Origin of the sequence: Streptomyces sp. A0958, assembly GCF_004795035.1 — a bacterium.
GTDB lineage: Bacteria > Actinomycetota > Actinomycetes > Streptomycetales > Streptomycetaceae > Streptomyces.
On record NZ_SSBK01000019.1, the window covers coordinates 56210 to 111969 of the forward strand.

Annotated in this window: 52 protein-coding genes (2 of these 52 running past the window's edge); 32 read left to right on the forward strand and 20 right to left on the reverse strand. The window is 72.9% G+C overall.

Translation table 11 applies throughout. From position 1 onward, the window contains the following. The 10 genes from E6P78_RS19635 to E6P78_RS19680 all read left to right on the forward strand — a co-directional run. Nucleotides 1-317: the end of an SDR family oxidoreductase gene (locus E6P78_RS19635; protein WP_136204921.1), read on the forward strand. The gene continues 445 nt to the left of window position 1, outside the view; only the last 317 of its 762 coding nucleotides appear in the window; its start codon lies off the left edge, out of view; its stop codon occupies nucleotides 315-317. A 299-nt stretch (nucleotides 318-616) separates the two neighbouring features. Further along, entirely contained in the window at nucleotides 617-2275 is a 1659-nt protein-coding gene (locus E6P78_RS19640; protein ID WP_136204922.1) for an AMP-binding protein, read from the forward strand. A gap of 46 nt (nucleotides 2276-2321) precedes the next feature. Next, the gene (locus E6P78_RS19645) at nucleotides 2322-3488 is read left to right on the forward strand and encodes an acyl-CoA dehydrogenase family protein (RefSeq protein ID WP_136204923.1); all 1167 of its coding nucleotides are present in this window, start codon (nucleotides 2322-2324) and stop codon (nucleotides 3486-3488) included. After that, nucleotides 3485-4453, forward strand: a complete 969-nt coding sequence (locus E6P78_RS19650; RefSeq protein WP_136204924.1) for a MaoC family dehydratase N-terminal domain-containing protein — start codon at nucleotides 3485-3487, stop codon at nucleotides 4451-4453. The genes E6P78_RS19645 and E6P78_RS19650 overlap by 4 nt, the downstream gene beginning before the upstream one ends. Beyond that, on the forward strand, nucleotides 4453-5571 hold the full coding sequence (locus E6P78_RS19655) for an acyl-CoA dehydrogenase (RefSeq protein WP_136204925.1): 1119 nt from the start codon (nucleotides 4453-4455) through the stop codon (nucleotides 5569-5571). The genes E6P78_RS19650 and E6P78_RS19655 overlap by 1 nt, the downstream gene beginning before the upstream one ends. After that, entirely contained in the window at nucleotides 5568-6017 is a 450-nt protein-coding gene (locus E6P78_RS19660; RefSeq protein WP_136204926.1) for a MaoC family dehydratase, read from the forward strand. Before E6P78_RS19655 ends, E6P78_RS19660 begins: the two co-directional genes overlap by 4 nt. Next, nucleotides 6014-7195, forward strand: coding sequence for a lipid-transfer protein (locus E6P78_RS19665; protein WP_136204927.1), 1182 nt, complete (start codon nucleotides 6014-6016; stop codon nucleotides 7193-7195). Before E6P78_RS19660 ends, E6P78_RS19665 begins: the two co-directional genes overlap by 4 nt. Continuing rightward, nucleotides 7192-8046, forward strand: coding sequence for a MaoC/PaaZ C-terminal domain-containing protein (locus E6P78_RS19670; protein WP_136204928.1), 855 nt, complete (start codon nucleotides 7192-7194; stop codon nucleotides 8044-8046). The genes E6P78_RS19665 and E6P78_RS19670 overlap by 4 nt, the downstream gene beginning before the upstream one ends. Beyond that, nucleotides 8039-8854 carry a 2-keto-4-pentenoate hydratase gene (locus E6P78_RS19675; RefSeq protein WP_136204929.1) on the forward strand — a complete coding sequence of 272 codons (816 nt, stop codon included), beginning with the start codon at nucleotides 8039-8041 and terminating at the stop codon, nucleotides 8852-8854. The genes E6P78_RS19670 and E6P78_RS19675 overlap by 8 nt, the downstream gene beginning before the upstream one ends. Nucleotides 8855-8953: 99 nt before the next feature. After that, nucleotides 8954-9895: a 3-oxoacyl-ACP reductase gene (locus E6P78_RS19680; RefSeq protein ID WP_136204930.1), complete on the forward strand. Its 942-nt coding sequence runs from the start codon at nucleotides 8954-8956 to the stop codon at nucleotides 9893-9895. A gap of 58 nt (nucleotides 9896-9953) precedes the next feature. Here E6P78_RS19680 and E6P78_RS19685 read toward each other — a convergent pair whose 3' ends face one another. Then, on the reverse strand, nucleotides 9954-10565 hold the full coding sequence (locus tag E6P78_RS19685) for a TetR family transcriptional regulator (protein WP_206307849.1): 612 nt from the start codon (nucleotides 10563-10565) through the stop codon (nucleotides 9954-9956). A gap of 179 nt (nucleotides 10566-10744) precedes the next feature. Here E6P78_RS19685 and E6P78_RS19690 point away from each other — a divergent pair, with 179 nt between their 5' ends. The 4 genes from E6P78_RS19690 to hsaA all read left to right on the forward strand — a co-directional run bounded on the left by E6P78_RS19690 (nucleotide 10745) and on the right by hsaA (nucleotide 16106). Continuing rightward, nucleotides 10745-12304, forward strand: coding sequence for an FAD-dependent oxidoreductase (locus E6P78_RS19690; RefSeq protein WP_136204931.1), 1560 nt, complete (start codon nucleotides 10745-10747; stop codon nucleotides 12302-12304). A gap of 111 nt (nucleotides 12305-12415) precedes the next feature. Beyond that, entirely contained in the window at nucleotides 12416-13210 is a 795-nt protein-coding gene (locus tag E6P78_RS19695; RefSeq protein WP_136204932.1) for an SDR family NAD(P)-dependent oxidoreductase, read from the forward strand. A 73-nt stretch (nucleotides 13211-13283) separates the two neighbouring features. After that, nucleotides 13284-14900, forward strand: a complete 1617-nt coding sequence (locus tag E6P78_RS19700) for a FadD3 family acyl-CoA ligase (protein ID WP_136204933.1) — start codon at nucleotides 13284-13286, stop codon at nucleotides 14898-14900. Nucleotides 14901-14939: 39 nt separating this feature from the next. Continuing rightward, complete coding sequence (gene hsaA, locus E6P78_RS19705; protein WP_136204934.1) at nucleotides 14940-16106, forward strand: 3-hydroxy-9,10-secoandrosta-1,3,5(10)-triene-9,17-dione monooxygenase oxygenase subunit; 1167 nt, start codon at nucleotides 14940-14942, stop codon at nucleotides 16104-16106. A 65-nt stretch (nucleotides 16107-16171) separates the two neighbouring features. On the opposite strand, the gene E6P78_RS19710 is transcribed toward hsaA, so the two are convergent. From E6P78_RS19710 to E6P78_RS19730, 5 genes are read right to left on the reverse strand one after another with little or no spacing between them, the layout of a single operon-like run. Continuing rightward, on the reverse strand, nucleotides 16172-16951 hold the full coding sequence (locus tag E6P78_RS19710; RefSeq protein WP_136204935.1) for an SDR family oxidoreductase: 780 nt from the start codon (nucleotides 16949-16951) through the stop codon (nucleotides 16172-16174). A 38-nt stretch (nucleotides 16952-16989) separates the two neighbouring features. Beyond that, complete coding sequence (locus tag E6P78_RS19715; protein WP_136204936.1) at nucleotides 16990-18063, reverse strand: acyl-CoA dehydrogenase family protein; 1074 nt, start codon at nucleotides 18061-18063, stop codon at nucleotides 16990-16992. Between the two features lie 26 nt (nucleotides 18064-18089). Further along, entirely contained in the window at nucleotides 18090-19076 is a 987-nt protein-coding gene (locus E6P78_RS19720) for an acyl-CoA dehydrogenase family protein (RefSeq protein ID WP_136204937.1), read from the reverse strand. Continuing rightward, entirely contained in the window at nucleotides 19076-20251 is a 1176-nt protein-coding gene (locus E6P78_RS19725; protein WP_136204938.1) for an acyl-CoA dehydrogenase family protein, read from the reverse strand. Before E6P78_RS19725 ends, E6P78_RS19720 begins: the two co-directional genes overlap by 1 nt. Next, nucleotides 20251-21099 (reverse strand): enoyl-CoA hydratase, encoded by an 849-nt coding sequence (locus E6P78_RS19730; RefSeq protein WP_136204939.1) that lies wholly within the window; start codon nucleotides 21097-21099, stop codon nucleotides 20251-20253. Before E6P78_RS19730 ends, E6P78_RS19725 begins: the two co-directional genes overlap by 1 nt. A gap of 48 nt (nucleotides 21100-21147) precedes the next feature. Between E6P78_RS19730 and E6P78_RS19735 the strand changes: the two genes are divergently transcribed. From E6P78_RS19735 to E6P78_RS19750, 4 genes are read left to right on the forward strand one after another with little or no spacing between them, the layout of a single operon-like run. Then, nucleotides 21148-22314 (forward strand): acyl-CoA dehydrogenase family protein, encoded by a 1167-nt coding sequence (locus tag E6P78_RS19735; protein ID WP_136204940.1) that lies wholly within the window; start codon nucleotides 21148-21150, stop codon nucleotides 22312-22314. After that, nucleotides 22311-23096 (forward strand): SDR family oxidoreductase, encoded by a 786-nt coding sequence (locus E6P78_RS19740; protein WP_136204941.1) that lies wholly within the window; start codon nucleotides 22311-22313, stop codon nucleotides 23094-23096. Before E6P78_RS19735 ends, E6P78_RS19740 begins: the two co-directional genes overlap by 4 nt. Nucleotides 23097-23101: 5 nt before the next feature. Beyond that, nucleotides 23102-23695 carry a TetR/AcrR family transcriptional regulator gene (locus tag E6P78_RS19745; protein ID WP_136204983.1) on the forward strand — a complete coding sequence of 198 codons (594 nt, stop codon included), beginning with the start codon at nucleotides 23102-23104 and terminating at the stop codon, nucleotides 23693-23695. A 34-nt stretch (nucleotides 23696-23729) separates the two neighbouring features. Further along, nucleotides 23730-24887, forward strand: coding sequence for an acetyl-CoA C-acetyltransferase (locus E6P78_RS19750; protein WP_136204942.1), 1158 nt, complete (start codon nucleotides 23730-23732; stop codon nucleotides 24885-24887). Nucleotides 24888-24948: 61 nt separating this feature from the next. Here the strand turns inward: E6P78_RS19750 and E6P78_RS19755 are convergent, their stop codons facing one another. From E6P78_RS19755 to E6P78_RS19770, 4 genes are read right to left on the reverse strand one after another with little or no spacing between them, the layout of a single operon-like run. Continuing rightward, nucleotides 24949-25998 (reverse strand): nitronate monooxygenase, encoded by a 1050-nt coding sequence (locus E6P78_RS19755; protein ID WP_136204984.1) that lies wholly within the window; start codon nucleotides 25996-25998, stop codon nucleotides 24949-24951. Between the two features lie 14 nt (nucleotides 25999-26012). Next, nucleotides 26013-26786, reverse strand: a complete 774-nt coding sequence (locus E6P78_RS19760) for a CoA-transferase (protein WP_136204943.1) — start codon at nucleotides 26784-26786, stop codon at nucleotides 26013-26015. After that, complete coding sequence (locus tag E6P78_RS19765) at nucleotides 26783-27634, reverse strand: CoA-transferase (RefSeq protein ID WP_136204985.1); 852 nt, start codon at nucleotides 27632-27634, stop codon at nucleotides 26783-26785. Before E6P78_RS19765 ends, E6P78_RS19760 begins: the two co-directional genes overlap by 4 nt. Nucleotides 27635-27648: 14 nt before the next feature. After that, the gene (locus E6P78_RS19770; RefSeq protein ID WP_136204944.1) at nucleotides 27649-28404 is read right to left on the reverse strand and encodes an enoyl-CoA hydratase family protein; all 756 of its coding nucleotides are present in this window, start codon (nucleotides 28402-28404) and stop codon (nucleotides 27649-27651) included. 159 nt (nucleotides 28405-28563) lie between these two features. Between E6P78_RS19770 and E6P78_RS19775 the strand changes: the two genes are divergently transcribed. Continuing rightward, nucleotides 28564-29484: an SDR family oxidoreductase gene (locus E6P78_RS19775; protein ID WP_136204945.1), complete on the forward strand. Its 921-nt coding sequence runs from the start codon at nucleotides 28564-28566 to the stop codon at nucleotides 29482-29484. Between the two features lie 70 nt (nucleotides 29485-29554). Here E6P78_RS19775 and E6P78_RS19780 read toward each other — a convergent pair whose 3' ends face one another. Both E6P78_RS19780 and E6P78_RS19785 read right to left on the reverse strand, forming a co-directional pair. After that, the gene (locus E6P78_RS19780; RefSeq protein ID WP_136204946.1) at nucleotides 29555-30052 is read right to left on the reverse strand and encodes a nuclear transport factor 2 family protein; all 498 of its coding nucleotides are present in this window, start codon (nucleotides 30050-30052) and stop codon (nucleotides 29555-29557) included. Next, nucleotides 30049-30924, reverse strand: a complete 876-nt coding sequence (locus E6P78_RS19785) for an LLM class F420-dependent oxidoreductase (RefSeq protein ID WP_136204947.1) — start codon at nucleotides 30922-30924, stop codon at nucleotides 30049-30051. Before E6P78_RS19785 ends, E6P78_RS19780 begins: the two co-directional genes overlap by 4 nt. Nucleotides 30925-31118: 194 nt before the next feature. On the opposite strand from E6P78_RS19785, the gene E6P78_RS19790 reads away from it, so the two are divergent. Beyond that, nucleotides 31119-31895: an SDR family oxidoreductase gene (locus E6P78_RS19790; protein WP_136204948.1), complete on the forward strand. Its 777-nt coding sequence runs from the start codon at nucleotides 31119-31121 to the stop codon at nucleotides 31893-31895. 200 nt (nucleotides 31896-32095) lie between these two features. Here E6P78_RS19790 and E6P78_RS19800 read toward each other — a convergent pair whose 3' ends face one another. After that, nucleotides 32096-33739: a class I adenylate-forming enzyme family protein gene (locus E6P78_RS19800; RefSeq protein ID WP_136204949.1), complete on the reverse strand. Its 1644-nt coding sequence runs from the start codon at nucleotides 33737-33739 to the stop codon at nucleotides 32096-32098. Nucleotides 33740-34099: 360 nt separating this feature from the next. Here E6P78_RS19800 and E6P78_RS19805 point away from each other — a divergent pair, with 360 nt between their 5' ends. From E6P78_RS19805 to E6P78_RS19835, 7 genes are read left to right on the forward strand one after another with little or no spacing between them, the layout of a single operon-like run. Beyond that, complete coding sequence (locus E6P78_RS19805) at nucleotides 34100-35713, forward strand: ABC transporter substrate-binding protein (RefSeq protein WP_168712653.1); 1614 nt, start codon at nucleotides 34100-34102, stop codon at nucleotides 35711-35713. Between the two features lie 43 nt (nucleotides 35714-35756). Next, entirely contained in the window at nucleotides 35757-36725 is a 969-nt protein-coding gene (locus E6P78_RS19810; RefSeq protein WP_136204951.1) for an ABC transporter permease, read from the forward strand. Continuing rightward, on the forward strand, nucleotides 36718-37752 hold the full coding sequence (locus E6P78_RS19815) for an ABC transporter permease (RefSeq protein WP_136204952.1): 1035 nt from the start codon (nucleotides 36718-36720) through the stop codon (nucleotides 37750-37752). The genes E6P78_RS19810 and E6P78_RS19815 overlap by 8 nt, the downstream gene beginning before the upstream one ends. Beyond that, the gene (locus tag E6P78_RS19820) at nucleotides 37749-38792 is read left to right on the forward strand and encodes an ABC transporter ATP-binding protein (RefSeq protein ID WP_136204953.1); all 1044 of its coding nucleotides are present in this window, start codon (nucleotides 37749-37751) and stop codon (nucleotides 38790-38792) included. The genes E6P78_RS19815 and E6P78_RS19820 overlap by 4 nt, the downstream gene beginning before the upstream one ends. Then, nucleotides 38789-39793, forward strand: a complete 1005-nt coding sequence (locus E6P78_RS19825; protein ID WP_136204954.1) for an ABC transporter ATP-binding protein — start codon at nucleotides 38789-38791, stop codon at nucleotides 39791-39793. Before E6P78_RS19820 ends, E6P78_RS19825 begins: the two co-directional genes overlap by 4 nt. Next, nucleotides 39790-41016, forward strand: coding sequence for an NADH:flavin oxidoreductase (locus E6P78_RS19830; protein WP_136204955.1), 1227 nt, complete (start codon nucleotides 39790-39792; stop codon nucleotides 41014-41016). Before E6P78_RS19825 ends, E6P78_RS19830 begins: the two co-directional genes overlap by 4 nt. Then, nucleotides 41013-42407: an amidase gene (locus E6P78_RS19835; protein ID WP_136204956.1), complete on the forward strand. Its 1395-nt coding sequence runs from the start codon at nucleotides 41013-41015 to the stop codon at nucleotides 42405-42407. The genes E6P78_RS19830 and E6P78_RS19835 overlap by 4 nt, the downstream gene beginning before the upstream one ends. A gap of 59 nt (nucleotides 42408-42466) precedes the next feature. On the opposite strand, the gene E6P78_RS19840 is transcribed toward E6P78_RS19835, so the two are convergent. Then, complete coding sequence (locus E6P78_RS19840) at nucleotides 42467-43453, reverse strand: alpha/beta hydrolase (RefSeq protein WP_136204957.1); 987 nt, start codon at nucleotides 43451-43453, stop codon at nucleotides 42467-42469. 264 nt (nucleotides 43454-43717) lie between these two features. On the opposite strand from E6P78_RS19840, the gene E6P78_RS19845 reads away from it, so the two are divergent. After that, on the forward strand, nucleotides 43718-44518 hold the full coding sequence (locus E6P78_RS19845; RefSeq protein ID WP_136204958.1) for an SAM-dependent methyltransferase: 801 nt from the start codon (nucleotides 43718-43720) through the stop codon (nucleotides 44516-44518). 59 nt (nucleotides 44519-44577) lie between these two features. Here the strand turns inward: E6P78_RS19845 and E6P78_RS32830 are convergent, their stop codons facing one another. From E6P78_RS32830 to E6P78_RS19870, 6 genes are all read right to left on the reverse strand, one after another. Continuing rightward, a complete protein-coding gene (locus tag E6P78_RS32830; RefSeq protein WP_168712654.1) occupies nucleotides 44578-44727 on the reverse strand; it encodes a hypothetical protein in 150 nt (49 codons plus the stop codon). A gap of 28 nt (nucleotides 44728-44755) precedes the next feature. Next, nucleotides 44756-46936 (reverse strand): RICIN domain-containing protein, encoded by a 2181-nt coding sequence (locus E6P78_RS19850; protein ID WP_136204959.1) that lies wholly within the window; start codon nucleotides 46934-46936, stop codon nucleotides 44756-44758. Nucleotides 46937-47102: 166 nt separating this feature from the next. Further along, nucleotides 47103-48908: a beta-galactosidase gene (locus E6P78_RS19855; protein WP_206307855.1), complete on the reverse strand. Its 1806-nt coding sequence runs from the start codon at nucleotides 48906-48908 to the stop codon at nucleotides 47103-47105. 53 nt (nucleotides 48909-48961) lie between these two features. Next, entirely contained in the window at nucleotides 48962-49909 is a 948-nt protein-coding gene (locus E6P78_RS19860; protein WP_136204960.1) for a carbohydrate ABC transporter permease, read from the reverse strand. Next, nucleotides 49906-50724: a sugar ABC transporter permease gene (locus E6P78_RS19865; RefSeq protein ID WP_136204987.1), complete on the reverse strand. Its 819-nt coding sequence runs from the start codon at nucleotides 50722-50724 to the stop codon at nucleotides 49906-49908. Before E6P78_RS19865 ends, E6P78_RS19860 begins: the two co-directional genes overlap by 4 nt. Nucleotides 50725-50978: 254 nt before the next feature. Then, nucleotides 50979-52280, reverse strand: coding sequence for an extracellular solute-binding protein (locus tag E6P78_RS19870; RefSeq protein ID WP_240799279.1), 1302 nt, complete (start codon nucleotides 52278-52280; stop codon nucleotides 50979-50981). A 233-nt stretch (nucleotides 52281-52513) separates the two neighbouring features. On the opposite strand from E6P78_RS19870, the gene E6P78_RS19875 reads away from it, so the two are divergent. The 4 genes from E6P78_RS19875 to E6P78_RS19890 all read left to right on the forward strand — a co-directional run. Then, entirely contained in the window at nucleotides 52514-53560 is a 1047-nt protein-coding gene (locus tag E6P78_RS19875) for a LacI family DNA-binding transcriptional regulator (protein WP_168712655.1), read from the forward strand. Between the two features lie 522 nt (nucleotides 53561-54082). After that, nucleotides 54083-54463 (forward strand): hypothetical protein, encoded by a 381-nt coding sequence (locus E6P78_RS33490; RefSeq protein WP_346765586.1) that lies wholly within the window; start codon nucleotides 54083-54085, stop codon nucleotides 54461-54463. 60 nt (nucleotides 54464-54523) lie between these two features. Further along, on the forward strand, nucleotides 54524-55459 hold the full coding sequence (locus E6P78_RS19885; protein ID WP_136204962.1) for a 1-phosphofructokinase family hexose kinase: 936 nt from the start codon (nucleotides 54524-54526) through the stop codon (nucleotides 55457-55459). Next, nucleotides 55440-55760: the 5' portion of a class II fructose-bisphosphate aldolase gene (locus tag E6P78_RS19890; RefSeq protein WP_136204963.1), read on the forward strand. It continues 540 nt past the right edge of the window; only the first 321 of its 861 coding nucleotides appear in the window; its start codon is at nucleotides 55440-55442; its stop codon lies beyond the right edge, outside the window. Before E6P78_RS19885 ends, E6P78_RS19890 begins: the two co-directional genes overlap by 20 nt.

Below are 55760 nucleotides of genomic sequence, written 5' to 3' on the forward strand. Positions count from 1 at the left end.
ACCTGAGCACGTACGGGGCGTACGCGGCCGCCAAGTCCGCGCTCCGCTCCCTGACCCGGGCCGCCGCCAACGAGTGGGGCCGCGACGGAATCCGGGTCAACGCCATCGCCCCGCACGCCACCTCACCCGCCTACGCGGGCTGGCAGGAGGCCCATCCCGAGGAGGCCGCCGAGTTCTGCGCGTCCATCCCGCTGGGATACGTGGGCGACTGCGAGCAGGACATCGGCCGGGCCGTGGCGATGCTGTGCGGCCCGGGCGCCCGCTATCTGACGGGCGCCACGATCCCGCTCGACGGCGGCCAGGCCAACTTCGGCTGACCCGGGGCCCGGACCGTCTCCCGGTCAGCGGGACCGCCCCCGCGAGGCCGCCCCGGCCGCGGCTAGCGTCGCCACCGGCGCGGCGCGGACCGGGGTCCGGCCGACGGGCGGGCAGACCGCCGCCCGGAGGCGCCGGACCGGCCAGCGGACCCCCGCCGCACGCCCGGCCCGCGCCTCCGGGACCACCCGGCCCGCGCCCCGCGCCCCTTCCGGCGCCACCACCGCACGACACCCCGCGCGCCCCGCGCCCCGTCCGCGTACCAACGGCAGACCCGTCCACCGGGTGAGAGGGACCGACATTGCCACACGAGACGATCGCCGACCTGCTGCTCGCCCGGGCCGGGGACGACCACCCGGGCCTGCTGACCCGTGAGCGGTCCTGGACCTGGGACGAGGTGGTCCAGGAGAGCGCGGCCCGGGCCGCCCTGGCCCGGGAACTGCGCACCGACGGGCCCTTCCACATCGGCGTACTCCTGGACAACGTGCCCGAGTACGTCTTCTGGCTGGGCGCCGCCGCGCTGGCCGGCGCGGCCGTCGTCGGAATCAACCCGACCCGGCGCGGCGCCGAACTGGAGCGGGAGGTACGGCACACCGACTGCGCGATGATCGTCACCGACCGGGCGGGCCTCGCCCTGCTGGACGGGCTCGACGTCGGCGTGGACCGCGACCGGTACCTCGTGGTCGACGCTCCGGAGTACCGGGAGCGCCCCGCCCCGCCCGTCCACCGGCCCGTGACCGCCGCACCCGGTGCCACCGCCACCACGCCGATGCTGCTGCTGCTCACCTCGGGCACCACCGGCACCTCCAAGGCGGCGATCTGCTCGCAGGGCAGGCTCGCCGCGCTGGGCGCCGCCAACAGTGCCAAGTACGACATCACCCGTGCGGACACCTGCTACTGCCCGATGCCGCTGTTCCACGGCAACGCGCTGATGGCGCTGTGGGCCCCCGCCCTCAGCGCCGGCGCCACCATCGCCCTCACGCCGAAGTTCTCCGCCTCCGGATTCCTCCCCGACGTCCGCCACTTCGGGGCCACCTTCTTCACGTACGTCGGCAAGGCCATCGGCTACATCCTGGCCCGCCCCGAGACCGCCGAGGACGCCGACAACCGACTCACCCACGCGTTCGGCACCGAGGCGTCCCCCGAGGACGCGACCCGCTTCCTGGACCGCTTCGGCTGCCGCCTGGTCGAGGGCTACGGCTCCAGCGAGGGCGCCGGCATGCTCAAGCGGGTCCCCGAAGCGCCCACGGGCGCGCTCGGCATGCCCGCCCGGCCCGGCGTCCGCATCGTCCACCCCGCCACCCGGGAGACCTGCCCGCCCGCCGTGCTCGACTCCTACGGCCGGGTGCGCAACCCGGAGGAGGCCATCGGCGAGATCGTGGACACCGAGGGCGCCGCCCGCTTCGAGGGCTACTACAACAACGAGGCGGCCAACGCCGAACGCGTCCGGCACGGCTGGTACTGGACCGGCGACCTCGGTTACGTGGACGAGGCCGGCTACTTCTACTTCGCCGGCCGCTCCGGCGACTGGATACGCGTCGACGGCGAGAACACCTCCGCCCTGCTCACCGAACGCGTCCTGCGCAGGCACCGGGACGTGGTGGCCGCCGGAGTCTTCGGCGTGCCCGACCCGCGCTCCGGCGACCAGGTCATGGCCGCCCTCGAACTCCCCGGCCACACCCGCTTCGAGGACCTGGACCTGCCCGGCTTCCTGTCCGGCCAGGAGGACCTGGGCAGCAAGGGCGTACCCCGGTTCGTCCGCGTCTCGCACGCCCTGCCCACCACCGGCTCCAACAAGCTCCGCAAGAAGGAGATGCAACTGGAGGGCTGGCGCACCGACGACCCGGTGTACCGCTGGGCGGGCCGCGGCCGGCCCGCGTACGAGCTGATGACCGACGACGACAAGGCCGCGCTGCGCGGCGAGTTCCTGGCCAACGGGCGCGGGCGCTTCCTGCCCTGACCCGCCCGAACCCCTGCCGCCCGGCGACAACCGAGGAGAACCACACATGCAACTGCGCGAGAGCGCCGCGCACCAGGAGCTGCGGCGGGAACTGCGGGCGTACTTCGCGGGACTGATGCCCGAGGAGGAGCGCCGCCGCGTCGGTGAGGAGGGCGTGGGCGGCGACCGCTTCCGCGAGGTCGTCAAACGGCTCGGCTCCGACGGCTGGCTGGGGCTCGGCTGGCCCACCGAGTACGGCGGCCAGGGCCGGTCCGCCGAGGACCAGTACGTCTTCTTCGACGAGGTCCAACGAGCCGGTCTCCCCTTCCCGTTCGTGACCGTCAACACCGTCGGCCCGACCCTGATGGCGCACGGCTCCGAGGAGCACCGCAAGCGGTTCCTGCCCGGCATCCTCTCCGGCGACATCGTCTTCGCGATCGGCTACACGGAACCCGGGGCCGGCACCGACCTCGCCTCGCTGACCACGCGTGCGGTCCGGGACGGCGACGCGTACGTGGTCGACGGCAGCAAGATCTTCACCAGCGGCGCCAACACCGCCGACTACGTGTGGCTCGCCGCCCGCACCGACCCGGACGCGCCCAAGCACAAGGGCATCTCCATCCTGATCGTGCCGACCTCGGACGACGGCTTCTCCTGGAGCCCGATCCGTACCGTCGGCGGGATGACCGTCACCGCGACGTACTACAGCGGCGTACGCGTCCCCGCCGGTGACGTGGTCGGTGAGGTGGACGGCGGCTGGCGGCTGATCACCGCCCAGCTCAACCACGAACGCATCGGCCTCGCCGCCCTCGGCGGCCGCATGATCCAGCTGTGGGAACGGGTCCTCGATCTGGCCCGGGAGAACGGTACGGCCGACATCCCCTGGGTGCGGGCGGAGTTCGCCCGCACGTACGCCCGGCTGGAGGCGATGCGGCTGCTGAACTGGAAGATGACCGCCGCCGTCGCCGACCACACCCTGACCGGCGCCGACGCGGGCGCCGCCAAGGTCTACGGCACCGAGACCCACATCGACGTCCAGCGCGGCCTGACCCAGATCCTCGGCGCGGCCGGCCGCATCCGGCCCGAATCACCGGGCGCGGCCCTCGCCGGCCAGGTCGAACAGCTCTCCCGCCAGGGCATCGTGAACACCTTCGGCGGCGGCGTCAACGAGGTGCTGCGCGACATGGTCGCCACCCAGGGGCTCGGGCTGCCGCGCGCGGGGCGTGGCGCATGAGCGGCGACGGGCGGCGAGCGGATTACGAGGAACGGCTCCAGGCCTTCACCGGGCGCCAACTGCGCCCCCGCACCCCGGGCCAGGACCCCGTCAACCAGCCGATGATCCGCCACTGGGCGGAGGCGATGGGCGACACCAACCCGGTGTACACGGACGCCGGCGCGGCCCGCGCCACCGGCCGTCGGGGGGTGGTGGCACCCGCCTCGATGGTCCAGGCGTGGACGATGCGCGGATACGCGGCCACCGCGAGCCCACCGGGCGGCGAAGACGGCTTCGGGGCGCTGGTGGCCCTGCTGGACGAGGGCGGCTACACCTCCGTGGTGGCCACCGACTCCGAGTTCACCTTCCTGCGGGAGCTGGTGCCGGGGGACCACATCGCCGTCAGCGAGAGCGTCGAGTCCATCTCGGCGGAGAAGCGGACCGGGCTGGGGCCCGGACGCTTCGTCACCACCGTGAAGACCTACACCGACGGCGACGGCGAGACCGTCGCCACCCAGCGCTGGCGCACCCTGAGGTTTTGCCCGCCGAAGGCGGAGGAGGCCCCCGCACCCCCGCCCGCCCTGCGCCCGCGGCCCGCCGTCAACCGGGACAACGCCTTCTTCTTCGAGGGCGCCGAGCACCACCGGCTGCTCATCCAGCGCTGCGCCGACTGCTCCCTGCCGCGCCACCCGCCGGGCCCCTGCTGCCCCGCGTGCGGGTCGCCGGAGTGGGACACCGTCGAGGCGGGCGGCCGGGGCGAGGTGTACAGCTTCGTCGTCAACCACCACCCGAAGCACCCGGCGTTCGACACCCCGTACCTCGTCGCCGTCGTCGCACTCGCCGAGGGCACCCGGCTCATCACCAACCTGACCGGTGTCGCCCCCGAGGACGTCACCATCGGCATGCCCGTCGTCCTCGACTGGCTCGACGCCGACCCCGATCTGACCCTGCCGGTGTTCCGGCCCGCCCCGACGGAGGCGCCCTGATGGATTTCTCCCTGGGAGAAGAGTTCGAAGCGGTGCGTGACCTGGCCCGGGAGATCCTCACCGACCACGCCACGCCCGAGCGGCTGCGCGAGGTCGAGTGCTCCCCGGCCCGCGTGGACGAGCGGCTGTGGGCGGACCTCGCCTCGGCCGGACTGCTCGCCGCCGTGCTTCCCGAGCGCGACGGCGGCGCCGGGCTCGGCATGGCCGGCCTCTGCGTCCTGCTCCGGGAACAGGGCCGGCGGGTGGCCCCGGTCCCGCTGTGGCCCGCGCTGACGGGCGCGCTCACCGTCGCCGCCCACGGCACGGCCGAGCAGCGGTCGGCCCTGCTGCCGGGCCTGGCGGACGGCAGCGCGCGGCTCACCGTGGCTCTGGAGGAGTTCGGCCCGTCCGGTCCGCTCGCGCCCCGCACCGCCGCGGCCGAGGACGGGACCGGCTGGCGGCTCACCGGCGTCAAGGCCGTGGTGCCCGCACCCGCCGGCGCGGCCCACGTCCTGGTCACCGCGACGGCGGGCGCCGGCCCCGGCGTCTTCCTGGTCGCCGCCGACGCCCCCGGGGTGAGCTGGGAGTACGCCGAGACCACCAGCCACGACATGAGCGCCCACCTCACCCTCGACGGCGCCCCCGCCGAGGCCGTCGGCACACCGGGCGACGAGGTCTGCGGCCGGCTCGTCCGGCACGCCTGGCTCGCCCTGGCCGCCGTCCAGGCCGGGGTCGCGGACGGGGCACTCGGCCACGCGGCCGGCCACCTGCGCGAGCGCGAGCAGTTCGGCCGCCCGCTCGCCACCTTCCAGGCCGTGCAGCACCAGCTCGCCGACTGCTACATCGACATCGAGGCCATGCGGGTCACGCTGTGGCACGCCGTGGACGCGCTGGCCGAGCCGTTCGACGCCCTCGCGGCGGACCGGGCCGCGCTCGTCGCCAAGTGGTGGGCCGCCGAAGGGGGACTGAACACCGTCCACCGGGTGCAGCACGTGCACGGCGGCATCGGCGTCGACTCCGACTACCCGGTGCACCGCCACTTCCTGTGGGGCAAGCAGATCTCCACCACCCTGGGCGGGGCGGGCGCCGGCCTTGACCACCTGGGTGCCCTGCTGACCGGCGGGGTGGTGACCGCATGACCCCGCAGCCGGACACCGCGCTCCCGCCCACCCGTACGTACGACGAGGTGGCCGTCGGGGAGGTGCTTCCCGAGCTGGCCGTCCCCGTCACGCGCACCCTGATCGTCGCCACCGCGCTCGCGAGCCGCGACTTCCAGGACGTGCACCACGACCCGGCGCTCGCCCGGGAACGCGGCTCGAAGGACATCTTCATGAACATCCTGACCAGCAACGGACTGGTCGACCGGTACGTCACCGGCTGGGCCGGCCCCGCCGCCGTCGTCAAGGCCATCCGCATCCGGCTCGGCGCCCCCAACCACCCCGGCGACACGATGGTGCTCACCGGCACCGTCACCGGGAAGTCCGACACCGACCGCCACGTCGAGATCGCCGTCCGGGGCACCAACAGCCTGGGCGCCCACGTCACCGGCAGTGTGTCGGTACAACTGCCGGGGGAGGGCCGATGAGCAGGACTCCCCTGTCGGGGACCGCCGCCGTGGCCGGGATCGGCGCCACCGAGTTCTCCAAGAACTCCGGCCGCAGCGAACTCCGGCTCGCCTGCGAGGCGGTGCTCGCCGCCCTGGACGACGCGGGGCTGACCCCCGCCGACGTCGACGGGCTCGTCACCTTCACCGCCGAGACCAACTCCGAGATCCACGTGGCGCGGAACACCGGGATGGGCGAGCTGACGTTCTTCTCCCGCATCGGCTACGGCGGCGGCGCCGCCTGCGCGACCGTGCAGCAGGCGGCCATGGCGGTCGCCACCGGGGCCGCCGAAGTGGTCGTCTGCTACCGGGCGTTCAACGAACGTTCCGGCGAGCGCTACGGGCTCGGGCAGGCCGACCGGCCCATGGACACCACGGCGGACCGGGCCGCCTACGCCTGGATGACACCGTTCGGGCTGAGCACCCCGGCCCAGTGGGTGGCCATGTTCGCCCGCCGCTACCTCCACGAGTACGGGGCCACCACCGACGACTTCGGCCGGGTTGCCGTGGTCGACCGCAAGCACGCCGCGAACAACCCGGCCGCCTGGTTCCACGGACGCCCCATCACCCTCCAGGACCACCGCGACTCCCGCTGGATCGCCGAACCGCTGCGGCTGCTGGACTGCTGCCAGGAGACCGACGGCGGCCAGGCCCTCGTGATCGTCTCCGCCGAACGCGCCCGTGACCTGCCCCGCCCCCCGGCCGTCATCCGCTCGGCCGCCCAGGGACTCGGCGCCGACCAGCACATGATGACCAGCTACTACCGCCCCACCATCACCGGCATCCCCGAAATGGGCCTGGTGGGCCGCCAGTTGTACGGGCAGAGCGGTCTCGGCCCCGGCGACATCGACGCGGCCGTGCTCTACGACCACTTCACCCCGCTGGTCCTTCCCCAGCTGGAGGAACTGGGCTTCTGCCAGCGCGGCGAGGCCAAGGACTTCATCGCGGACGGCCACCTCGAACTCGGCGGCTCCCTGCCCTTCAACACCCACGGCGGGCAGCTCGGCGAGGCGTACCTGCACGGCATGAACGGCATCGCGGAGGGCGTCCGGCTGATCCGGGGCACCTCGGTCAACCAGCCCGACCGGGCCGACCACGTCATGGTCACCGCAGGCACCGGAGTCCCCACCAGCGGGCTGATCCTGGGGGCCGACCGATGACCGCCTCACCGTGGCAGGGCCGCGCGCTCGGCACCCGTACCGTCTCCTGGACCGCGCGGGACGCGATCCTGTACGCACTCGCCGTCGGGGCCCCCGCCGACCGCCTCGACCTCGTGTACGAGGAACGCCTGCGGGTGCTGCCCACCTTCGCCCTGACCCTGGCCCAGTGGGCGCCCGACGCACTCGGCGCTCTCGGTGCCTTCGACACCACCACCGCCGTGCACGGCAGCCAACGCCTCGTCGTCCACCGGCCGTTGGAGCCGGACGGGGAGCTGACCGCCACCGCCCGGGTCTCCCGGGTGTGGGACAAGGGCTCGGCCGCCGTCTTCGACGTGGAGGTGGACTGCGCGCACTTCACGGCCACCTGGTCACTCTTCGCCCCCGGCGCCGGAGGCTTCGGCGGCGCACGCGGCCCGGCGGCGCCGCGCCGCCCCGACCATGTCGCCGAGCACACCGCGACCGCCGCCACCCACTCCCGGCAGGCGGCGCTCTACCGGCTCCTAGGCGACCGGCACGCCATGCACATCGACCCGCGGGCGGCGAAGGCCGCCGGAGTGCCCCGGCCCTTCCTGCACGGGCTGTGCACCCTCGCCGCGAGCCTGCTGCCCCTGGCCGGCCGGCTCGGCGCGCACCCCGCCGACCTGGTGGAGCTGGACGCCCGGTTCGCCGCCCCCGTCTTCCCCGGCGACCGGCTCGACGTGCGGGGCTGGGACGCCACCGAGGGCGACCAAACCCCCGGGGGCGCGGCGGTGCTCTTCGAGGCGTCCACCGGCGACCGCAGGGTCCTGACCGGCGGGCGGGCCCGCTTCGCCCCCGCCGCAACCGCTCTTGAGGAGACCCCCGATGCTTGAGACCGCACAGCGCGCCGAGGCCGCCGACCGGCTGTGGACCGCCCAGCGCGAGCGGACCCCCGTCGAGCCGCTGACCGCCGCCTACCCGGACATCGACGCGGCCGACGCCTACGAGATCCAGCTCATCAACATCCGCAGACAACTCGCTCAGGGGCGTACCGTCCACGGACACAAGGTCGGCCTGTCCTCGAAGGTCATGCAGCGGATGATGGGCGTGGACGAACCCGACTACGGCCACCTGCTCTCCGACATGGTGCTCGGCGAGGACACCCCCGTCGACACCGGCCGCTACTGCTTCCCCCGGATCGAGGTCGAGATCGGGTACGTGCTCGGCCGGAGCCTGCCCGGCGAGAGCTGCACCACCGCCGACGTCCTGGCCGCAACCGAGTACATCGTCCCCGCCATCGAACTCATCGACAGCCGCATCAGGGACTGGCGGATCGCGCTGGCCGACACCATCGCCGACAACGCCTCCTCCGCCGGGGTGCTCCTCGGCGCCGCCCGCGTCCGCCCGGCCGACCTGAATCCCGCAGACATCGCCGCCGTGCTGTACCGGGACGGCGAGGAGATCACCCGGGGCAACACCAGTGCCGTGCTAGGGGACCCCACCGAGGCCGTCGCCTGGCTGGCCCGCAAGGTGGCCTCCTTCGGCGTGACGCTGGAAGCCGGACACGTCGTCCTGCCCGGCTCGTGCACCGCGGCGGTCGACGTGCGCCCGGGCGACGCGTTCCGCGCCGACTTCGAAGGACTCGGCTCCGTGTGCGTCGCCTTCGCCCGCTCAACGGGACAGGACGGCACCGGAAACTGAAATCAATACTAGTTTCGTCGTCGAAGGCGCACCCCGACCGCAACCCCGGGGCCGCGCCGCCCCATCCACCGGCTCGACGGAACACCGGAAAGAGGCAGCATGAGCGCGACGAACACCCCCTCGGCGAACACCCTGGAGGGGCGTACCGCCGTCGTCACCGGCGCCGGAGCGGGGCTCGGCCGCGCCGAGGCACTGGCCCTGGCGGCGCTCGGGGCCAATGTGGTGGTCAACGACGTCGGCCCGTCGGCCGAGGACGTGGTCACCGAGATCAAGGAGCTGGGCAGCGGCGCGGTCGCCGTGACGGGGGACGTGGGGGACTGGTCGATGGGCGACCGCCTGGTGCAGGCCGCCGTGGAGACCTTCGGCGGCCTGGACATCGTCGTCAACAACGCGGGCGTGCTGCGCGACAAGATGCTGTTCAACCTCACCGAGTCCGACTGGGACGACGTGATCCGCATCCACCTCAAGGGGCACGCCGGTCTCTCCCGCGCCGCCGCCGTGCACTGGCGCGCCGCGAGCAAGGCGTCCGGCACCCCGGTCTACGGCCGGGTCGTCAACACCTCGTCCGAGGCCTTCCTGTTCGGCGCCCCCGGCCAGCCCAACTACTCCGCCGCCAAGGCCGGCATCACCGCGCTGACCCTGGCCACCGCGCAGGGCCTGGCCCGCTACGGGGTGCGCGCCAACGCCATCTGCCCCCGGGCCCGCACCGCCATGACCGCCGACGCCTTCGGCGAGGGCGCCACCACGCCCGGCGGCCTGGACATCATGGCCCCCGAGCGCGTCGCCACCCTCGTCGCACACCTGGCGTCACCGGCCGCCGACGGGATCAACGGGCAGGTCTTCGTCGTCTACGGCGACATGGTCGCCCTGCTCGCCCCGCCCACCGTGGAGAAGAAGTTCACCGCCGCCGACGGTACCTTCACCCCGGCGGAGCTCGACGGCCTGCTGACGCCCTACTTCGAGGGCCGCGACCCGTACCGGACCTACGCCGCCTACAGCGTCGCCGGACTCGACACGACGGGCACGCAGCAGCCCCGCTGAACCGGCGCACCCACGTAACCGACGCACCGACCCGGCCGGCGCACCCGCGCGGGCCGGGTCAGTCCGCGTCCGGGGCCGGTGCGAGCAGCAGACGGCACGCCATCCGCAGATCGGCGTCGGCCTCCTGAGGGGTGAGCCGTTCGTTGAGCCGGGACTGCAGGACCCCGTACCAGAGCAGGACCAGCAGCCGCAGCCGGGCGATGTGGTGTTCCGTGGGCTGCTCGACCTCCCAGGCCCGCAGCAGCAGGTCGAGGAAGCCCGAGTCGATCCGGGCCAGGTCCGGCACGGTCGAGGCGCGGGCGGCGTTCGACGACTGGATCATCGCGGTGGCGAGCGTCGGCCTGCGCAGCAGGTTGCGGGTCGCGCTGCCCAGCGTCTCGAAGACGGCGTCCTCGGGCGAGGCGCCCGCCGGGCGCTCGGGCACCCGCGCCGCGAACCCCTCGATCTGGTCGGCCATCAGCGCGGTGAACAGGTGGGTCTTCGACGGGAAGTACCGGTACAGGGTGGCGATGGCCACCCCCGCGCCCTTCGCCACCTCGTGCATCTGCACCCGTTCGAGGCCGGTCGCGGCGGCGAGGTCCGCCGCCGCCTTCAGGATGCTCTGACGGCGTGCGCGCTGGCGGGGCGAACTGGGCTCGGCCCCCGCCCTGGCCTCGGCGATTCTGGGCACGCTCCCCTCCTCCCGGCGTTCGGTTCATGTCAACGGCCTCCGACAATACGCGTCCCCGCCGCCCGCGTCAGGTGCGCCCGCCCGCCGTACCGGTCAGCGGGACCGGCCCCGCCGCAACCGCCCCGGAAAGGGTCTGCTGAGGCCCGCACGACCACCGAGCGGCAGAAGGGGCACACCTCATGCGGGACGGCCAGGACTGGGACGCCACCCACGACGTGATCGTCGTCGGGTCCGGCGCGGGAGCGATGACGGGGGCCCTGACGGCCGCCGGGGACGGCCTCGACACCGTCGTACTGGAGCGCACCGCGCTGCTCGGCGGCACGTCCGCCTACTCGGGGGCGGCCTGCTGGCTGCCCGGCACCCAGGTACAGGAACGCGCAGGCCTCGGTGACTCGGCGGAAGACGCCCGCGACTACCTGCGGGCCCTGCTCGGTGACCTTGAGGCGGTACGCAGGGACGCCTTCCTGAGCCACGCACCCCGCCTGGTCGCCCAGCTGGAGGAGGACCCGGCCCTCGCGTTCCGCTGGCAGGCCTTCCCGGACTACGTCGCCGCCCCCGGCCGCATGGACGCCGGCCGCTCCTTCGTCCCGCTCGACCTGGACCCTGCCGAGCTGGGCGACCTCGCCCGCCTGGTACGCCCGGCAGTCGACCGGGACCGGGCCGGTCAGGGACACCCCGACGCCCCGCTGAGCCAGGGCCGCGCCCTGATCGGCCGCCTCCTGCTGGCCCTCAGCCGCACCGGCAACGCCGAGATCCGCACCGGCCACCACGTCACCGGGCTGACCACCGAGGACGGCCGGATCACCGGTGTCGAGGCCCGCACCCCGCACGGCACCGTCCGGATGCGGGCCAGGCGCGGGGTCCTGCTGGCCGCCGGCGGCTTCGAGGGCGAGGACACCCTGCGCACGGAGCACGGGGTGCCCGGCCGCGCCTCGTGGAGCATGGCGCCCCGGGGGACCAACACCGGGGAGCTGCTGCGCGCCGCCGTCGAGGCGGGCGCCGCCACCGCGCTCCTGGACGAGGCCTGGTGGTGTCCGGGGACCGAGCTGCCCGACGGCTCGGCCGCCTTCACCCTGGGCCTGCGCGGTGGCCTGATGGTGGACGGGTCGGGGCGGCGGTTCGCCAACGAGTCCCTGCCGTACGACCGCATGGGCCGGGCCATCGCCGCCGCCCAGGGAGCGGACGCGTCCATCCACCTGATCTTCGACTCCCGGGAGGGCGGCGCCCTGCCCGCCATCGCCGTCCCGCCCACCGCACCGGCGGAGCACCTGGCGGCCGGCACCTGGGTGCGGGCGGGGTCGCTGCCCGAGGTCGCCGGGCTCATCGGGGTGCCGGCCGCCGCCCTCGCGGAGACCGTCGGCCGCTTCAACGGGTTCGCCGCCTCCGGCACCGACGAGGACCACCACCGCGGCGAGGACCCGTACGACCTGTTCTTCGCGAACCGGGCCGACGCACCCGGGCCCAACCCCTGCCTGGTCCCGCTCGACCGCCCGCCGTACTACGCGGCGCGGCTGGTCCTCGCCGACCTCGGCACCAAGGGCGGTCTGCGCACGGACGCGGACGCGTGCGTCCTGGACGCGGCGGGCCGCCCGTTGCCCGGCCTGTACGCCGCCGGGAACACCAGCGCCTCGTTCACCGGCCGCGTCTACCCGGGCCCCGGCGTCCCCATCGGCACCGCCATGGTCTTCGCATCCCTCGCCGTCCGGCACATGGCCGGCCGGCCCGCCGAAACCCCCTGACCCGAGGGCCGCGCCCCGGACATCCCGGCCAGTGGGATGCCCGGGGCGCCGCCCCGCGGACCCGCTCTACGGTCGCGGCACCGGGCCCGGCCGGCAGGAGAGAGGTACTCGATGATCGACAAGAGCCTTTACGGACCGTGGGCGGTCGTCGCCGGAGGGTCCGAGGGCGTGGGCGCCTCCTTCGCCCACCAGCTCGCGGACGCCGGGATCAACCTGATCCTGATCGCCCGCAAGCCCGGCCCCCTGGAGGAGACCGCCGCCCGGGTCCGCGCCCGGGGCGTCGAGGTCCGCACCCTCGCCCTCGACCTGCTCGACCCCGGGGCTGCGGACAAGGTCCGGGCGGCCACGGACGGGCTGGAGGTCGGCCTGCTGGTCTTCAACGCCGGGGCCAACAGCTACGGCCACGAGTTCGTCACCGGCGACCTGGACCGGGTGCAGGGCGTCCTGGACCTCAACATCACCGCGCAGCTCGCCCTGACCCACCACTTCGGCGCCCTGATGAAGGAACGGGGCCGGGGCGGCATCCTGCTCGTCGGCTCGCTCTCCGGCTACCTCGGCCAGGCGCAGATCAGCGTCTACTCGGCGGCCAAGGCCTTCGGCCGGGTCTTCGCGGAGGGCCTGTGGCTGGAGCTTCGGCCGTACGGCGTGCACGTCCTGGAGCTGGTGCTCGGCGTGACCCGCACCCCCGCCATGGAGCGCGCCGGGCTGCGCATGGACCTGCCGGGCCTACGGGTCGCCGAGCCGGACGACGTCGCCCGGGAGGGGCTGGAACACCTCGCCGACGGCCCCGTCCTGGTCGCGGGCGGCAACGCCCCGGCGGCCGAGAAGCGCAGCGGATTCCCGCGCGCCGAGCTGGTGCTCGGGGCCCACGAGGCGTCCCGGCGGCTCCTGCCGCCGTCCTCCTGACACCGACACCGACGCCCTGCCCTGCCCGCCGCACCCCCGTCCACGGCGCGAACCGCCCCCTCCCGGAGAGCAGATGAGCGAGACCGAGCACCCCCTCACGATTCCCGGCGCCCTCGCCCTCGCCGCCGGCCGCCACCCCGGCCGGGACGCGGTCGTGGACGGCGACACCCGGCTCACCTGGGCACAGCTGCGCGACCGGGTGCACGCGGCCGTGAAGTCGCTGATCGCCCTCGGTGTCCGGCCCGGCGACCGGATCGCCGTCTGGGCACCCAACAGCCACCACTGGGTGGTCGCCGCGCTCGCCGCCACCTCGGCCGGGGCGGTGCTGGTCCCCGTCAACACCCGCTACCGGGGCGACGAGGCGCGCTGGCTCCTGGAACGCGGCGGGGTGCGGCTGCTGTTCGTCGAGAACGGCTTCCTGGGCAAGGACTACCTCGCCATGCTCGGGGCGGGCCCGGAAGCCGGCCGGGAGGACCGTCCGGTGCCCCGACTGCCCGCCCTGGAAAGGGCCGTGGTCTTCGACGCATCGGACGAGGACGGCGACGTACCGAGGCGTCCCGGCACCCTGCCGTGGGACAGCTTCCTGCGCGAGGGCGCGCGGCTGTCCGACGCCGAGGTCACCGCCCGGGCCGCCGCCGTACACCCCGACGACCCGTCCGACCTGCTCTTCACCTCGGGCACGACCGGCCGCCCCAAGGGCGCCCTGACCACGCACCGGCAGAACCTCGCCACGTACCGGGCCTGGAGCAGCCGCACCGGGGTCACCGGTGACGACCGCTGTCTGGTCGTCAACCCGCTGTTCCACTGCTTCGGCTACAAAGCCGGTGTGCTCGCCTGCCTCGTACGCGGCGCCACCATGGTCCTCCAGCCGGTGTTCGACGTGGAGCGGGTCCTGCGCGCCGTCGAGGCCGAGCGGATCACCGTGCTCCCGGGCCCGCCCACCATCTACACCGAACTGCTCGACGCGCCCGCCCGGCACCGGTTCGACCTGTCGTCGCTGCGGCTCGCGGTGACCGGTGCCGCCGTCGTGCCGGTCACCCTCGTCCGGCGGATGCGCGCCGAACTCTTCCCCGACGTACTCACCGCCTACGGGCTGACCGAGAGCTGCGGCACGGTCACCGTCTGCTCGGCCGACGACGACGCCGAGACCGTCGCGCTCACCGCGGGCCGCCCCATCGACGGCACCGAGGTGCAGATCCGCGACGGCGACGGCCTCCCACTGCCCGCCGGCCGGGACGGCCGCATCCTGGTGCGCGGCTTCCACGTCATGCTCGGCTACCTGGACGACCCGGCGGCGACCGCGGCGGCCGTCGACGCCGGCGGATGGCTCGACACCGGCGACATCGGCCACCTCGACGCACGCGGCAACCTGGCGATCACCGGACGCTCCAAGGACCTCTTCGTCGTCGGCGGCTTCAACGTCTATCCGGCGGAGGTCGAGCAGGTGCTCGCCGGGCACGACGCCGTCGCCGAGGCCGCAGTGGTCGGGGTGCCCGACGCCCGCCTCGGCGAGGTCGGCCGCGCGTTCGTGACGGTCCGGCCCGGCGCCGGGGCCGCCCCGGACGACCTGATCGCCCACTGCCGCGAGCGGATCGCCAACTTCAAGGTCCCGCGCGAGGTCGTGGTCCTCGGGAGCCTGCCGCGCAACGCCACGGGCAAGGTGGACAAGGCCGCCTTGCGCACGATCTGACCGCACCCCTCACGGTGCGAGGAGCGAGGGAGAGCGACGATGGGCAACGAGGTTCTGGAGTCGGTACGCGCCCTGCTGCCGGCCATCGAGAAGCGGGCCGTCACCACGGACGAGGAACGGCGGATACCGGATGCCACGATCCGCGAGCTGACCGGGGCCGGCGTGTTCCGGATGCTCCAGCCGGCCCGCTACGGCGGCCTGGAGGGCGACCCGGCCGACTTCTACCAGGTGGTGCGGGCGATCTCCGCCGTCTGCTGCTCCACCGGCTGGGTGGCCTCCGTCCTCGGGGTGCACCCCTGGCAGCTGGGCCTGTTCCCCAAGCAGGCGCAGGAGGACGTGTGGGGGGAGGACCGGGACACCCGGGTCTCCTCCTCGTACGCACCGGTGGGCCGGCTCACCCCCGTCGACGGCGGCTACGAACTGGCCGGGCGGTGGAGCTTCTCCTCCGGCTGCGAGCACGCCTCCTGGGCGCTGCTCGGCGCCCTCGTCGTCGGGGCGCAGGGCCGCCCCGTGGACTTCCTCACCGTCCTGGTGCCCCGCCGCGACTACCGGATCGAGGACATGTGGGACGTGGTCGGGCTGCGGGGCACCGCCAGCAACGACATCATCGTCGAGTCGGCGTTCGTACCGGCCCACCGGGTGCTGCGCAACTACGAGCAGGCCCGGCTGAAGGTGCCGGGGCAGCAGGTCAACCCCGGCCCGCTGTACCGGCTGCCGTTCGGCGCGATCTTCACCAGCGCCATCACCGCACCGGTGATCGGCGCGGTGTCCGGCGGCTACGCCTCGTACGTGCAGCGGATGAAGGAGCGGGTACGGCTCAGCCTGGGCGGCGGCAGGTTCACCGAGGACCCCTTCGCCCAGGTCGCCATCGCCCGCGCGGCCTCCGACATCGACGCGACCGTGCTCCAGATGGACCGCAACCTGCGCGAACTGTCCGAACTCGCCGCGGCGGGCCGGGAGATACCCATGGAGCTGCGCCTGCGCACCCGCCGCGACCAGGTCCGGGGCACCGAGCGTGCCGTCGCCGCGATCGACCTGCTCTTCAAGACCGCCGGCGGCAACGCGCTGCGGCGCGGCAACACCGTCGAACGCGCCTGGCGCGACGCCCACGCGGGCAGCGTCCATGTCGCCAACGACGTGGAACGCGCGCTGGCCATGTACGGCCGGGGCGCCTTCGGCCTGACCGTCGAGGACAACCTCGTCTGACCCCGGTCGCACAACACAGCGGTCCCGGACCCCCGCGAGGGTCCGGGACCGCTGTGCGTACGGGGTCAGCGGGCCGTTCGCGCGGCGAGGTAGCGCGCCGGGAACTCGCCGCCGCCGTGCACCGCCAGGTCCGCGCCGCTGATGTATCCGGAGAGCCCGCTCGCGAGGAACAGGCAGGCGCGCGCCACGTCCTGGGGGACCGCCATCCGTTCCATCGGGATGACCGCCGCCACCGCGGCCCCGCCGTCCGCGCCGTAGACCGAGGCGGCGCTCTCGGTGCGGATCAGGCCCGTGGTGATGTGGTTGACGCGGACCGCGGGCGACCACTCCAGGGCGAGCGCCTTGGTGAGGGCCAGCAGCCCGGCCTTGGCGGCGGTGTACGCGGCGGTGCCGGGCTGCGGGTCATGGGCGGAGACGCTGCCGATGTTGATGACCGTGCCCCCACCCTCCTGGGCCCGCATGACGCGGTGGGCCGGCTGCGCCACGTAGAAGGGGGCGAGGAGGTTGAGCGCGACGATCTTCTCCACGAAACGCGGCGAGACGGTGGCCGCGTCAGCGTCGGGGGAGCCGCCCGCGTTGTTGACGAGGACGTCGAGCCGGCCGAACCGCTCCACCGCGGCGTCCACCAGCGCGGACGCCGCCTCCGGGTCGCGCACGTCGGCCGGTACGAAGACCGCCTCGCGGCCCCCGGCCGACGGGAGGGCCCTCGGGGCGCTCCGGCCGCAGACCACCACGTCGGCCCCGGCGGTCAGGAACGCCTCGGCGACGGCGGCGCCGATGCCCTTGGTGCCGCCGGTGACCAGCACCACGTGCCCGGTGAAGTCCAGGGGGTTGCCCATGTCCATGGTGTCGCGCTCTCCTGTCTCGGTCTGCGGAGATCCGTTCATCGGGCGGCCAGGCCGAGCCCGGCGGCGAGCCGTTCCCGGTGGTGCGCGGGCGCCCCGAACAGCTCGCCCGCCCCGTGCGCCCGCTTGAAGTAGCGGTGCGCGTCGTGCTCCCAGGTGATGCCGATCCCGCCGTGCAGCTGGATCATCTCGCCGGCCACCGCCGAGAACGCCTCGGAGCAGACGGACTGGGCGACGGCGGCCGCCCGGGGCAGCGCGCCCGGGTCCTCGTCGGCGGCGAACGCGGCACCAAGCGCCGCCGAACGCGCCGACTCCACCAGCACGTAGGCGTCCGCCAGCCGGTGCTTGACCGCCTGGAACGAACCGATGGGCCGGCCGAACTGCACCCGGTCCCCGGCGTATCCCACGGTGAGCTCCAGGCAGCGTTCGGCCGCCCCCACCTGCTCCGCCGCGAGGGCCGCACAGGCCAGGTCCCGTACGTGCTCCAGGTGGTGCCCGCCGTCGTCGTCCCGGCCCAGGAGGCGCCCCTCGGCCCCGTCGAACACCCAGCGCGCCAGGGCCCGGGTGGCGTCCATGGTCACGAGGGGTTCCCGGCGGACCCCGGAGGCGCCCGGGGCCACCTCGAAGAGCGAAACCCCGGCGTCGGTACGGGCGGCGACGACCAGCACGTCGATGTCCGGCCAGTCGAGGACGTACTCCTTCACCCCGGTCACCAGCCAGCCGCCACCGGGGCGCGCCACGGCACGGGCGCGTAGCGCCGCCCCGTCCCACGACCCCTGCTCCGCCCAGGCCAGGGCGCCCACCGACGTGCCCCCGGCGAGCCCCGGCAGCAGCCGGCCGCACGCCTCCTCGTCGCCGGAGGCAAGCAGGGCCCCCACCGTGAGCACGGCGGAGCCCAGACAGGGCAGCGGGCTCAGGACCCGGCCCAGCTCCTCCATCAGCACGTGGACGTCCCGCGCCCCGCCGCCGGCCCCGCCGTACGCCTCGGGCACGGCGAGCCCGGCGACGCCGATCTGCTCGCTCAACGGCGCCCATGCCGGCGCCCCTTGATGTCGCGTCAGTAGCGACCGTACGGCCGACCTCAGCTCTTCCTGCTCCTGCGTCAGCCTCATCGGACTGCTCTCCCCTCGGTGTGCGGTCAGGCGGCCAGTACGCGGGCCCGGCAGGCGGCCGGGGTACCCCAGGCGTCGCGCAGCGGCCGGGCCTTGCGTATCCACAGGGACAGGTCGAGCTCATCCGTGTAGCCCACCGCTCCGTGCAGTTGGAGGGCGGTGCGCGCGGCCCCGTACGCGGCCTCGCCCGCGGTGACCTTGGCGGCGGCGATCTCCCGGCCCGCCCCCTCGCCGCCGGCGGCCAGGGCGAGCGCGGCGCCGTGCACCAGCGGCTCGGCGAACTCCAGGGCCAGCAAGGTGTCCGCCAGGCGGTGCTTGACGCTCTGGAAGGACCCGATCGCCACCCCGAACTGGGTGCGCCCGGTGACGTATGCGACGGTGCGGGCCAGCAGCGTCCGGCCGACGCCGAGGGCCTGGGCCGCCGTGGCGAGCGCGGCGACCTCGGCCGCGTACGCGGCGGCGGCCCTCACCTCCGGGCCCCGGGCCACGACCGCCCCGCCCGACGGCCGCGCGAGCCGCCGCCCGGGGTCGACGGAGGGCTGCACGGGCCCCGGACCGTCGGCCACCCGCAGCGCGTCGTCGTCCACGACGAACACCGTGCCGGCCGCGTCCGCGTCCAGCGCGTACGGGCCGAGCGCCGTCACGCACAGCGAGACCACGGACGCGCCCGAGGCGATGGCGGGCAGGTGCTCGGCGGCGAGGCGCTTGTCACCGAGCCGGTCCAGCAGGGCCGTCGCCGCCACCGTCTCGACCAGCGGTCCGGGGACGGCGTGCCGGCCCAGCACCTCGAAGGCGACGGCCAGTTCGACGGGCAGCGGGCCGAAGCCGTCGTGCTCCTGGGGCACCGCGAGGGCGAAGAGCCCGGCCTCGGCCAGGCGCGCCCAGACGGCCCGCCCCGGGCCGTGGTCGCCGGCCGCCCAGGACCGCACCGCGGCCGGGACGTCCGAGGAGGTGAGCAGGCCGTCGAGGGAGCGGGCGAACTCCCGCTGCTCCCTGTCGAGGAGGAAACGCATCAGCGGCGTCCCTTCGGAAGGCCGAGCAGCCGCTCGGCGATGATGTCGCGCTGGATCTCGTTGGTGCCCGCGTAGATCGGGCCGGCCAGTGCGAAGGTGTACCCCTCGGACCAGCCGCCGCCGTCCGGCGCCTCGGAGGCGTGGTCGGCCAGTTCGCCGCACGGGCCGAGCAGGTCGAGGGCCGTCTCGTGCAGGGCGATGTCCAGTTCGGACCAGTAGATCTTGTTGAGGCTGGAGGCGGCCCCGGCGGGACCGCCCTCGCCGTGCAGGACGCGGGAGGCACCCGCGTAGGAGAACAGCAGGTAGGCGCGGGCGCCGATCACCGCGTCCGCGACCCGGTCGCGCAGCGCCGTGTCCGCCGGGTCGCCGTGTTCGCGCCACAGGGCGGTGAGCCGGTCCGCTGCGGCGGTGAAGCGGCCGGGGCTGCGCAGGGTGAGGCCGCGCTCGTTGCCGGTGGTGCTCATCGCGACCCGCCAGCCCTGCCCGGGTTCGCCGATGACGTCCTCGTCGGGGACGAACACCTCGTCCAGGAAGAGTTCGGCGAAGGCGGGCTTCCCGTCGAGCCTCCCGATGGGCCGCACGGTGACGCCCTCGGCGTCCAGCGGGAACATCAGATACGTCAGCCCCCGGTGCGGCCTGTCCGCGTCCGGGTCGCTGCGGAAGAGGCCGAAGGCCCGGTCGGCGAACGCGGCCCGCGACGACCAGGTCTTCTGCCCGCTGAGCAGCCAGCCGCCCTCGGTCCGTACCGCCGTCGACCGCAGCGAGGCGAGGTCGGAACCGGACTCCGGCTCCGACCAGGCCTGCGCCCAGATGACCTCGCCCCGCGCCATCGCGGGCAGGACGCGGGCCCGCTGCTCGGCGGTGCCGTGCTCGAAGAGCGTCGGGGCCAGCAGGTTGATGCCGTTCTGGCTGACCCGGCCCGGCGCCCCGGCGGCGTAGTACTCCTCCTCGAAGATCAGCCAGCGCAGCAGGGACGCGCCGCGCCCGCCGAACTCCTCGGGCCAGGAGACCACCGACCAGCGGTCGGCGGCCAGGACGGCTTCCCACTCCCGGTGCGCGGCGAAACCCTCGGCGGTCTCCAGGGAGGGCAGGGCGGTGACGGGGACGTGTGCGGCGAGCCAGTCGCGTACCCGCGTACGGAACGCCTCGTCCGCCGCGTCGAAGTCGAGGTCCATCAGCCGCCCGCCTTCTTCATCGCCCGGATGTCCATGCCGCCGAGCGCGTCCGGCGCGGTCTCGGCGTTGTGGGCGTGCGCCAGGTGGTGCAGGCCGAACACCGAGTCCATGCCGGTGTGCAGGCCCTGCAGGTCCTCGGCCTGGTTGACCGCGCGCTTGGTCAGGGCCAGGCCCATGCGCGGCATCTCCGCGATGCGCAGCGCCAGTTCGTGGCTGCGGTCGGCCAGTTCCTCGCGCGGGACGACCCGGTTGACCATGCCCACCTCGTACGCGCGCCGGGCGCTCATCCGGTCGCCGGTGAACAGGAACTCCTTGGCGATCCGGGGCGGCATCACCCAGGGGTGGGCGAAGTACTCGACGCCGGGGATGCCCATGCGGACCACGGGATCGGCGAAGAACGCGTCCTCGGACGCCACGATCAGGTCGCACACCCAGGCCAGCATCAGACCGCCCGCCACGCACGCGCCCTGCACGGACGCGACGACCGGCTTCGGCAGCTCGCGCCAGCGCCGGCACATGCCGAGGTAGACCTCGGACTCACGGGCGAAACGGCTCTCCGCGCCCTCCTTGTCCGAGTGGTCCCACCACAGCCCCGCCCGCCGCTCGAACGGCAGGTGCGCGTCCCGCTCCGGGGTGCCGATGTCGTGGCCGGCGGAGAAGTGCTCGCCCGCCCCGGCCAGGACGACGGTCTTCACCTCGTTGTCCTCGGCCGCGTGGTAGAACGCCCGGTCCAGGGCGTAGGTCATCGCGGAGTTCTGCGCGTTGCGGTAGTCCGAACGGTTCATGGTCACCGTCGCGACCGGGCCCCGCTTCTCGTAGCGCACCGGTTCGTCATGGGCAGCGGACATCGTGGCCCCTCCTTCCCTAACAAGTGTTTGGTAGATTAACGTACCCCCATGAGCAGCGTCGAGGAGTTCCGCACCGAGATCCGCGGCTGGCTGGCCGCCCGGCTCACCGGGTCCTTCGCGGGCCTGCGGGGCCGCGGCGGCCCCGGTCGCGAACACGAGGCCTTCGCCGAACGGCTGGCCTGGGAACGGCACATGGCCGCCGAGGGCTGGACCTGTGTGGGCTGGCCGAAGGAGCACGGCGGCCGGGGCGCGACCATCGAGCAGCAGGTCGCCTTCCACGAGGAGTACGCCCTGGCCGACGCGCCCGCGCGGGTCAACCACATCGGCGAGCAGCTGCTCGGGCCGACGCTGGTGGCCTTCGGCACACCCGAGCAGCGGGCCAGGTTCCTGCCGCCGATCGTCGCCGCCGAAGAGCTGTGGTGCCAGGGCTACAGCGAGCCCGACGCCGGCTCCGACCTGGCGAACGTACGCACCAGGGCCGAGCGGGACGGCGCGGACTGGGTCGTCACCGGGCAGAAGACCTGGACGTCACTGGCCCACGAGGCGCAGTGGTGCTTCGTGGTCGCCCGCACCGAACCGGGCTCCACGCGCCACCGGGGCCTGTCCTACCTCCTGGTCCCGCTCGACCAGCCCGGCGTCGAAATCCGGCCCATCACCCAGCTGACCGGCACCAGCGAGTTCAACGAGGTCTTCTTCGACGGCGCCCGCACCCGAGCCGAGCACATCGTCGGCGCCCCCGGCGACGGCTGGCGCGTGGCCATGGCCACCCTCGGCTTCGAACGCGGCGTCTCCACCCTCGGCCAGCAGGTCGGCTTCCGCCGCGAACTGGAAACCCTCATCGCCCTGGCCCGCCGCAACGGCGCCGCCTCCGACCCACTGATCCGCGACCGCCTCGCCCGCGCCTGGACCGGCCTGGAGACCATCCGCTGCAACGCCCTGCGCATGCTCGACGGCGTCGCGGCCGGCGCCCCCGGCCCCGAGGCGTCCATCGGGAAGATCTACTGGGCCACCTGGCACCGCGAACTCGGCGAACTGGCCATGAGCGTCCTGGGCGCCGGCGGGATGACCGCGCCCGCAGAGCCCTACGAACTCGACCACTGGCAGCGGCTGTTCCTCTTCTCCCGCGCCGACACCATCTACGCCGGGTCCAACGAGATCCAGCGCAACATCATCGCCGAGCGCGTCCTCGGCCTCCCCAAGGAGCTGCGCCCATGACGACCCAGCCGGCCTATGTACCGGGCCACCACCTCCTGGACGGGCGCACCGCGGTGATCACCGCCGCCGCCGGTGCCGGAATCGGCGGCGCGACCGCCCGCAAATTCCTGGAGGAAGGTGCCCGGATCGTCATCGGCGACGCCCACGAACGCCGCCTCCGGGAGAGCGCCGCGGCGCTCGCGGAGGAGTTCGGCGCGGACCGGGTCGCCGCACTGCCCTGCGACGTCACCGACCAGGAACAGGTCGACGCCCTGTTCGCGCTCGCCGCCGAACGCCACGGCCGGCTCGACGCCGTCGTCAACAACGCCGGCCTCGGCGGCACCGCCGACCTCGTGGACATGACCGACGAGCAGTGGGCCAAGGTCCTGGACGTCACCCTGAACGGCACCTTCCGCTGCACCCGCACCGCCCTGCGCCACTTCAAGGACAGCGCCACCGGCGGCATCGTCGTCAACAACGCCTCCGTCATCGGCTGGCGCGCCCAGCGCGGCCAGGCCCACTACGCCGCCGCGAAGGCCGGCGTCATGGCCCTCACCCGGTGCGCCGCCCTGGAGGCCGCCGACTTCGGCGTACGCGTCAACGCCGTCGCCCCGAGCCTGGCCATGCACCCGCACCTGGTGAAGGTCACCACGCCCGGACTCCTCGCCGAACTCACCGTGCGCGAGGCCTTCGGCCGGTATGCCGAACCCTGGGAGATCGCCAACGTCATCGTCTTCCTGGCCAGCGGCTACTCCTCGTACATGACGGGCGAGACCGTCTCGGTGAGCAGCCAGAGGGCGTGACCGCGATCACCCCGCACCCCAACGCCGAACGACGCGCCGAACTCCTCGCCACCGCTGCCCGGGTCTTCGCCGAGCAGGGGTACAACGCCACCACCGTCCGCCGCATCGCGGACGCCGCCGGAATGCTCGCGGGCAGCCTCTACTACCACTTCGACTCCAAGGAGGCGATGCTCGACGAGATCCTCACCGCCTTCCTGGACGAGCTGTGGGCGTGCTACGACACCGTGCTCGCCGCCGGACTCGGCCCCCGGGAGACCCTTGGGGCGCTCGTCACCCAGTCCTTCCGGCAGATCGACCGGCACGGCCCCGCGGTCGCCATCTACCAGAAGGAGTCCAAGCACCTCGCCGCCCAGCCGCGCTTCGCCCATCTCGCCGGGTCACAGCCGAAGTTCGAGAACGCCTGGCTGCGCACGCTGGAACGCGGCGTCGCGGAAGAGGCATTCCGGGCCGACCTCGACGTCCGGCTCGTCTACCGCTTCGTCCGCGACACCGTCTGGGTGGCCGCCTCCTGGTACCGGCCCGGCGGCACCCACAGCGCGGAGGCGATCGCCCGCCAGTACCTGTCCATGGTCCTCGCCGGCATCACCGCGCGCGCTTGACACCCCCTCACCACCCTCACTCCAAGGAGCAGTCATGGCCGAGGCCTACATCATCGAAGCGGTCCGCACCCCGGTCGGCCGGCGCAAGGGCGGTCTGTCCGCCGTCCACCCCGCCGACCTCGGGGCCCATGTCATCAAGGCGCTGGTAGAGCGCGGCGGCATCGACCCGGCCGCCGTGGACGACGTCGTCTTCGGCTGCCTGGACACCGTCGGCCCCCAGGCCGGGGACATCGCCCGCACCGCCTGGCTCGCCGCCGGCCTGCCCGAGGAGGTGCCCGGCACCACCGTCGACCGGCAGTGCGGCTCCTCCCAGCAGGCCGTCCACTTCGCCGCCCAGGGCGTCATGTCCGGCACCCAGGACCTGGTCGTCGCCGGCGGCACCCAGAACATGTCGATGATCCCGATCGCCTTCGCCAGCCGCCAGGCCGCCGAACCCCTCGGCCTCACCGACGGCCCCTACCTCGGCTCCCAGGGGTGGCGGGCCCGCTACGGCGACGCGCCCGTCAACCAGTTCCACGGCGCCGAACTCATCGCCGAGAAGTGGGGCATCTCCCGCGAGGACATGGAGCACTTCGCGCTCCGCTCGCACCAGCGCGCCCTGCACGCCATCGACGAGGGCCGCTTCGCCCGCGAGACCGTCGCGTACGGGGACGTGACCGTCGACGAGGGGCCGCGCCGGGACACCTCGCTGGAGAAAATGGCGGGCCTCAAGCCGGTCGTGGAGGGCGGCCGGCTGACCGCGGGCGTCTCCTCGCAGGTCTCCGACGGGGCGTCCGCGCTGCTCATCGCCTCCGAGCGGGCCGTCGCCGAGCACGGCCTGACGCCCCGGGCCCGCATTCACCACCTCTCGGTGCGCGGTGAGGACCCGATCCGGATGCTCTCCGCACCCATCCCGGCGACCGCGTACGCGCTGAAGAAGGCCGGCATGTCCATCGGCGACATGGACCTGGTGGAGATCAACGAGGCGTTCGCCCCGGTCGTCCTGGCCTGGCTGAAGGAGACCGGCGCCGACCCGGACAAGGTCAACGTCAACGGCGGCGCCATCGCCCTCGGCCACCCGCTCGGCGCCACCGGCACCAAGCTGATGACGACCCTCCTGCACGAGTTGGAGCGCACCGGCGGCCGCTACGGCCTCCAGACCATGTGCGAGGGCGGCGGCCAGGCCAACGTGACGATCATCGAACGCCTCTGAGGGGCGGGGCGGACCGGACCGGGGGCACGCCGCGCGAGCAGCGCGCCCCCGGCGCCCGGGGTCAGGCGGCCCCCGGCAGCGACTTCAGTGTCGCCCGCGCCTCATCCATGATCCGCTCGACCAGTTCCGCGCAGGACGGCAGGTCCTCGATCAGGCCGGCCACCTGGCCCGAGGCCATCACGCCGATGTCCGTGCGGCCCTCGACCAGTGAGGCCTTGAGCAGCATCGGGGTGTTGGCGGCCAGCAGCACCTGACTCCAGGACAGGTCCTTGCCGTGCTTCATCGCGAGCCCGTCGCGCACGAGCTGCGGCCAGCTCGCACCGGACTCGCGGCGGAACGCCGAGGCGTGCCGCAGCGCCCGCAGCAGTGAGGCGGCGCGGCCGGAGCGCTCCAGCGAGTCGACCATGGCGGTCCGCAGCATGCGGTGCGGCAGGCCGTCCACCTGGGTGGTGACCGTGACGTCCTTGACGGTGGCGGCCAGGTACTTCGCCTTCACCGGGTCCGGGACGGTGCTGTCGGAGGTGAGCAGGAAGCGCGTGCCCATCCCGATCCCGGCCGCCCCGTAGGCGAGGGCCGCGACCAGGCCGCGGCCGTCGTGGAAGCCGCCCGCCGCGATCACCGGGATGCCCACGGCGTCCACGACCTGGGGGAGCAGCACCGTGGTGGCCACCTCGCCCGTGTGGCCGCCGCCCTCGCCGCCCTGGACCATCACCGCGTCCGCACCCCACGCCGCGACCTTCTCCGCGTGCCGGCGGGCGCCGACGGAGGGGATGACGACGACACCGGCGTCCTTGAGGCGGGCGATCAGCTCCTTGGAGGGGGCGAGCGCGAAGGACGCCACCCGCACCCCCTCCTCGATCATGATCCGCACCCGCTCGCCCGCGTCGCCCGCGTCCGCCCGCAGATTGACGCCGAACGGGGCGTTTGTGCGGGACTTGACCTCGCGGATCGCCGCCCGCAACTGCTCGACGGTCATCGTCGCGGAGGCCAGGACGCCGAGCGCCCCCGCCTCGGCGGACGCGGAGACGAGCCGGGGGCCGGCCACCCAGCCCATGCCCGTCTGCACGATCGGGTACCGCACCCCGGTCAGCTCGGTGAGCGCGGTCGGCATCGGCGCGGGCCCGGTCATGCCGGGACCTCCCGCTCGCGCAGCCCCTTCGGGTCGATGACCTCGCGGATGAGGCGCAGTTCGGCCTCGGTGGGCTCCCGGGTGAGCGGCACGTCGTCGGGGACGGACAGGGCGAAGCCGGTGGCCTCGGCGACCTGTTCGACGGCGACCCCGGGGTGCAGGGAGCGGATGCGCATGGTGCGGTCGGGGGTCTCGAAGTCGAAGACGCCCAGGTTGGTGATGACGCCCGGGATGCGGTGGTAGCGGGTCGCGGACGGACCGGCCGCCGCCGCCCGGTCGTAGCCGACGCCGCTCACCATGTCCACGTGCTCCACGAAGACCCGCGCCGAGTGCTTGGGCACCCAGTAACTCGTAGGGTTGTTCAGGGTGTTCACCGGCGCCCCGCGCACCCCGAGCAGCTGGCGCGTGGGCCGGGCCCAGTCGCCGATGCAGGAGATGTTCTGGTTGCCGTGCCGGTCGAGCTGGCTGGCGCCCATCATCACGTGCCGGCGGCCGGTGGCGGTGAGCGTCAGGTGCTGGCGGAACGGCAGCCAGCCCTCGACGTACCCCGGCCGCGCGCCGACCGCCGGCGTGTCGCCCATCAGCAGGGCCTCCCCGTCGGTCAGCAGCAGGGTCGGCGAGAAGGTCAGCTTCGCCAGGCGGGCGCCGATCGCGGGGACGGTGCCCATCGGGCTGGCGAGGACCTCGCCGGCGTCCCGCCACGCCTCGGCGCACGCCACCACGCAGTACTCGGCGCGGCTGGCCGGCGCGGCGGTCTCGGTGCGGCTCATGCTTCCTCCTCCTGGTGGAACGCGGTGACGGCGGCCTGGTAGGCGGCTTCGTCCCCGGACAGGAACCGTGCGACGAACGCGGGCCAGGCCTCGGGGTCCCGTGCCGCCCGCACGTAGGCGCGCTGGAAGGACTCGTCGCGGTCGTGGTCGGGCACGCAGGAGGTGAAGTGCGCGCCGTTCGGCGTCTCGACGACCCCGTCCACGAACAGCCGCTTCACCAGCAGCGTCTGCGGCCCGTGCTCCTTGAGCAGGTCCGCCGTCTCCACGATCCGCTCGCAGGAGACGTACGCCCGGTCCGCGGCCTCGCAGAACAGGTCGTCGAAGTACGGGTCGGGGCCCAGGTACTGGCCGTTGCCCTGCGCGTCGCAGCGGTTGAGGTGGACCAGGGCCGCGTCGAGCCGCAGCGCCGGCGCCGCGACCAGCTTCTCCCCGTCCTCGTACGGCGAGGTGACCGTGCGCAGGGCCGGGTTGACCTCCATCAGGTCCGAGCCGAGACCGGCGCGCACCGGCATGAACGGCAGCCGCTGGGCGCCCGCCGTCAGGCCCCACATCATCATCGCCTCGTCCAGCTCGACCATCTCGAACGCGCCGCGCTGCCGGGCCGCCGTGAAGTGCGGCTCCAGCGGGACCGAGTCGAGCGTGCCGAACGCCGCGACCAGCTTGCGGATCTTCCCGGCCGCCGCGAGCAGGCCGACGTCCGGCCCGCCGTACGAGACCACGGTCAGATCGGTGACGTCCGACCTCAGCAGCGCCCTGACCAGGGCCATCGGTTTGCGGCGTGAGCCCCAGCCGCCGATGCCGACCGTCATGCCGCTCTCCAGCCGGCCGACGACGTCGTCGGCCGTCATCGTCTTGTCCTGTGTCACGCCTGCTGCTCCTTGTCCGTGCCGAAGGTGTCGCGCACCCGGTCGGCCACTCCGCTGAGATTGGCCTCGAAGGTGAAGCCCTGCTCGAAGCGGTAGCTGCGGCGTACGTCGACGGGGTCGATGCCGTTGATGGCGGCCTTGGCCAGCCGGATCAGATATCCGTCCTTGGCGGCGATCTCCCCGGCCAGGGCGAGGGCGGCCGCGGCCAGCCGGTCGCGCGGGACGACGCTCCACACCGATCCGTGCCGGTGCAGCTCGTGGGCCGTCACCGTGCGGGAGGTGTAGTACAGCGTCCGCATCAGGTGCTGCGGGACCAGCCGGGCCAGATGCGTGGCCGCGCCGAGCGCGCCCCGGTCCAGCTCGGGCAGGCCGAAGGTCGCGTCCTCACTGGCCACGATCGCGTCCGCGTTGCCCACCAGGCCGATGCCGCCGCCCAGGCAGAAGCCGTGTACGGCGGCGACCACCGGGACCTCGCAGTCGTAGACCGCCGCGAACGCCTCGTAGCAGCCCCGGTTGGCGCCGATCAGCGCATCGGGCCCGGTCGCGCGCTGCATCTCCTTGATGTCCACGCCCGCGTTGAAGCCGCGGCCTTCGGCGGTGAGGACCACGCACCGGACGTCCGGGTCGGCCCCGGCGGCCCGGACCGCGGCGGCGAGGTCGTACCAGCCCCGCACGGGCAGGGCGTTGACCGGGGGGAAGTCCACGGTGACGAGGGCGATGCCCTCTTCCGGGACGGAGGTGGAGACACCCATGAGCAGATCAGCTACCTTTCCACCTAACGTTTGTTTGGTTCAACGTAGCAGTGATGCGGACGCGGCGGGAGGGCGTCATACCACTCAGTGGTGACGGACACCGCTGAGTGGTGACGGCCCCCGCCCCACGCTGACCCGCCGATGGAAAGGACCCCCGTCATGACCTCATCGACCGCTCTGTGCACCGGACGCGTCGCCGCCGTCACCGGCGCCGGCCGTGGCCTCGGCCGCGCCCACGCCCTGGCCCTCGCCGCCGAGGGGGCGAAGGTCGTCGTCAACGACCTGGGCGTGGGTATCGACGGCTCGGGTACGGCCACCGGCCCCGCCCAGGAGGTCGTGGCACAGATCCGCGCGGCCGGCGGCGAGGCCGTCGCGCACAACGGCGACATCGCGACCGCCGAGGGCGCGGCCTCCCTCGTCGCCACCGCGCTCGACACCTTCGGCCGGCTCGACACGCTCGTCAACAACGCCGGATTCCTCCGCGACCGGATGCTGGCCAACCTGGACGAGGACGACTGGGACGCGGTCATGCGCGTCCACCTCAAGGGCCACTTCCTGCCGCTCAAGCACGCGGCGGCGCACTGGCGCGCCGAGGCGAAGGCCGGGCGCACCCCGTGCGCGCGCGTGATCAACACCAGTTCCGGGGCGGGGCTGCTGGGCAGTGTCGGCCAGGGCAACTACGCGGCCGCCAAGGCCGGGATCGTCGGCCTGACCCTGGTGGCCGCCGCCGAGATGGGCCGGTACGGGGTCCAGGTCAACGCCATCGCCCCCGCCGCCCGCACCCGGATGACCGAGGACACCTTCGCGGACACCATGGCAGCCCCCGCCGAGGGGGAGTTCGACGCGATGGCCCCGGAGAACGTCTCGCCGCTCGTCGTCTGGCTCGGCTCGCCGGCGTGCGAGGGGGTCAGCGGCCGGGTCTTCGAGGCCGAGGGCGGGCGGATCACGGTGATGGAGGGCTGGCGGCCGGGCCCCACCGCGGACAGGGGCGCCCGGTGGAGCCCCGCCGAGGCCGGGGACGCGGCGCTGAAGCTGCTCGCCGAGGCCGAGCGGCCGCAGCCGGTGTACGGGGCGCGCTGACGGCGCACGCGCACGCGCACGCGGCGGGGCCGGGGTTACACGCCGTCACCCGGACCCCGCCGCACACGGGTCAGCCGCCCGCCGGCTCCCCGCGCACGCCCCGGGCCAGCAGCGCGGGGGACTCGGGCCGGCCGTCCAGGATGCGGTTGGTGCGGGTGACCACCTGCCAGCCCCCGCCGCCCGGCACCCGGCTCAGCCGCCAGTGGTTGGCGGTCGCCCGGCGCACGACGTACCGGCCCGCCTCGTGCACCACCATCAGCGAATGGCACACCGCCACCGCCTCGTCGCCCTCGACCGTGATGTGCGGCGGGCCCACGACATGCGCGCACCCCTGCCGTATCCAGCCCCGGTGCGCGGGGGACCGTACCATCTCGCCGATCCGCTCCCGGCCCGCGAGGTAGATCTCGTCGATGTCGTACACCCCGTCGGGTGCCCAGAGCGCGGCCACCCCGTCCGCCTCGCCGCTGTCCACCAGCGGCCCGTACGAGGCCATCGCGCGGGCGACGGCCCGCTCGTCCTCAAGCAGCCCCAACCGCGCCTCCAGGGCGGCGATCCGGTCCTCGCTCACGCCCGCGCCCCCGCTGCCGCCGTGAGGCCCGCGACGGCGGCGAGCGCCTCCAGCTGTTCGACGTAATGGGCCGCCGACCGGGCGCTCAACGACACGCTGACCAGCGTGGCACCGGCATCGGACACCCTCCGCAACGCCTCCGCCGCGCCCCGCTCGTCGCCGGACGGGTCCAGTGGGTGGCCCGCGCTCAGCACCACCTCGAAGCCCTCGGGCAGCGTGGCCGCGCCCACCATCTCGCCCAGCCGGTCCAGCGGCAGGCCGAAAGGCACCCAGCCGTCGCCGTGCGCGAGCGCCCGGCGCAGCGAACGCGGAGTGCGGCCCCCGATCCACAGCGGCACCCGGTCCTGCACCGCGTGCGGCTCCACCACCAGGCCCTCGTAGTCGAAGTGCTCGCCGTGGTAGGCGGGTTCTCGCCGGGACAGCGAGGCACGCAGCGCGGCGAGCGCGTCGTCCGCGACCGCGCCCCGGCCCTCGAAGGCCGCGCCGAGCAGCCGGAACTCCTCCTCCAGACTGCCCACTCCGAGACCCAGGACGAGCCGCCCGCCCGAGACGCGGTCCAGGGTGCCGTAGCGCTTCGCGATCTCCAGCGGATGGTGGTAGCCGAGCACCAGGACCTGGGTGGCGAACCTGATCCGGCTGGTCCGGGCGGCCAGATGACCGAAGGTGGACAGCGGGTCCCAGTAGGTGCCGCCGCGCTGCTCCGCGACGCCCACGGGCACCGCGACGTGCTCGGAGCAGGTGAGGTGGTCGAAACCGAGCCGGTCGGCGGCCTCGGCGACCGCCCCCAGCTCCTCGATGCCGGCGGTGCGCTCCCAGGGGGAGTGGACGCCGGGGACGGCCGTGACGACGGGACTGTTGATGCCGAGCCGCATGGGGAAACCTCTCTCGGGCAGGACGGTACGGGCAGCGAGACGCCATCCAAGCCGCCCCGCCGCGCCCGCGACGGCCCGGTCCCGGTGGGCGGGAAGCCCCGCACCGGGCCCGTCCGGTCAGCGGGACGACGCGCCACCGCCCGGGCCCGGAACTCTTACGGTGCAGGCGTCATCCACCGAGCCGAGGAGTACTCATGCCACGCAACGTCGTCGTCACCGGATCGGGTTCCGGGATCGGTGCCGCCCTCACCGCACTGCTCCGCGCCCAGGGGGACCGCGTGATCGGGGTGGACCTGCGGGGCGGCGACGTGGACGCCGACCTGTCCACGCCGCAGGGGCGCACCGCTGCCGCCGCGGCGGCCGCCGAAGCCGCAGGCTCCGTGGTCGACGCGGTCGTCACCTGCGCCGGCACCGCCGTACCGGGGCGCGGCATGGTGACCGTCAACTACTTCGGCACCACGGAGTTCCTGACGGCCCTGCGTCCGGCGCTCGCCGCGGCCGAGCGGCCGAGGGTCGTGGCCATCGGCTCCATCTCCGGTACCCAGACCGCCGACCCGGACGTCGTCGCCGCCTGCCTGGCCGGTGACGAGACAACGGCCCTGGCACACGCCGACCGCGCGGTGGCCGAGGGCCGCGCGCAGCAGCTGTACCCCTCGTCCAAGGCGGCCCTCGCCCAGTGGGCGCGGCGCACCGCGGTCGCCGAGGGCTGGGCGGACGCCGGAATCCCGGTGAACGTGGTGGCGCCCGGCGTCGTCCTCACCCCGATGAGCGCGGGCCTCTTCGACGACCCCGAGATGCGCAAGGTCATGGACGCGGCGGTCCCCATGCCCCTGGGCGGCTATCTGGAGCCCGAGGACGTCGCCCGCGCGGTGCTGTTCCTCGCCTCCGAGGCCAACAGCCACATCACCGGGCAGGTGGTGTACATCGACGGGGGCGCCGAAGCGACCCTGCGCGGACCCGGCGTGTTCTGAGCCCACCGCGCGGGAGAGCCACGCGAGCCGGAACACGGTGCCGGAAGCACGCGAGCCGGAACCACGAGTGCCGGAACTGCGAGTGCCGGAACTGCGAGTGCTGGAACTGCGAGTGCTGGAACTGCGAGTGCTGGAACTGCGAGTGCCCCGGCCGCCGGAGTCCCCTCCGAGCGGCCGGGGCACCCGTGTGCCGGGGACGGTCAGACCCGCACCTTGCGCCGGATCACCTTGCCCGTCGCGTTGCGCGGCAGCTCCTCGGCGGTCAGCCGCCACTGCGTGGGCACCTTGAAGTAGGAGAGCTGGCCCGCCGCGTACTCCCGCAGCGCCTCCTCGGTGACCGTCGCACCCGCCGCCAGGACCACCACCGCCGCGACCTCCTGGCCGAGGTCGGGGTGCGGCGTCCCAAGCACCAGGCACTCGCGCACGTCCGGGTGCTCCACGAGCACCGTCTCGATCTCGGCGGGATAGATGTTCTCGCCGCCCCGGATGATCAGGTCCGACCGGCGGCTGCCGAGATGGAGCCGGCCCTCGCGCAGCTGCCCCAGGTCACCCGTGCGCAGCCAGCGGTCCGGGCCGATGGCCCCCGCGGTCGCCTCCGGGTCCCGCCAGTAACCCAGCATGTTGTACTGGCTGCGCACCCAGACCTCGCCCTCCTCGCCCTCGCCGAGTACCTGGCCGAGCGGGTCGCGGATCTCCAGCGCGACCCCGGTGACGGGCCGGCCAAGGGTGCCGGGCGCGGCGGCCAGCTCCTGCGGGCTCGCGGCGGCGACCGCGGTGCACGTCTCGGTCAGCCCGTAGCTGTCCACCAGCGAGTCCTTCGCGAACGGCAGGCTCTTGCGCAGCCGCTCCTTGAACGCGGTCGACGAAGGCGCGGAGGCCAGGGCGAACGCCGTCAGCGAGGAGGTGTCGTACCGGTGCGCCCCGCCGTGTTCCAGCATCCGGTGGGCCATGGTGGGCACCGCGCCCCAGTTGGTGACGCGCTCCCGCTCGACCGTGCCCAGCACGGCGTCCACGTCGAACGCCCCCTGGTACAGCGCGATGCGGCTGCCCGTGGCCAGGCGCGGCACGGCCAGGTTGTGCAGGCTCGCGATGTGGAACAGCGGCAACGTCAGCAGGTAGACCCGGTCCTGCGGGGGCGTCGGATCGCCCAGGGCCTGTCCCATCGCCTCGTTCAGGCGGTGGTACTCGACCACGGCCAGCAGGTTGCGATGGGTGTGCACGGCCCCCTTGGGACGGCCGGAGGTGCCCGAGGTGTAGAGGATGACCGCCGGATCGTCCTCGGCGACATCGGCGGAGGGCAGCGGCGCGTCCGGGTGGGCCCCGGTGAAGCGGGCGATGTCCTCCTCCATGGAGAGCACCGGCACCGCGCAGCCGGTCAGCTTCGCCGCCCGCCGGGCATCGGCCACCACGAGCGAGGGCTCCGCGTTGTCGAGGCCGTGCGCCAACTCACGCTCCGACCACCAGGCGTTGAACCCGACGGCGACCGCGCCGATGGACACGGTGGCCCAGAACGTGATGATCCACTCCGGTGAGTTGGCCGCGGCGATGGCCACCCGGTCGCCCCTCGCGACGCCGTACTCCTCGCGCAGCACCCGGGCCAGGGAAGCGACCCGCTCCGCGTGCGCGGCGAAGGTGATCCGCCGGTCGGCCGTGACGATGAACTCACGGTCGGCGTGGGCCACGGAGGCGTGCAGCACCTCGTGCAGGGCCCGATGGCGGTGCGTGAACACCGGCAGCCGGGTGCCCAGCACCTCGTCGTCGGCAAGCTCGAACCGGCCGCCCGGGCCGGTGAGCGCGGCCACCTGGGCGAGGGCGGCGGCGCGGTGATCCGTTTCGCTGGACATCGGGGACTCCTGGGCGTCGTGAACTCCACTGGGATCGCGGACGACGCCAGTCTCGGCAGTCGGGGCCCCTCGTTCCCCGCCTGATTCCGGTCACTGGGACACCGTGCCACGGGGCGGCGAGGAGCGGAAGCACGCCCGCGGCCCCCGTGCTCACGCCCCCGGCCCGGGTTCCCGCTGAGTGGGATGCGTCACGTCGGCCGGATTTCGTCGGCCATAGCGTCCCCCCACGATCCGCCCCCGGGCAACCCGCCCTCCGGCGCATCCGCACCCGCTCTTCCCGCCCGCCCCCGGGCACCGCTCTTCCCGCCCCCCGGGCACCTGTTCTTCCCGACTTCGGGCTCCGGACAACTGGAGGAAGCAATGAAGCGAGCACCACGGGCCAGAGCCCGCCTCGCCGCCGTCCTGGCCGCCGCGGCTCTGATCACCTCCGCCTGCGCCTCACCCGACGACGGGGCCGGCGGCAAGGAGCAGAAGACCGAACGCGGCCGGTACACCTTCGGCAGCATCGGTGAACAGCCGAAGGGCGGCACTCCGGTCCGCGGCGGCACCCTGCGCTTCGCGGACTACGGCGAGGCCCGCAGCCTCAGCCCCGCCGTCACCTACGCCACCGGTGCGTCCGGCGGTTCCGCCCTGGCCGCCGTCTACGACGTACTGATGCGCTATGACACCGCCGCGAAGAAGTACGAACCGTGGCTGGCGAAGTCGCTGGAGAGCAGCGCCGACCTGAAGACCTGGACCCTGAAGCTGCGCGACGGCGTCACCTTCTCCGACGGCACCCCGCTCAACGCCGAGGCCGTCGTCGGCAGCATCGCCTGGTACCAGAGGAACAAGGGCGCCGACACCGCGCTGCTGGCGCCGAACGTCGCGAAGACCGAGGCCACCGACGACCGCACCGTCGTCTTCACCCTCCGCAGCGCGTGGGCCACCTTCCCCGCGATGCTCGCCCAGGCACCCGGCATGATCGTCGCGCCGGCCGCGTACGCCACGAAGACCTTCCGCCCGATCGGCGCCGGACCCTTCACGCTCGGTTCGTACGCCCCGCAGGAGGAGATGGTCCTCAAGGCGAACAAGAAGTACTGGAAGGGCGCCCCCTACCTCGACGCGCTGCGCTTCACCTGGCCGCAGGCCGACCGCTCCAAGCTGGAGGCGCTGAACGACGGCACCGCCGACGTGACGTACATGCGCAGCCCCGACGTCGTCGACGACGCGGTGAAGGAGGGCCACCCGGGGGAGCTGACCCTCACCGGCCTCGGCAACATGATCACCATCAACGCCCGCACCGGCCGTCCGGGCAGCGACCTGCGCGTGCGCAAGGCGATGGCGCTGGCTCTCGACCCGAAGCTCGACACCGCACGCGCCTACGACGGCAAGGGCCTGCCGGGCCAGGAGGTCTTCCCGCCCGAATCGCGCCTGCACTCCTCGGTCAAACCCCTCGGCGTCGACCTCGAACAGGCCGAAAAGCTCCTTGCCGAGGCCAAGAAGGACGGCTACGACGGCAAGCTCACCTACATGGACGGCACCGACCCCGTCTCCCGCGCGAAGGCCGTCGTCACCAAGGCGATGCTGGAACGCGTCGGCTTCAAGGTGAAACTCGACATGGTCCCCTCCATCGCGGACCGGGTGGCGAAGACCTATGTGGAACACGACTTCGACATCAGCCGAGGCGCGGCGAGCGTCTCCGAGAGCGACCCGTACCACCGCCTCCAGAGCGTCCTGAACTCCGAGAGCTACGGCAACCCCGGCGGTTACGCCAACAAGAAGATGGACGCCCTGCTCGTCGAGTTGCAGGCCGCCGACAGCGACGCGGAGACCCAGCGGATTCTCGACGACGTCCAGACCCTCTTCAACGAGGACGTCCCCCTCGTCAACCTCGGGGCCAGCGCCGGCTTCACCGCCTGGGGCGAGAACGTGCACGGCATCGTGCCGACCGACGAGTACATGGCCCTCTTCGGCGAGGCATGGATCAGCAAGTGACCCCGTCGACCGGCCTGCCGCCCCCGGCAGATCTGGAGGAACCATGAGTCCCGCCGCACTGCGCCGCCTGGCCCTACGGGCCGTGGAACTGGTGGGCGTGCTCCTCATCGCGAGCATCGGGGTGTTCTCCCTGGTGGTCCTGCTGCCCTCGGACCCGGCCGTCGACATCCTCGGGGCGGGACGCTCGCCCGCCGAGTACGCCGAGGTCCGCCACGACCTCGGCCTCGACCAGCCGCTCGTCACCCGCTACTTCGACTGGCTGGGCAACGCCCTCACCGGCGACCTCGGCCACTCCGTCGTACCCCCGCAGAGCGACGTCACCGACCGGGTGCTGTCCGCGCTGCCGGTCAGCTTCGAGATCGCGGTGCTCGGGCTGCTGATCGCCCTGGTCATCGCGGTGCCGCTGGCCATGTGGTCGGCGTACCGGGAGGGTTCGGCGGCCGACCGGATCATCGGCGCCGGCACCTTCGGCGTGCTGTCCGTGCCCAGCTTCCTGGCCGGCCTGCTGCTGGTGCTCGTCCTGGTCGACTCGGCGGGCTGGTTCCCGCGCGCCGAATGGGTGCGCATCGGCGACGGGAACCTGGCGGGCAACCTGCACCACGCCTTCCTGCCGGCCCTGACCGTGGGGCTCGCCGAACTCGCCATGTTCACCCGGGTCCTGCGCGGCGACCTCATCGTCACCCTTCGCGAGGACTACATCCTCGCCGCCCGCGCCAAGGGCATGAACCCGCTGCGCATCCTGTTCTCCGACGCCCTGCGCCCCTCCTCGTTCTCCCTGGTCACCCTGCTCGGGCTCAGCCTGGGCCGGCTCATCGGGAGCACCGTCGTCGTGGAGTACCTGTTCTCCCTGCCCGGCATGGGGACGCTCATCGTCAACGCGGCGGGCCAGGGCGACTATCCGATGGTCCAGGGCGCGGTGCTCACCATCGCCGTGATCTACGTGGTGATCAACGCCGGCATCGACCTCTCCTACGGCTACCTAGACCCGAGGACGCGACGTGTCCATGTCTGAGATCGTTCCGCGCGCGCGGACCGCCTCCCCGCTGCCGCTGCTCACCGCCCTCGCCCTCACCGCCGCCGGACTCGTCCTGCTGGTGTACGGGGCACGCACGGGCCGGCTCGTCCCGCTCGCCAGGACCGCCTTCGCCCTGGCCGGCCTCGGCCTGACGCTCGCCGGCGCCTCCCGGCTCGGCAAGCGGTGGGCGGGGCCCGGCTTCGACGTGGTGTTCTGGTTCGGCGCGGGCTGGCTGGTGCTGCTAGGCCTCGCGATGCTCGCCGCGCCCTGGCTGCCGCTCGCCGAGGACCGGGACGTCGCGACGACGGTCGCCGAACCCGTCTTCAGCGGACCGTTGTTCACCGGCAGCCACCCGCTGGGCACCAACGCCTTCGGGCTCGACCTGCTGGCCAGATCCCTGTACGGCGCCCGCTCCTCGCTGCTCATCTCCCTGTCGGCGGTCGCCATCGGTACGGTCGTCGGCGGCGCGATCGGCATGATCGCCGGCTACTTCGGGAAGACCGCCGACCGGGCGGTGGGCATCGCCACCAACTCCCTGCTCGCCGTGCCCCCGCTGATCCTGCTCATCGCCCTGGCGACCGTGCTCCAGCCGCACCTGCGCAACATCGCCCTCTCGCTGGCCCTGCTCACCGTCCCCGGCATGGTCCGGCTCGCCCGCGCCACGACCATGGCGTACGCCAACCGCGAATTCGTCGTCGCCGCCCGCGCCATGGGAGCCACCCGCTCCCGCATCCTCCTGCGCGAACTGCTGCCCAACGTCCTGCTGCCCCTGCTGTCGCTGGCCGTCGTGATGATCTCGGTCCTCATCGTCGCGGAGGCGTCCCTCAGCTTCCTCGGACTCGGCATCCAGCCACCGGAACCCACCTGGGGAAACATGATCGCCGAGGGGGAGGGCCGGGTGTTCGAGCAGCACCCGCACATCGTGCTCGTACCCGGCGCGTTCCTCTTCCTCACCGTCTTCGCCTTCAACATCGTCGGCGAGAAGGCTCGCGGGCGCTGGGACTCCCGGAGCGTGAAACTGTGACCACCAAGCCGCTGTCCGAAACGCCCACGGCCACCACGGACGCCCAAGCACCCGCCCTGCTGACCGCCACCGACGTACGGACCGTCTTCCACACCCCCCGGGGCCCCGTGCAGGCCGTCGACGGCGTCGGCCTGGCCCTGCGCGAGGGCGAAACGCTCGGCATCGTCGGGGAGTCCGGCTCGGGCAAGTCCGTGCTCGGCCGCACCCTCATGGGCCTGATCACCGACGGCCCCGCCACCACCGTCTCCGGCACCGTCCTGCTCGGCGGACAGGACGTGCACGCCCTCGGTCCGGCGGGGCGCAGGGCCCTGTGGGGGACCGAGGTCGCCATGGTCTTCCAGGACCCGATGACCTCGCTCAACCCCGTCAAGAAGGTCGGCACGCACCTGTCCGAGAGCGTCCGCCTGCACCAGGGGCTGAAGCGTACGGCGGCCCGGGAACGCGCAGTCGACCTGCTCCGGCAGGTCGGCATCCCCGAACCGGCCCGCCGCGCCCGCCAGTACCCGCACGAGCTCTCCGGCGGGATGCGGCAGCGCGTCGTCATCGCCATGGCTCTGGCCTGCGGGCCGCGCCTGCTCATCGCCGACGAACCCACCACCGCGCTCGACGTCACCGTGCAGAAACAGATCCTCGACCTGCTCCAGTCGCTGACCCGGGACCTGGGCATGGCGATGATCCTGATCAGCCACGACCTCGCCACGGTCGCCGGCCGCACCGACCGGGTCGCGGTGATGTACGCCGGCCGCCTCGTCGAATACGCCCCCACCGCCTCCGTGTTCGACCGCCCCCGGCACCCGTACAGCAGCGCCCTCATCGCCTCCGTCCCGCGCATCGACCAGCCCCCGCACACCCTGCTGCCCACCATCGAGGGCCGCCCGCCCCATCTGCTGAACCCGCCCCCCGGCTGCCGGTTCGCCCCCCGCTGCGGCCTCGCGACCGACCGCTGCGCCACCGAGTCCCCCCGGCTCACCGGGCACGACGACTCCGGCGCCGTCGCCTGCCACCACCCCCTGGCAGCCACCGAGGAGGCCGCCGTATGACGAGCATCCGCCCCACCCCCGCACTGAGCGCCGAAGACCTCGTCGTGGAGTACCCCGCCGGCCGCGGACAGAAGGTGCACGCCGTCTCCGGGGTCGGCCTGGAGGTCGCCGCGGGCGAAACCCTCGGCATCCTCGGCGAGTCCGGCTGCGGCAAGTCCACCGTCGGCCGCGCCCTCATCCAGCTGCCGCCCCCGGACTCCGGCACCGTACGCCTCGGCGACGTGACCCTGACCGGGCTCGCCCCGGGGGAGCTGCGCCGGGCCCGCGCCCGCATGCAGATCATCATGCAGGACCCGGTCTCCGCCCTGAACCCGCGCCGCCGCGTCAAGGACCTGGTGTGGGAGGGGCCCTCGATCTGGGGGAGCGGCGAGGACACCCGCGACAAGGAGGAGCGGATCGACGCGGCCCTGCGCGACGTCGGCCTCGACCCGGCGACCGTACGCGAGCGCAGACCGCACGAACTCTCCGGCGGCCAGTGCCAGCGGGTCTGCATCGCCCGTGCCCTGCTCCTCGACCCCGAGGTGCTGATCTGCGACGAACCCGTCTCCAGCCTCGACGTGTCCGTCCAGGCGCAGATCCTCAACCTGCTGGAGACGACGGTCAGCCGGCGCGGGCTGAGCATGGTGTTCATCGCCCACGACGTCTCCGTGGTGAAGAACATCAGCGACCGCGTCATGGTGATGTACCTCGGCAAGGTCTGCGAGGTCCTGCCCTCCGACGGCATGCACCACGAGGCCGTCCACCCCTACACCCGGCTGCTGCTCGCCTCCCTCCCCGCGGTCCAGCGCGGCCCGGGACCGCTCGGTGAACCGGAGCCCTCGCCCGCCGCAGCCGCCGCCGAACTCCCGTCCCCGCTGAACCCGCCCTCCGGCTGCCGCTTCCGCACCCGCTGCCCGCTCGCCACCGACCGGTGCGCCCAACAGGAGCCACCGCTCAGGGAGATCCGCCCCGGCCACCGGATCGCCTGCCACCACGCCCCACCCGAGAGGAACCCCGCATGACCACCACCGAGACACCCGACGTCCTGGCCCCCGCCCAGCTCGGCCCGCTCAAACTCCGCAACCGGGTCATCAAGGCCGCGACCTACGAAGGGCTCAGCCACAAGTCCCTGGTGACCAAGGACCTCGTCGACTTCCATGTCGCCTACGCCAAGGGCGGCGTCGGCATGACGACCGTCGCCTACTGCGCCGTCGCCAAGGAAGGGCGCACCGACCGCCACCAGATCCACTGGACCGACGAGGCGATGCCCGGCCTGCGCGCGCTCACCGACGCCGTCCACGCCGAGGGCGCCGCGGTCAGCGCGCAGATCGGCCACGGCGGCCCCGTCGCCAACCCCAAGGGCAACGGCGCCCCCGCGCTCTCCCCGTCCCGGCACTTCCACGCCACCACCATCAGCTGGGCCCGGGAGGCGACCCTCGACGACATCCGGCGCGTCACCGAGGCCCACGCCGAGGCCGCCCGCCGCGCCGTCGAGGCGGGCTTCGACGCCGTCGAGGTCCACCTCGGCCACAACTACCTGGCCAGCTCCTTCCTCAGCCCCAAGGTCAACCACCGCACCGACGCCTACGGCGGCAGCCTCAAGAACCGGGCCAGGTTCGCCCGGGAGATCATGCGGGCCGTCCACGACGCGGTCGGCGGCCGGATCGCCGTCATCGCCAAGATGAACATGGACGACGGAGTGCCCGGCGGCTTCTGGCTGGACGAGGCCATCCCCGTCACGCAGTGGCTCGAACAGGACGGCACGGTCGACGCCCTGGAGATGACCGCGGGCAGCTCCCTGCTCAACCCGATGTACCTCTTCAAGGGCGACGCCCCGCTGGACGACTTCTCCGCGATCATGCCGCAGCCGATCAAGCTCGGCGTCAAGCTCGTCGGCAAGCGGTTCCTGCGCAGCTACCCCTACCGCGACGGCTACCTCCTGGAGGACGCCCGCCAGATCCGGGCCGCCGTGAAGCTCCCGATGATCCTGCTCGGCGGCATCACCACCAAGCCCGTCATGGACCTGGCGATGCGCGAGGGCTTCGAGTTCGTCGCCATGGCCCGGGCGCTGCTGCGCGAGCCCGACCTGATCAACCGCCTGCACGAGGACGCCGCCACGCCCTCCCTGTGCATCCACTGCAACAAGTGCATGCCGACCAACTTCACCGGCACCCGCTGCGTCCTCGTCGACCGGAACACCACCCGCCGCGAGACCTGGGGCAAGCCCGCCGGGTACGTGTCATGAGCCCCCGGGACGCCGTCGCCACGGCCGGGGCGGTCCGCAGCGGCGCCACCGACGCAGCCACCGTCACCGAAGAGGCCATCGCCCGCATCGAGAAGGACAACCCCCGCCTGGGCGCGGTGATCCACACCCGGTTCGACGCCGCACGCGCCGAGGTGGCGGCCGGACTCCCCGACGGCCCGCTGCACGGCGTCCCGGTCCTGGTCAAGGACCTCGGCACCGACGTCGCCGGCCTGCCCGCGACCGGCGGCAGCCGCCTCTTCGCCACCGCCACCGCCCGGCGCGACAGCGAACTCGTCGCCCGCTACCGGCGCGCCGGAGCCGTCGTCCTCGGCACCACCAACACCCCCGAATTCGGGCTCAACGCCTCCACCGAACCCGCGCTCTTCGGCCCCACCCGCAACCCCTGGGACACCGAGCGCTCCCCGGGCGGCTCCAGCGGCGGTTCGGCGGCGGCCGTCGCCGCCGGCCTGGTCCCCGTCGCGCACGCCAGCGACGGCGGCGGCTCGATCCGCATCCCGGCCGCCGCCTGCGGCCTCTTCGGCCTCAAGCCCAGCCGGGGACGCGTCTCGCCCGCACCCCGCCCCACCACCCTCTCCGGCCTCGTCTCCGTCCACCACGCGCTCACCACGACCGTCCGGGACAGCGCCCTGCTCCTCGACGTCGCCGCCGGCCCCCTGCCCGGCGACGCCTACGCCGCCCCGGCCCCCGCAGCCCCTTTCTCCGAACTCGCCCGCCGCGACCCGGGCCAGCTGCGGATCGGCCTGCTCACCGCCCTCCCCGAAGGACCCGAGGTCCACCCGGAGTGCGCGCAGGCGGCCCGCGCCGCCGCCCTCCTGTGCCAACACCTCGGCCACGACGTCACCGAGACCACCGCCCGCTACCGCCCCGGCGATGTGGCCGCCACCTCCGCCGTCCTGATGGGCGCGGACCTGGTCGCCCAGATCGAGAGCCGCCTCACCGCCCTCGGCAGACCGCTCGCCGACGACGACATCGAACCCTTCACCCGCGTCGTGTACGACACCTACCGGGCCCTGGCGGCGGCCGACGTCAGCCGCGCGCTGCGCCGCGCCCAGGAGATCGGCTGGGAGACCGGGGCCGCCTTCGACCGCTTCGACGTCCTGCTCAGCCCGACCCTCGCCCGGCCCACCCCGCTGCTCGGCACCCTGGACACCGCGGTCCCGGAGACGATCTACCGCCACGCCTCCGTCAGTTCCGCCTTCACCAGCGTCTACAACGTGACCGGCATGCCGGCCATGTCCGTCCCCTTCGGCCGGGACAGCCGGGGCCTGCCCCTCGGCGTCCAGTTCGGCGCCCCGCTCGGCGCCGAGGGCACGCTGCTCGCCCTGGCGGCCCAGCTGGAGGCGGAGGCGCCCTGGGGCACGGCGCCCTGAGGCGGACGGGCCGCAGGATCGATCCCCGGCCGGCGGTGAGCGCCTCACACCCGACGGCCTCACCCGGGAAGGGCCGCGAGCCATTCGGTCAACAGGCCGTTGACCTCATCGGGGCGTTCCTGCTGGATCCAGTGACCGCAGCCTTCGAGCAGGTGCGAGCCGGACAGGGCGGGGAGGGTGGAGGGGTACGCGTCGATGGCGTCCGCCATCCACGTGGTGGAGGCGTCCAGGGTGCCGCCGATGAACAACGACGGCTGCTCGACCGGGGCTCCGCGGTGGGGTGCGAGGTCCTCCCAGTCACGGTCCATGTTCCGGTAGCGGTTGAGCGCCCCCGTCAGACCGGTGCGCTCGAACTCCCCGGCGTACACGTCGAGATCGTCCTCGCTCAGCCACGCGGGCAGCCTGCCGGCCGGAAAGCGGTCACGCAGCCGGCCGCCGCGCGCGACGAAGTGCGGGTCCGGGGCGCCCGGGGCCGGCATGGTGTCGGCGGACAACGCCGCGTAGAAACCGGCGAGCCAGCCGCGCACACCGGGCTCGATCTCCGCCTCGGCACGGCCGGGTTCCTGGAAGTAGGAGACGTAGAACTCCTCTTCGGGGCCGCCGATCCGGCCGAACACGTCGGTCGGGCGGGGACCGCCCGGCGGTGCGTACGGAACGCTCAGCAGACCGACCGCACGGAACACCTCGGGGTGGAGCAGGGCGGAAGCGGCGGCGATGTTGGAACCCCAGTCGTGGCCGACGACCACCGCCTTCTCCTCGCCGAGGGCGCGCACCACACAGACGTTGTCCTCCACCAGATCGAGCATCCGGTAGGCGTCGGCAGCTGCGGGCCGGGAGGAGCGGCCGTAGCCCCGTACGTCGATCGCCACCGCGCGGTAGCCGGCGGCGGCGAGGGCCGGGAGCTGGTGGCGCCAGGAGTACCAGGACTCGGGAAAGCCGTGCACGAGCAGGACCAGGGGGCCGGTGCCATGCTCCACCAGATGCAGGCGCCCGGCCGGGCTGTCGACGGTGCGGTGGCGGAAGCCGGCGGTCGGTTCGGGCTGCAAGGGTCTCTCCTCGGGGCATGGGCGGGCGGTCGCGCTTACGTGTCGATCATGCGACGGGCGGTCCATCGGCGCGATCGGCGTTGCCGTTCCGGCAAACTCGGGGCCGCCGGGCGGCGCCGTCCTCCACCCGCGCAAAGGCTTTCCCCCTGCCCCGCAGGGGAGTTGCTCCCCCTGAGGCTGGTGCGGATGTTGCACGTGAGGAAATATGGGCATGCGCGGTACGGAGTCTGTCCGTGCCGCCGTCGTGCGACGCGATGAGGGCCGATGACTGACGGGCAGGGCATTCAGATGGCGGTGGACGGAATCGACACGGGTACGCCGCATTCGGCGCGGGTGTGGAACTTCTGGCTGGGCGGCAAGGACAACTACGAGGTGGACCGCCGGCTCGGGGCGACGATGGAGGAGCTGTACCCGCAGATCATCGAGATAGCGCGCGCCTCCCGGGCGTTCCAGGCACGCGCGGTGCGCTATCTGACCGCCGAGGCGGGGGTGCGGCAGTTCCTGGACCTCGGCACCGGCCTGCCGACGGCGAACGCCACGCACGAGGTCGCCCAGGGCGTCGAGCCGACGGCACGCGTCGTGTACGTGGACAACGACCCGATCGTTCTCGCCCATGCCCGAGCCCTGCTGACGAGTCGGCCCGAAGGGGCCACGGACTATGTGCACGCGGATCTGAGGGACGCGAAGACGGTGCTGCGCGAGGCCGCCCGCACGCTGGACCTCGACCGGCCGGTGGCCGTGATGGTGCTCTCGACGCTGGGACATCTGGCGGACGCCGACGAGGCCGCGGCGCTGCTCCGCAGCTACTTGGACGCGCTGCCCGCGGGCAGCCACCTGATGCTGTGCGACACCATCGAGACCCCGGAGACACGGGCCGGGTCCGACGAGTACGCCAGTGGCGGCGCCATGCCGTACATCTCGCGCCCCAAGGAGATCATCGCGACCTTCGCGGACGGACTCGAACTGGTGGAGCCCGGCTTCGGCTCGATCAGCCTGTGGCGCCCCGAGGAGCCGGTCGTCACCGACCCGGTCGACCAGTGGGGATTCGTGGCCGCCAAGCGGTAGCCGCCGCCTGCTCGGCCGATGCCGGCGCCCTCGACGTACGGCACCGCGATCACCCTCAGTTACTCTGTGGACTTCGTGCCGTAGGCCGGCAGCGAGGGGTCGGTGCGGGCGGTCGGGGTGCGGTTCTTCGGGGTGCGGTGCTCCGGGCCTGGCACGGTGGTGGCGGAACGCGCACCGTGCGAGTCGGTGTGGGGCCGGTGCGCGGTCATCGGACCGCGCACCGGAAGGGACGGGAGTTCAGCCGATGGTCCAGCGCTGCAGGGAGGCCCCTGTGCCGGCCTGCTGGGTGACGAGTGCGCCGTCGGAGCCGGAGGCTGTGGTGAGGGCCAGTCCGCTGTTGGCGGAGGTCAGGGTGTAGGTGCCGTCGCTGCGCGGGGTGGCCTTCCAGCGCTGGTTGGTACCGCCGTGGCAGGTCCACAGGATGATCTTGCCGCCGGCGGTGGAGGATCCGTCACTGACGTCGGCGCACAGTCCTGACTCGACGCCGGCGATTTCGTAGCTGCCGTCGGTCTGCCGGGTGAAGCGCCACTTCTGGTTGTCGCCTCCGTTGGACGCGTAGGTGGTCAGCTGGGTGCCGGCAGTGGTGCTGTGGCCGGGGACGTCCAGGGCCTTGCCGCCCGTGGTGAGGGTGTGGACGCCGTCGAGCGTGGCGGGCGCGGTGCCGGCCGGGGTGAGGGCCAGGGTCTGCTGGGCGGCGGTGCGGGCGTTTCCGACCCCGCCGGAGGGGGCGGTCCAGAAGCGGGCGGGGGAGGTTTCGGCCGTACCGGAGGAGACGCCGAGGACAAGACCGCTGTAGCGGTTGACCAGGCGGTACGTGCCACCCGTGGCGTTGCGGACGACGAACCATTGCTGGCCCACGGTCGGACCGTTCGCACCCGCCGCGGTGGCGGTGGGCGCGGTTCCCCAGGCCCGCTGCGCGGGCGACGTCCCGACCCCCAGCAGAGCGCTGGTGCTGGTGTTGGCGATGCGGTAGGAGCCGTCTCCGTTGGAGGCGAAGGACCAGATGTCGGGGTTGGGGCCGCCGGCGTTCTGGGACGTGGTCGCGGTGCTGCCGGAGACCTGGGCGAGGGCGCGGCTGTCGGCGCCGGTGATCCGGTAGGTCTTGGATGTGTCGACCGGGGCGGCCGGGCTGTCGGTCCTGATGGAGAGGTTGACGTACTCGGCGGAGGAACCGCCGGAGCAGCCGAAGGAGCAGTAGGAGCGGAAGTCGCGGCCCACGATGCCGGAGCTGGTCTTGTTGGCGCCGTCGAGGAACCAGCGGTACCAGGAGGCATTGGTGTAGCTGCCGGTGTCGCCGATCAGCCGCCACTTCTGCGTGGTCAGGTCGTCGGTGGCGTAGAACTGCTGCGGGGCATTGCCCGACTGGTCCACCGCCTGCGGCTCACCGATGTAGAGCCCCAGATAGGCATTCCATGTGATGTCCATGACAAACAAGGGTGATGTGGGCGGCGTCTTGCCGGCAGCGACCTGTTCAGCGACCGTGCCGGTGGCGGCCGGGTCGTACTCCTTGTCGACGGGGGTGTAGCCGGAGCTGTTGGTGCTGGTGGGCACCATGTTGCTCTCCTTGCCGCCGACACCGGGCTGGGACCAGGCGCCGTTGTACCACTTCTGCCAGCTGTCCGGCGCCATCTTGGCGGAGATGGGGGCGCGTGCGACGTGGGCGTGGAACGCCTTCCAGCCGCCGTTCTTGTCGACGATGCGGGAGCCGTAGAAGACGTAGAAGTACCCGGAGGCGGTGTCGACGAACAGCCGCTGGTCGCCGTCGCCGTAATGGTAGGTCTTCTGCGGGAAGGCGGAGGTGTCGCCGCGCTTGGTGCTGTAGGGGCTGGTGATGGCGTGGTCCTTGATGGTCCACGTCTTGCCCTGGTCGGTGGAGACGGTGTAGTCGATGGCGTCGTAGTGCACGCCGTCGCCGAAGGGCTGGGGGGTGAACTCGTTGTGGACCAGGCCGTACCAGTTGCCGGTGTCGGGGTCGACCCAGACACCCGCGAGGTCGCAGAAGTTGCGCTGGGAGTAGCTGGACCCGGTGGGCGGATTGGTGGCGGTCTTGCCGGTGGGGCTGTTGTTGCAGCGTGAGGTCGTGTCGTTGTTCTTGTCGTTGGAGTTGGCCGGGTTGACCGCGTCGCTGATGGGGTGCCGGGTTGCGCTGTCGAAGTCGGCGCCGGAGTAGAAGGACCAGGCGCGGCCTTCGCTCGCCCCGTAGAGGGCGTGGGCCTGCTGGTAGTAGAAGGTGCCGTCCTTGTCGATGTAGGGGAAGGCGGGGGTGTCGTCGGGGCGGTCCCACGTGCCCTTCGAACCGACGTCGACCGTGTAGGACGGGGCTGCCGATACGGGTGAGGCAGCCAGCGCGGCCCCGCCGGCTGCGGCAAGAGCCGCGGCCACGAGTGCGCTCACCACCTTTGTACGTGTAGCTGTCATGGCTTTTCCTTGTGGGTTTTCGCCGGGTGCGCCGGGTGCGCGACCGTCATCGGGTGCGGGGTGACCGTGAAGGGGGATGCGGGCGGGGGCCAGATGGTCCTCACGGGGACGGGGACGGGCATGGTGCCGGCTCCTCTCGGGGACGGAAGGAATGGAGCGAGCGGGGTCAGTCGAAGGTTTCGATGTACTCCTCAGGAGCGCCGAGTTCGGGACGGTCGACGAGCTCGATCCGGTCACCGAGGCGCTCCAGCTCCAGGACGGTGAGCGTGTTGTCGCCCGCACGCAGGAAAGGACGCGGCAGGTAGAGGGTGTGCTGGGGACCGATCTCCCAGTAGCGGCCCAGCAGGTTGCCGTTGATCCAGCAGAAGCCTTTGCCGAAGCCGGGCAGGGCGACGAACGTGTCGGCCGTGCGGTCCAGGGTCAGGGAAGCGGTGGCGAAGCCGGTCGTGCCGGCGGGCGGGGCGGCGGAGGCGGTGCGTGCGAGTTCCTGTGGTGTCCATGTGTCGAGCGGTATCCGGTGCATGCTCCAGCCGTGCACGAGGCGGCGTTCCACCCGTAGTCCACCGAGGATTCCCTTGCCCTGGCCGAGCAGCGGTCCGTAGTTGATCCGGCCCTGGTTCTCCACCAGGAGTTCCAGGCGGGCCCGTTGACCGTTCCCAGCGACCTGGCAGGAGGCTGTCTCCTGGTCCAGTACTCCGACCAGGGTGCCGTCGAGGAACACGTGGGCCCGGTCGTGCAGGCCGGTGACCGTCACTTCGTGTTCGCCGGCGGGCAGCAGCGGATGTGCGGTGTAGAGCACCAGCCCGGATGCCTGGCCCAGTTCCTCGAAGCTGAGCGGCAGCGGCGCGTGGACCGGCTCGCTCACCGTGCGCAGTGCGTCGAGCAGTGCGGATCCCTGGGTCAGGGGCAGGGTTCGGGGTTCCAGGAGCGGTGGGTCGGCCGGCACTGGAGGGGTGGTCGCGTCCGGGCCGAGCAGCCGGTCGCGCACCGCGTGGAACTTGGGTGTGAGCGCTCCGTGTTCGGCAACAGGCGCGTCGGAGTCGTAGCTGGTCACGGTCGGCTGGAGCCGATCTCCGTCGTGGTTGGCACCGGACCACAGGCCGAAGTTGGTTCCACCGTGCGCCATGTAGAGGCTCACCGATCCCTCGGCGTTCAGGATGCGGGCTACGGTGTCGGCGGCACCCGCGGCGGGACGGACGTGGTGGTTCTCGCCCCAGTGGTCGAACCAGCCGTTCCAGAACTCGGCACAGAAGAACGGTTCCGCCTCGCGGCGTGAGCGCAGCAGCGCGGCCGCTTGCTCGGGCCGGGAGCCGAAGGTGACGGCAGCCAGGTGGTCGGGGAGAGTGCCGCCGTCGAGCATCAGGTCGGTGGGGCCGTCCGCGGTGTAGAGCAGTTCGGTGATGCCGCGGGCTACCAGGGCGTCGCGGATGAAGCGCAGATACCCGGTGTCGTCGCCGTGGCTGCCGTATTCGTTCTCGATCTGTACGGCGATGACCGGTCCGCCATTGCAGTGCTGGAGAGCGGCGATACGAGGGATCAGTTCGTCGAACCATCGGCTGACGGCACCCAGGAACGGTGGGTAGGAGGTGCGCAGCCGCATGCCGGGGGTGCCGGTCAGCCAGGCGGGCAGCCCGCCGTTGTCCCATTCCGCGCAGATGTACGGGCCCGGGCGGACGATCACGTCGAGGCCCTGCCCCTGTGCCAGCCGGATGAAGCGCCCCAGGTCGTGCCAGCCCTCGAAGCGGATGCCGCCGGGGGTGCGTTCGTGGAAGTTCCACGGAACGTAGGTGTCCACCGTGTTGAGCCCGAGCGCGGCGAGCCGCTCCAGGCGGTCCGCCCACTGTTCGGGGTGGACGCGGAAGTAGTGCAGCGAGCCGGAGAGCACGCGGTGGGGGAGGCCTCGGCGCAGCAGGGTGCCGGTGCGGTGAGTCAGGGCCGGCTGCGCACGGCGGGGCCGGGGTCCGGGCGGCACACGGTCCGCGTCGGTCTCGGTGCGGTGGGCGCCGGGAGGGTGGGCCTGGGTGGTCACTTGACGGCTCCGGCGGTCATGCCCGCGCGCCAGAAGCGCTGCAGGGCTAGGAAGGCGAGAAGGAGGGGGACGACGGACACCAGGGATCCGATGACCACCAGGGGCGGTGGTACGGCGACGTGGCTGGCGTTCCAGCCCACCAGGCCCACGGTGACCGGCTGCAGGCGGTCGTCGCCGAGAACCATGGCCGGCAGCAGGTAGTTGTTCCAGATCTCCACGAACTGGAACAGGAAGATGGTGACCAGCGCGGGCAGCAGCATCCGGACCACGATGCCGCGGAAGATCCGCAGCTCGCCGGCGCCGTCGAGCCGCCCGGCCTCCAGCACTTCGTCCGGGATGGTCTGCGACGCGAAGACCCGGGCCAGGTAGACCCCGAAGGGGCTGACCACACTGGGCAGCAGAACGGCCAGCGGGTTGTCGATGAGCCCGACGCTCGAGAACATCAGGTACAGCGGCAGGGTGAACAGCACTTTCGGGATCAGGACGGCCGCCAGCACCAGTCCGAAGACGGCTCCCCTGCCGGGAAAGTCGAATTTGGCCAGGGCGTATCCGGCGAGTGCGGAGAACAGCGTCCCCAACAGCGCCCCGACACCGCAGTACATCAGGCTGTTGAGCATCCAGCGCCAGAAGATCCCACCGTCCTGCTCGCCGAGCCGGACGATGTTGTCCCACAGCCCGAAACCGTCGAACCACAGGCCGCTGCCGCTGAACTGCTCACCGAACGGCTTGGTCGCCGAGATCAGCAGCCACCACAGGGGGAAGAGGAAATAGACGGCGGACAGTCCCAGGAGTGCGGTGACCGTGACGCGGCTGGTGACAGTGGTCTCGCGCCGGGACGCCCTGCGGTTCGGGGCCGGCCGGAGGGACGGGGACCTGTGTGGTGTCTGTGCGGGCCGGGTGCCCGGCGCCGCCGGGTCGGTCCTCGCCGTGCTGATGGCGCTCATGCGGACTCCCGTCGGCCGGTAATCTTGAAGAACGTGATCGAAACGACCCCGACCAGCAGCGCGAGGATCACCGACTGGGCGGCCGCGTAGGGGTAGTTGCCCGCCGCTACGGCGCTCTGGGCCGACATGATCGGTGTGAAGGCCGACGAGATGGATCCGGCGGACACGGGTTGCAGGACGGCGGGCTCGTTGAACAGCTGGGCCGAGCCGATCACCGAGAAGACGGTGGTGAGTACGAGGGCACCGCGCACGGCCGGGACCTTGATGCTCCACGCCGTCCGGAGGGCGCCGGCACCGTCCACCCGCGCCGCCTCCAGCACCTCGGCGGGGATGGACTGCAGGGCCGCGTAGATGATGATCGTGTTGTAGCCGGCCCAGCTCCACGTGACGATGTTGGCGACGGACCAGAGCACCACGTCCGAGTCGAAGAAGGGCACGTTGACCCCGGCGTGTGCCAGGAAGCGGTTGACCGGGCTGGAGAGCGGCGAGTACATGAAGGACCAGATGAGGGCCGCGCTCACCCCGGGAACCGCGTACGGGAGGAACCCGGCGAGGCGGAAGAAGCCCTTGCCGCGGGCCGACTTGGCGTCCAGGAGGAGCGCGAGCCCGAGCGCCAGGCCCAGCATCACCGGCACCTGGACCACTCCGAAGAGCGCGACCCGGCCCAGTGAACCGATGAAGGCGTCGTCGTGCAGGGCCCGCGTGTAGTTGCCCAGCGGATCGAACACCTTGGTGGGAGCGGTCAGCCCGAGGCCGGAGCGCCGGATGGTGGAGAGGCTGCTGACCGCGGCGTAGATGATCGGCGCCAGATACATTCCCGCGAACAGGACGAGGAAGGGCGCGCAGAACAGAAGCGGCTTGGCGGCGCGGGAGAGTGGCCGGTGCCGGACGGGCCGTCCGGAGGCGCGAGCGCCGGGCGGTGCGGCGGCGACCGCTCCCGGTGCACTGGAATGGGACACGTGCGGATTCCTTCGTCGGGTGGGCTGCCTTGCGGTGGTCAGCGGCGCGGTACGCCCCGGCCGATGGCGGGGAGGGATATCGGCCGGGGCGGACCGCTGCTTTCCCCTTGCTACGGAGTGGCCTTCAGGCCCTGCTTGCCCATCTCGGCGAGGGTCTTCTTCTGCGCGTCGCTCAGCGCGTCGGCGATGGAGCTCTTGCCTGCCCACGCCTTGCCGAGGCCGTCGTCCAGATCCGCCGCCGTCTTGGTCATCAGCGGCCCCCAGGTCCAGTCCGTCCCGACCTGCGCGGCGGCCTCGGCGAAGACCGGGTAGATGTTCTGCCCGCCGAAGTAGGGGTCTGCCTTGTTGAGCTGCGGCAGATCGAGGAGCTTCTTGGCCGCCGGGTAGAGCGCGGCCTTCTCGATCAGCGTGCCGTAGGTGGTGGGGTCGGTGCTCAGCCAGTGGGCGAACTCCCAGGCGGCCTTCGTGTCGTCGCAGCCCTTGAGAACGGCCGTGGCCGAGCCTCCCGCGTTCCCCGCCTTCGGGGCGTTCGCGTCCCACTGCGGCATCGGGGCCACGGCCCACTGCCCGGCCCCGGCCTTCGTGCCGCCCTTGATGACACCCGCCTGCCAGACCGCGCCGACCACCGTGGCGATGTCGCCGTTGCCCAGGCCGGTGTACCACCCCTGGTCGTACATCGGCGCGCTGCTGATCAGGTGGTCGTCGGCCAGGCCCTGCCAGAAGTCGGCGATCTTCTTGTTGGCCGGCGAGTCCATCGTGACCTGCCAGGCATCGCCCTTGGTGGCGAACCAGCCCGCGTCCGCCTGCCACGCGAGGCCCGCGTAGTCGTAGTTGAGGTAGGGCGAGGACACGTAGTGCTTGGGGTCAGCGGCGTGGATCTTCTCGGCCGCGGTCCGGTATTCGGCCCAGGTGGCCGGGGGCTTGAGGCCGAGCTTGTCGAAGACCTTCTTGTTGTAGAACAGCGCCATCGGGCCGGTGTCGACCGGAGCGCCGAAGACCTGCTCGCCCAGGCTGACCGACTTCCAGGCGGCTTCCTGGAAATCCGCCTGGTCATCCGCGCTCACTTCGGCGGACACGTCCTGCAGCGCGCCCTGCGCCGCGAAGCTCGGCAGCGTCTCGTACCCCAGCTGTGCCAGACAGGGTGCGTTGCCGGCCTTCACGGCGTTCAGCATCTTCTGGTAGCCGCCCTTGGCTCCCGGCTGCACCGCCTGGTAGGTGACCTTGATGTCCGGGTGGGATGCGTTGAACGCCTTGACGGCCTGGGCGTAGCCGGGCGCCCACCCCCAGAATGTGACCGATGACTTGCCGTCCGCGGAGGACGAGCCGCCGTCCGATCCGCCGCAGCCGGCGGCGGTAAGCGTGAGGGCGAGGGCTCCGACCGCGCTCGCCACCCGGGCAACAGTGCTCTTCACAGCGTCTCCTCTGCGATGCGGCCAGCCCTGAAGGAGGGCCATGGGCGGCCCATAGAAGCTGGCCCGCGACGGGAATCAGTCGTTCCGACGCGCTCCATGGGCCGGAACTATGGCAGAAATTGTTACCGGTGCCAATGCTTCTGCGGCAACAACGTCCCGGGGTGAGGGGCATGTGGCTGTTCGCGATGCCGCCCTCCATACACTTCTGGGGAGGTACGGGCAGGAAGGAACCCATGGGCAAGCAGGAAGCACGCGCGGCACGCCAACCGGGCATGAGGGATGTGGCGCAGTTGGCCGGCGTATCGGCGCAGACCGTGTCGCGCGTGCTCGCCAACCACCCCAACGTGCAGGAGCACACCCGGGCCAAAGTGCTGAGCGCGGTGGAGCAACTGGGCTACCGCCGCAACAACGCCGCCCGGATGCTCTCCTCCGGCCTCAGCCGGACCATCGGTGTCGTCACGCTCCAGACCACGTTCTACTCACGGGCGGCAGTCACGGCCGGTATCGAGTACGCGGCGCACGCCGCCGGGTACGCGGTCAGCACGGCCACCACCGCCTCGCTGGACACCTCCGCCATCGAGGCAGCGCTTTCCCGGCTGGCCGACCAGGGCGTCGACGGCGTCATCCTGTCCGTGCCGCTGATCCACAGCAGCCCCCGTATCGAGCAGCTGACCCGGGCCGTTCCCACGATCACCATCGACGGCTCCCGGACCGACACGACCGAGGTCATCGCCATCGACCAGGCGTACGCGGCACGCCTGGCCACCCAGCACCTCCTGGACCTCGGCCACGAGACCGTCTGGCACATCGCGGGCCCCGAGCAGTGGCTGGAGGCAGCCGGCCGGCGCGACGGATGGCGCGAAACCCTGGAAGCCGCGGGCCGGGCGGCGCCCCCCGAGCTGGAGGGCGACTGGTCGCCCGCCTCCGGCTACCGCAACGGCCTCATCGTCGGCCGCATCCCGGACGCCACCGCCGTCTTCGTCGCAAGCGACGAAATGGCCTTCGGAGTGATCCGCGCCCTCACCGAACTCGGCCGCCGTGTCCCCGAGGACGTGTCCCTGGTCGGCATGGACGACATCGACCTCGCCGCGTACTGCACTCCTCCGCTGACCACCATCGCCCAGCCCTTCGCCCGTACCGGCGAACTCGCGGTCGCCCAGCTCCTGCGCCGCCCGGCCGCTCCCGGCAGCACGGCCGGCCCGCAGAACCTGGAACCCGTACTGGTACTGCGCGCCAGCACCGCACCCCCGCGGGCCCGAGGCGCGGGGCGCACCAGCTGACGTCCGGGCGCACCTTCGACTCACGACACAGGGACACAACCTCAAGGGGCACCTGAGGTCACGCCCTCGCCGCACCCTGGCGCCGAGGCCTCCGGCGGCGCCGGGGTGATCCAGTGGACCTGCCCCCACTGGCGGCGGCAACCCGCGGTGGGCGCTCAGCGCCGCTCGGGGCCGCCGCACGACCGCCTCCCGAAGAGCCGGTCCGCCCCCGCCGTCGTGCTTCCACCGCCGACGGAACCCTCGCCACCCCGCAGCGCGACATCAGCTCGACGCCGCGGCGGTGGGCGCTGGGCTCAACCGGCCCCGGGGTGGCGACCTCCGGGCCGCCCGCCGCCCCGCTTCAGCCCTGGCAGTCGGCCGCCCACCGGGCGAAGGTAACGGTCCGATAACCCATCTTGGCCCACGCCCAGCCGCAACCGATACTGGCGCATGCTCGATTCCGCTCGAAAGTCGCTTGTTTCGAGCAACTTTCAGCATCAGGCTTCCAGTGCATTCCCCGTCCGAAGAAGAAGGACCCCGCGCATGGCCGATTCGATCGAATCCCGCACCACCACGGAAATCGCGTCACAGCCCGACACCTGGCGGCGCGCGGCGGCTCTCGTCCCGCAGGCGCAGGACGTGCTCCCCCGCAGCGGAGAGCGGGTGGCCGTGGTCGGCTGCGGAACGTCCTGGTTCATGGCCCTGCTGCGTGGCCACCTGGAGTCGGCCGGCCCGCTGCCCGCCGGGACGCATCCTCTGTCCCGTGCCATCCAGGACACGGAACGGGCGGTGACCGCACCGCTGGATCCGCAGCTGTGCGACGCCGAACAGTTGACCTTCCTCGGCGCCGCCCGGACGCGCGGCCTGGGCCCGGACCGCCCCCGCAACCCGACCCGCTCAGTGATCCTCGACGCCCATGCCTGACGCACTCGTGAAGAGCGGTCACGTGCGCGACGGCAGCGGGGCGGAGAGGAGCCGGACACCGTGATCGTCACCGTCACCCTCAACGCCGCGCTCGACGTCACCTACGAGGTCGAGGCCTTGATCCCGCACGGGTCGCACCGGGTCACCGGTGTCCCCCACAGGCGCGCCGGCGGCAAGGGCGTCAACGTCGCCCGAGTGCTGGCCGCGCTCGGTCACCCCGCCCTCGTGACCGGTTTCGCCGGCGGACCGACGGGCCGGGCCATCCGCGACGATCTTCGCGCAGCCGGACTCGCGGACGCCCTGGTGCCAGTGGCGGACGACTCCCGCCGTACGCTCACCGTGGTCTCCCGACGGGACGGCGACGCGACCGTCTTCAACGAGCCCGGGGCGACAGTGAGCACCGCCGAATGGGACGGCTTCGCGGACCGCTTCCCCCGCCTCGTGCAGGACGCCCACGTCGTAGTGCTCTCCGGCAGCCTGCCGCCGGGACTGCCGTCCGACGCCTACGCCGACCTGATCCGGGCATCCCACCAGGCGGGCGCGGCGACGGTCCTCGACACCAGCGGCGCCGCCCTGCTGGACGCCCTGAGCGCGGGTCCGGACGTCGTCAAACCCAACGCCGCCGAACTCCTCGAAGCAACGGGCCGGCAGGACGTGGCCTGGGCTGCGGCCGACCTGCGCACGCACGGCGCGAAGGCGGTGGTCGTCTCCCAGGGGCCCGAGGGCCTGCTCGCAGTCACGCGGACGGGGAGCTGGCGCGCGGTCCCGCCGGAGCGCTTGTCGGGCAATCCCACCGGCGCGGGTGACGCCTGCGTGGCCGCGCTCGCCGCGGGTCTGGCGGACGGCCTGACCTGGGAGGCGGTCCTGCGGGAGGCGGTCGCCCTCTCCGCCGCGGCCGTGCCGTGCCCCCTGGCCGGCGACTTCGACGCCCGCCTCCATCACCGTTTCCGCACCCACGTCGCTCTGGAGAAGATCCATGCCGCTCATACCTACTGACGACATCGTCGGCCCGGCCCACGAGGCAGGAAGGGGGGTTGGCGCGTTCAACGTCGTGCAGCTGGAACACGCCGAGGCCATCGTGGCCGGGGCCGAACGGGCCGGACAGCCAGTCATCCTCCAGATCAGCGAGAACACCGCGCGCTACCACCGCGCCCTGGCGCCCCTCGGCCACGCCTCGCTGGCCATCGCCCGCTCCTCACGTGTCCCGGTCGCAGTCCACCTCGATCACGCGGAATCCGTGGACCTGGTCCGCGAAGCCGTCGAACTCGGCTTCACCTCGGTCATGTTCGACGCCTCC

Excerpts from the sequence above, each read along its gene's own strand:
- E6P78_RS19735 (WP_136204940.1), top strand. The coding sequence starts at position 21,148 with ATGAGCAGCGTCGAGGAGTTCCGCACCGAGATCCGCGGCTGGCTGGCC.
- E6P78_RS19645 (WP_136204923.1), top strand. The coding sequence starts at position 2,322 with ATGCAACTGCGCGAGAGCGCCGCGCACCAGGAGCTGCGGCGGGAACTG.
- E6P78_RS19700 (WP_136204933.1), top strand. The coding sequence starts at position 13,284 with ATGAGCGAGACCGAGCACCCCCTCACGATTCCCGGCGCCCTCGCCCTC.
- E6P78_RS32830 (WP_168712654.1), bottom strand. The coding sequence starts at position 44,727 with ATGACCGCGCACCGGCCCCACACCGACTCGCACGGTGCGCGTTCCGCC.
- E6P78_RS19810 (WP_136204951.1), top strand. The coding sequence starts at position 35,757 with ATGAGTCCCGCCGCACTGCGCCGCCTGGCCCTACGGGCCGTGGAACTG.
- E6P78_RS19665 (WP_136204927.1), top strand. The coding sequence starts at position 6,014 with ATGAGCAGGACTCCCCTGTCGGGGACCGCCGCCGTGGCCGGGATCGGC.
- E6P78_RS19660 (WP_136204926.1), top strand. The coding sequence starts at position 5,568 with ATGACCCCGCAGCCGGACACCGCGCTCCCGCCCACCCGTACGTACGAC.
- E6P78_RS19835 (WP_136204956.1), top strand. The coding sequence starts at position 41,013 with ATGAGCCCCCGGGACGCCGTCGCCACGGCCGGGGCGGTCCGCAGCGGC.
- E6P78_RS19695 (WP_136204932.1), top strand. The coding sequence starts at position 12,416 with ATGATCGACAAGAGCCTTTACGGACCGTGGGCGGTCGTCGCCGGAGGG.
- hsaA (WP_136204934.1), top strand. The coding sequence starts at position 14,940 with ATGGGCAACGAGGTTCTGGAGTCGGTACGCGCCCTGCTGCCGGCCATC.
- E6P78_RS19790 (WP_136204948.1), top strand. The coding sequence starts at position 31,119 with ATGCCACGCAACGTCGTCGTCACCGGATCGGGTTCCGGGATCGGTGCC.
- E6P78_RS19770 (WP_136204944.1), bottom strand. The coding sequence starts at position 28,404 with ATGGGTGTCTCCACCTCCGTCCCGGAAGAGGGCATCGCCCTCGTCACC.
- E6P78_RS19830 (WP_136204955.1), top strand. The coding sequence starts at position 39,790 with ATGACCACCACCGAGACACCCGACGTCCTGGCCCCCGCCCAGCTCGGC.
- E6P78_RS19825 (WP_136204954.1), top strand. The coding sequence starts at position 38,789 with ATGACGAGCATCCGCCCCACCCCCGCACTGAGCGCCGAAGACCTCGTC.
- E6P78_RS19785 (WP_136204947.1), bottom strand. The coding sequence starts at position 30,924 with ATGCGGCTCGGCATCAACAGTCCCGTCGTCACGGCCGTCCCCGGCGTC.
- E6P78_RS19805 (WP_168712653.1), top strand. The coding sequence starts at position 34,100 with ATGAAGCGAGCACCACGGGCCAGAGCCCGCCTCGCCGCCGTCCTGGCC.
- E6P78_RS19760 (WP_136204943.1), bottom strand. The coding sequence starts at position 26,786 with ATGAGCCGCACCGAGACCGCCGCGCCGGCCAGCCGCGCCGAGTACTGC.
- E6P78_RS19875 (WP_168712655.1), top strand. The coding sequence starts at position 52,514 with ATGGGCAAGCAGGAAGCACGCGCGGCACGCCAACCGGGCATGAGGGAT.
- E6P78_RS19670 (WP_136204928.1), top strand. The coding sequence starts at position 7,192 with ATGACCGCCTCACCGTGGCAGGGCCGCGCGCTCGGCACCCGTACCGTC.
- E6P78_RS19715 (WP_136204936.1), bottom strand. The coding sequence starts at position 18,063 with ATGAGGCTGACGCAGGAGCAGGAAGAGCTGAGGTCGGCCGTACGGTCG.
- E6P78_RS19845 (WP_136204958.1), top strand. The coding sequence starts at position 43,718 with ATGACTGACGGGCAGGGCATTCAGATGGCGGTGGACGGAATCGACACG.
- E6P78_RS19690 (WP_136204931.1), top strand. The coding sequence starts at position 10,745 with ATGCGGGACGGCCAGGACTGGGACGCCACCCACGACGTGATCGTCGTC.
- E6P78_RS19720 (WP_136204937.1), bottom strand. The coding sequence starts at position 19,076 with ATGCGTTTCCTCCTCGACAGGGAGCAGCGGGAGTTCGCCCGCTCCCTC.
- E6P78_RS19750 (WP_136204942.1), top strand. The coding sequence starts at position 23,730 with ATGGCCGAGGCCTACATCATCGAAGCGGTCCGCACCCCGGTCGGCCGG.
- E6P78_RS19850 (WP_136204959.1), bottom strand. The coding sequence starts at position 46,936 with ATGACAGCTACACGTACAAAGGTGGTGAGCGCACTCGTGGCCGCGGCT.
- E6P78_RS19650 (WP_136204924.1), top strand. The coding sequence starts at position 3,485 with ATGAGCGGCGACGGGCGGCGAGCGGATTACGAGGAACGGCTCCAGGCC.
- E6P78_RS19755 (WP_136204984.1), bottom strand. The coding sequence starts at position 25,998 with ATGCCGACCGCGCTCACCGAGCTGACCGGGGTGCGGTACCCGATCGTG.
- E6P78_RS19740 (WP_136204941.1), top strand. The coding sequence starts at position 22,311 with ATGACGACCCAGCCGGCCTATGTACCGGGCCACCACCTCCTGGACGGG.
- E6P78_RS19865 (WP_136204987.1), bottom strand. The coding sequence starts at position 50,724 with ATGTATCTGGCGCCGATCATCTACGCCGCGGTCAGCAGCCTCTCCACC.
- E6P78_RS33490 (WP_346765586.1), top strand. The coding sequence starts at position 54,083 with ATGGCCGATTCGATCGAATCCCGCACCACCACGGAAATCGCGTCACAG.
- E6P78_RS19775 (WP_136204945.1), top strand. The coding sequence starts at position 28,564 with ATGACCTCATCGACCGCTCTGTGCACCGGACGCGTCGCCGCCGTCACC.
- E6P78_RS19730 (WP_136204939.1), bottom strand. The coding sequence starts at position 21,099 with ATGTCCGCTGCCCATGACGAACCGGTGCGCTACGAGAAGCGGGGCCCG.
- E6P78_RS19765 (WP_136204985.1), bottom strand. The coding sequence starts at position 27,634 with ATGACGGCCGACGACGTCGTCGGCCGGCTGGAGAGCGGCATGACGGTC.
- E6P78_RS19675 (WP_136204929.1), top strand. The coding sequence starts at position 8,039 with ATGCTTGAGACCGCACAGCGCGCCGAGGCCGCCGACCGGCTGTGGACC.
- E6P78_RS19710 (WP_136204935.1), bottom strand. The coding sequence starts at position 16,951 with ATGGACATGGGCAACCCCCTGGACTTCACCGGGCACGTGGTGCTGGTC.
- E6P78_RS19860 (WP_136204960.1), bottom strand. The coding sequence starts at position 49,909 with ATGAGCGCCATCAGCACGGCGAGGACCGACCCGGCGGCGCCGGGCACC.
- E6P78_RS19680 (WP_136204930.1), top strand. The coding sequence starts at position 8,954 with ATGAGCGCGACGAACACCCCCTCGGCGAACACCCTGGAGGGGCGTACC.
- E6P78_RS19725 (WP_136204938.1), bottom strand. The coding sequence starts at position 20,251 with ATGGACCTCGACTTCGACGCGGCGGACGAGGCGTTCCGTACGCGGGTA.
- E6P78_RS19815 (WP_136204952.1), top strand. The coding sequence starts at position 36,718 with ATGTCTGAGATCGTTCCGCGCGCGCGGACCGCCTCCCCGCTGCCGCTG.
- E6P78_RS19655 (WP_136204925.1), top strand. The coding sequence starts at position 4,453 with ATGGATTTCTCCCTGGGAGAAGAGTTCGAAGCGGTGCGTGACCTGGCC.
- E6P78_RS19800 (WP_136204949.1), bottom strand. The coding sequence starts at position 33,739 with ATGTCCAGCGAAACGGATCACCGCGCCGCCGCCCTCGCCCAGGTGGCC.